This window comes from Alteromonas aquimaris, assembly GCF_026183695.1.
Lineage (GTDB): Bacteria > Pseudomonadota > Gammaproteobacteria > Enterobacterales > Alteromonadaceae > Alteromonas > Alteromonas aquimaris.
On record NZ_JAPFRD010000010.1, the window covers coordinates 48,072 to 105,742 of the forward strand.

Annotated in this window: 44 protein-coding genes (1 of these 44 only partly in view); 8 read left to right on the forward strand and 36 right to left on the reverse strand. The window is 44.2% G+C overall.

Annotation, left to right across the window (positions count from 1 at the left end; translation table 11 throughout):
• Positions 1 to 433 precede the first annotated feature (433 nt).
• Positions 434 to 1,039 carry a phosphatase PAP2 family protein gene (locus OPS25_RS07950; protein WP_265617145.1) on the forward strand — a complete coding sequence of 202 codons (606 nt, stop codon included), beginning with the start codon at positions 434 to 436 and terminating at the stop codon, positions 1,037 to 1,039.
• Between the two features lie 218 nt (positions 1,040 to 1,257).
• Here OPS25_RS07950 and OPS25_RS07955 read toward each other — a convergent pair whose 3' ends face one another.
• Entirely contained in the window at positions 1,258 to 2,205 is a 948-nt protein-coding gene (locus OPS25_RS07955; protein ID WP_265617146.1) for a transposase, read from the reverse strand.
• A gap of 616 nt (positions 2,206 to 2,821) precedes the next feature.
• On the opposite strand from OPS25_RS07955, the gene OPS25_RS07960 reads away from it, so the two are divergent.
• The 5 genes from OPS25_RS07960 to OPS25_RS15980 all read left to right on the forward strand — a co-directional run bounded on the left by OPS25_RS07960 (position 2,822) and on the right by OPS25_RS15980 (position 9,472).
• The gene (locus tag OPS25_RS07960) at positions 2,822 to 5,206 is read left to right on the forward strand and encodes a hybrid sensor histidine kinase/response regulator (RefSeq protein ID WP_265617147.1); all 2,385 of its coding nucleotides are present in this window, start codon (positions 2,822 to 2,824) and stop codon (positions 5,204 to 5,206) included.
• A 423-nt stretch (positions 5,207 to 5,629) separates the two neighbouring features.
• Positions 5,630 to 6,928, forward strand: a complete 1,299-nt coding sequence (locus OPS25_RS07965) for a DUF2254 domain-containing protein (RefSeq protein ID WP_265617148.1) — start codon at positions 5,630 to 5,632, stop codon at positions 6,926 to 6,928.
• Between the two features lie 663 nt (positions 6,929 to 7,591).
• A complete protein-coding gene (locus OPS25_RS07970) occupies positions 7,592 to 8,167 on the forward strand; it encodes a hypothetical protein (RefSeq protein WP_265617149.1) in 576 nt (191 codons plus the stop codon).
• A 20-nt stretch (positions 8,168 to 8,187) separates the two neighbouring features.
• Entirely contained in the window at positions 8,188 to 9,240 is a 1,053-nt protein-coding gene (locus OPS25_RS07975) for an amidohydrolase family protein (protein WP_265617150.1), read from the forward strand.
• Positions 9,188 to 9,472 (forward strand): amidohydrolase family protein, encoded by a 285-nt coding sequence (locus tag OPS25_RS15980; protein WP_407080222.1) that lies wholly within the window; start codon positions 9,188 to 9,190, stop codon positions 9,470 to 9,472. Before OPS25_RS07975 ends, OPS25_RS15980 begins: the two co-directional genes overlap by 53 nt.
• A 341-nt stretch (positions 9,473 to 9,813) precedes the next feature.
• Here OPS25_RS15980 and OPS25_RS07980 read toward each other — a convergent pair whose 3' ends face one another.
• The 7 genes from OPS25_RS07980 to OPS25_RS08010 form a co-directional block, all read right to left on the reverse strand.
• Entirely contained in the window at positions 9,814 to 10,572 is a 759-nt protein-coding gene (locus OPS25_RS07980) for a hypothetical protein (protein ID WP_265617151.1), read from the reverse strand.
• Between the two features lie 268 nt (positions 10,573 to 10,840).
• Positions 10,841 to 11,941 carry an acyltransferase family protein gene (locus tag OPS25_RS07985; RefSeq protein WP_265617152.1) on the reverse strand — a complete coding sequence of 367 codons (1,101 nt, stop codon included), beginning with the start codon at positions 11,939 to 11,941 and terminating at the stop codon, positions 10,841 to 10,843.
• 11 nt (positions 11,942 to 11,952) lie between these two features.
• Positions 11,953 to 13,080 (reverse strand): N-acetylglucosamine-6-phosphate deacetylase, encoded by a 1,128-nt coding sequence (gene nagA, locus OPS25_RS07990; protein WP_265617153.1) that lies wholly within the window; start codon positions 13,078 to 13,080, stop codon positions 11,953 to 11,955.
• Between the two features lie 61 nt (positions 13,081 to 13,141).
• On the reverse strand, positions 13,142 to 13,609 hold the full coding sequence (locus tag OPS25_RS07995) for a CreA family protein (RefSeq protein ID WP_265617572.1): 468 nt from the start codon (positions 13,607 to 13,609) through the stop codon (positions 13,142 to 13,144).
• Between the two features lie 282 nt (positions 13,610 to 13,891).
• Entirely contained in the window at positions 13,892 to 14,698 is an 807-nt protein-coding gene (locus tag OPS25_RS08000) for an EAL domain-containing protein (RefSeq protein WP_265617154.1), read from the reverse strand.
• A gap of 121 nt (positions 14,699 to 14,819) precedes the next feature.
• Positions 14,820 to 15,740, reverse strand: a complete 921-nt coding sequence (locus tag OPS25_RS08005) for an alpha-E domain-containing protein (protein ID WP_265617155.1) — start codon at positions 15,738 to 15,740, stop codon at positions 14,820 to 14,822.
• Between the two features lies 1 nt (position 15,741).
• On the reverse strand, positions 15,742 to 17,196 hold the full coding sequence (locus tag OPS25_RS08010) for a circularly permuted type 2 ATP-grasp protein (RefSeq protein ID WP_265617156.1): 1,455 nt from the start codon (positions 17,194 to 17,196) through the stop codon (positions 15,742 to 15,744).
• A 154-nt stretch (positions 17,197 to 17,350) separates the two neighbouring features.
• Here OPS25_RS08010 and OPS25_RS08015 point away from each other — a divergent pair, with 154 nt between their 5' ends.
• Entirely contained in the window at positions 17,351 to 18,094 is a 744-nt protein-coding gene (locus OPS25_RS08015) for a peptidase (protein WP_265617157.1), read from the forward strand.
• A 3-nt stretch (positions 18,095 to 18,097) separates the two neighbouring features.
• Here the strand turns inward: OPS25_RS08015 and OPS25_RS08020 are convergent, their stop codons facing one another.
• The 3 genes from OPS25_RS08020 to OPS25_RS08030 form a co-directional block, all read right to left on the reverse strand.
• Positions 18,098 to 19,162 carry a zinc-binding metallopeptidase family protein gene (locus tag OPS25_RS08020; RefSeq protein ID WP_265617158.1) on the reverse strand — a complete coding sequence of 355 codons (1,065 nt, stop codon included), beginning with the start codon at positions 19,160 to 19,162 and terminating at the stop codon, positions 18,098 to 18,100.
• Positions 19,163 to 19,629: 467 nt separating this feature from the next.
• A complete protein-coding gene (locus OPS25_RS08025; RefSeq protein ID WP_265617159.1) occupies positions 19,630 to 21,057 on the reverse strand; it encodes a cryptochrome/photolyase family protein in 1,428 nt (475 codons plus the stop codon).
• A 103-nt stretch (positions 21,058 to 21,160) separates the two neighbouring features.
• On the reverse strand, positions 21,161 to 21,421 hold the full coding sequence (locus tag OPS25_RS08030) for a hypothetical protein (RefSeq protein WP_265617160.1): 261 nt from the start codon (positions 21,419 to 21,421) through the stop codon (positions 21,161 to 21,163).
• 140 nt (positions 21,422 to 21,561) lie between these two features.
• On the opposite strand from OPS25_RS08030, the gene fabA reads away from it, so the two are divergent.
• Positions 21,562 to 22,080 carry a bifunctional 3-hydroxydecanoyl-ACP dehydratase/trans-2-decenoyl-ACP isomerase gene (gene fabA, locus OPS25_RS08035; protein WP_265617161.1) on the forward strand — a complete coding sequence of 173 codons (519 nt, stop codon included), beginning with the start codon at positions 21,562 to 21,564 and terminating at the stop codon, positions 22,078 to 22,080.
• A gap of 61 nt (positions 22,081 to 22,141) precedes the next feature.
• Here the strand turns inward: fabA and rmf are convergent, their stop codons facing one another.
• From rmf to OPS25_RS08160, 25 genes are all read right to left on the reverse strand, one after another.
• Complete coding sequence (gene rmf / locus OPS25_RS08040) at positions 22,142 to 22,318, reverse strand: ribosome modulation factor (protein ID WP_265617162.1); 177 nt, start codon at positions 22,316 to 22,318, stop codon at positions 22,142 to 22,144.
• 268 nt (positions 22,319 to 22,586) lie between these two features.
• Entirely contained in the window at positions 22,587 to 24,293 is a 1,707-nt protein-coding gene (locus OPS25_RS08045; protein ID WP_265617163.1) for a DUF3466 family protein, read from the reverse strand.
• A gap of 12 nt (positions 24,294 to 24,305) precedes the next feature.
• Complete coding sequence (uup, locus tag OPS25_RS08050; protein ID WP_265617164.1) at positions 24,306 to 26,246, reverse strand: ATP-binding cassette ATPase Uup; 1,941 nt, start codon at positions 26,244 to 26,246, stop codon at positions 24,306 to 24,308.
• The gene (locus tag OPS25_RS08055; protein ID WP_265617165.1) at positions 26,243 to 26,473 is read right to left on the reverse strand and encodes a glutaredoxin family protein; all 231 of its coding nucleotides are present in this window, start codon (positions 26,471 to 26,473) and stop codon (positions 26,243 to 26,245) included. Before OPS25_RS08055 ends, uup begins: the two co-directional genes overlap by 4 nt.
• Positions 26,467 to 28,563: a bifunctional 23S rRNA (guanine(2069)-N(7))-methyltransferase RlmK/23S rRNA (guanine(2445)-N(2))-methyltransferase RlmL gene (gene rlmKL / locus OPS25_RS08060; protein ID WP_265617166.1), complete on the reverse strand. Its 2,097-nt coding sequence runs from the start codon at positions 28,561 to 28,563 to the stop codon at positions 26,467 to 26,469. Before rlmKL ends, OPS25_RS08055 begins: the two co-directional genes overlap by 7 nt.
• An 11-nt stretch (positions 28,564 to 28,574) precedes the next feature.
• Positions 28,575 to 29,582: a quinone-dependent dihydroorotate dehydrogenase gene (gene pyrD, locus OPS25_RS08065; protein ID WP_265617167.1), complete on the reverse strand. Its 1,008-nt coding sequence runs from the start codon at positions 29,580 to 29,582 to the stop codon at positions 28,575 to 28,577.
• A gap of 63 nt (positions 29,583 to 29,645) precedes the next feature.
• Positions 29,646 to 34,484, reverse strand: coding sequence for an NAD-glutamate dehydrogenase (locus OPS25_RS08070; protein WP_265617168.1), 4,839 nt, complete (start codon positions 34,482 to 34,484; stop codon positions 29,646 to 29,648).
• Positions 34,485 to 34,662: 178 nt separating this feature from the next.
• Positions 34,663 to 36,984: an efflux RND transporter permease subunit gene (locus OPS25_RS08075; RefSeq protein ID WP_265617169.1), complete on the reverse strand. Its 2,322-nt coding sequence runs from the start codon at positions 36,982 to 36,984 to the stop codon at positions 34,663 to 34,665.
• 8 nt (positions 36,985 to 36,992) lie between these two features.
• Positions 36,993 to 38,027 (reverse strand): WD40/YVTN/BNR-like repeat-containing protein, encoded by a 1,035-nt coding sequence (locus OPS25_RS08080; protein ID WP_265617170.1) that lies wholly within the window; start codon positions 38,025 to 38,027, stop codon positions 36,993 to 36,995.
• Between the two features lie 75 nt (positions 38,028 to 38,102).
• Positions 38,103 to 39,467, reverse strand: coding sequence for a DUF1329 domain-containing protein (locus OPS25_RS08085; protein WP_265617171.1), 1,365 nt, complete (start codon positions 39,465 to 39,467; stop codon positions 38,103 to 38,105).
• A gap of 11 nt (positions 39,468 to 39,478) precedes the next feature.
• Positions 39,479 to 41,539, reverse strand: coding sequence for a DUF1302 domain-containing protein (locus tag OPS25_RS08090; RefSeq protein WP_265617172.1), 2,061 nt, complete (start codon positions 41,537 to 41,539; stop codon positions 39,479 to 39,481).
• A 184-nt stretch (positions 41,540 to 41,723) separates the two neighbouring features.
• Positions 41,724 to 41,966 carry a DUF2835 family protein gene (locus tag OPS25_RS08095; protein ID WP_265617173.1) on the reverse strand — a complete coding sequence of 81 codons (243 nt, stop codon included), beginning with the start codon at positions 41,964 to 41,966 and terminating at the stop codon, positions 41,724 to 41,726.
• On the reverse strand, positions 41,947 to 44,538 hold the full coding sequence (gene pepN / locus OPS25_RS08100; RefSeq protein WP_265617174.1) for an aminopeptidase N: 2,592 nt from the start codon (positions 44,536 to 44,538) through the stop codon (positions 41,947 to 41,949). The genes OPS25_RS08095 and pepN overlap by 20 nt, the downstream gene beginning before the upstream one ends.
• Positions 44,539 to 44,556: 18 nt before the next feature.
• Positions 44,557 to 46,029 carry a Na+/H+ antiporter NhaC gene (gene nhaC, locus OPS25_RS08105; RefSeq protein WP_265617175.1) on the reverse strand — a complete coding sequence of 491 codons (1,473 nt, stop codon included), beginning with the start codon at positions 46,027 to 46,029 and terminating at the stop codon, positions 44,557 to 44,559.
• A 16-nt stretch (positions 46,030 to 46,045) separates the two neighbouring features.
• Positions 46,046 to 47,380, reverse strand: a complete 1,335-nt coding sequence (locus OPS25_RS08110; RefSeq protein WP_265617176.1) for a sodium-dependent transporter — start codon at positions 47,378 to 47,380, stop codon at positions 46,046 to 46,048.
• 93 nt (positions 47,381 to 47,473) lie between these two features.
• Complete coding sequence (gene prc, locus OPS25_RS08115; RefSeq protein WP_265617177.1) at positions 47,474 to 49,513, reverse strand: carboxy terminal-processing peptidase; 2,040 nt, start codon at positions 49,511 to 49,513, stop codon at positions 47,474 to 47,476.
• A 1-nt stretch (position 49,514) separates the two neighbouring features.
• Complete coding sequence (gene proQ / locus OPS25_RS08120) at positions 49,515 to 50,186, reverse strand: RNA chaperone ProQ (protein WP_265617179.1); 672 nt, start codon at positions 50,184 to 50,186, stop codon at positions 49,515 to 49,517.
• A gap of 17 nt (positions 50,187 to 50,203) precedes the next feature.
• A complete protein-coding gene (locus OPS25_RS08125) occupies positions 50,204 to 50,494 on the reverse strand; it encodes a hypothetical protein (RefSeq protein ID WP_265617180.1) in 291 nt (96 codons plus the stop codon).
• Complete coding sequence (locus tag OPS25_RS08130; protein ID WP_265617181.1) at positions 50,491 to 50,946, reverse strand: GAF domain-containing protein; 456 nt, start codon at positions 50,944 to 50,946, stop codon at positions 50,491 to 50,493. Before OPS25_RS08130 ends, OPS25_RS08125 begins: the two co-directional genes overlap by 4 nt.
• Positions 50,947 to 50,960: 14 nt before the next feature.
• Positions 50,961 to 51,656 (reverse strand): SIMPL domain-containing protein, encoded by a 696-nt coding sequence (locus tag OPS25_RS08135; RefSeq protein WP_265617182.1) that lies wholly within the window; start codon positions 51,654 to 51,656, stop codon positions 50,961 to 50,963.
• Positions 51,657 to 51,745: 89 nt separating this feature from the next.
• The gene (locus OPS25_RS08140) at positions 51,746 to 52,975 is read right to left on the reverse strand and encodes a nucleoside recognition domain-containing protein (protein ID WP_265617183.1); all 1,230 of its coding nucleotides are present in this window, start codon (positions 52,973 to 52,975) and stop codon (positions 51,746 to 51,748) included.
• 84 nt (positions 52,976 to 53,059) lie between these two features.
• Positions 53,060 to 54,136: a pyridoxal-phosphate-dependent aminotransferase family protein gene (locus OPS25_RS08145; RefSeq protein WP_265617573.1), complete on the reverse strand. Its 1,077-nt coding sequence runs from the start codon at positions 54,134 to 54,136 to the stop codon at positions 53,060 to 53,062.
• Between the two features lie 484 nt (positions 54,137 to 54,620).
• The gene (locus OPS25_RS08150) at positions 54,621 to 55,160 is read right to left on the reverse strand and encodes a gamma carbonic anhydrase family protein (RefSeq protein ID WP_265617184.1); all 540 of its coding nucleotides are present in this window, start codon (positions 55,158 to 55,160) and stop codon (positions 54,621 to 54,623) included.
• A gap of 1 nt (position 55,161) precedes the next feature.
• Positions 55,162 to 56,022, reverse strand: a complete 861-nt coding sequence (locus tag OPS25_RS08155) for an acyl-CoA thioesterase (RefSeq protein WP_265617185.1) — start codon at positions 56,020 to 56,022, stop codon at positions 55,162 to 55,164.
• 57 nt (positions 56,023 to 56,079) lie between these two features.
• Positions 56,080 to 57,671, reverse strand: the 3' portion of a protein-coding gene (locus OPS25_RS08160; RefSeq protein WP_265617187.1) for a protein kinase domain-containing protein. Its footprint extends 238 nt past the window's final position; only the last 1,592 of its 1,830 coding nucleotides appear in the window; its start codon lies beyond the right edge, outside the window; it ends in the stop codon at positions 56,080 to 56,082.

Genomic DNA, 57,671 nt, shown 5'->3' on the forward strand with positions numbered 1-57,671 from the left:
CTCATGGACATCCACCTTTTGAAGTTTACCCTCTACATGAATGTTGAGAATCCTTTTGCTGGCACCAACACTCCGTTGTGCAAACTAAATGGGTGTCTTTGATTAAAATGAGCATTCTTTCTCATGGACATCCACCTTTTGAAGTTTACCCTCTACATGAATGTTGAGAATCCTTTTGCTGGCACCAACACTCCGTTATGCAAACTAAATGGGTGTCTTTGATTAAAATGAGTAGTCAGAGTGGACGACCTGTGGGCGTCTACGAATTATATAAATTAAGTAATGAGTAATCCGAGTGGATTACTTGAAGGTGTCTACAAATAAGTAATAAATATGTAAGGTTTCAAACTTAATTAATATTTAATCGAATAAAACGATCTGTATTGAAGTTGGGGAAATATAAACGTTTTAACTTCTTATTTAGGATCGAATTATGCTGGGTACCAACACGCTTAAAGGGATAACGGCCTATAAAGCTTTCCGCCATTTCGTAAAAAGTGATGAGAGCAAGAAGGCGAATTCTATGCTGGAATCAAGGTATTTAAGTGCCGCGACCAAACCCCTTTCTGTTTCAGCGATGACAACGACAGGTCTGGCGTTATCTAAACTAAGTGCGAATAAAAAAATAGAAAAATTTTTCTTCCGGGCGGCGCTAAGTTCAACTATCGCTGGAATGATGAATGCAGCATTAAAACGCATTATTGGCAGAAAACGCCCTCGTGCGGATAGCGGGCCTGCTTACAATGGTCCCACTATGCAAGATAAATATAATTCGATGCCCTCCGGTCATGCAGCTGCAATTGCAGCAGTTGCCGGCAGTATACCAAAAACTTCTGGGCCTCTACTGGCTGCATCGGCCGCGGGATGTTTGGCGACTGCCTTAATTGGAAAAACACGAACCATGCGGGATGCGCACAGGGTTTCAGATGTGTTGATAGGAAGTTGTATCGGATTTGCCGCGTCTTACCTTGTATCCAAAATTGACGGTCCGTCTTCGGATGAAAACAGTGTGATTGAGCATTATCAAAACAAGGCATAAAAAGCAGATTGTCGAGCATCAATCGCTCAAACCCATAGTTTACTAACGAGTACTAAGTTGGTTTTTTGATACCCTGCGGGTTCGCATATGTTAGTTTGTATGCTCATTATCCAAAAACAGTTTTAGGCGTTAAAAGCGACCTTTTACAATTGACCAATCTCTCTTTAGAGCCTTTTACATTGGAGAATAGTTTTTCGAGAATGAATTCAACTATGCGACTAACCAGTGTCCCGAAAATGTAGTAAGTCTAATTTTCGTTTTATCAAAGGTAATCCGATAGTGTTGGCAAATTGAGTCTCAATACGTTCAACCAGCCAATTCCAATCAACAGCATCTAAACCTGCGCGCGTTAAAATAGGCTGAGTGCTGATGATCCTTCCCCGCTTGCGGGGATTAGCGTGTTGGCCTGTGTCTTCCACTAGCTGAATGTATTCTTCCCAGCGAAAGGGTAACCCTGATGGCATGTTTTGCCGGCGATTTCCGACAAAGGGAAATAAGTTCTTAGGTTGATAGTTATGTTTTGCAGCATGGATACGCTTTTGAATACTTGTATGGTCTGATTGTTCTGGTGTGTCGGCCATGCTGGCTCGAATAGGGTTTAAATCAACATAAGCCATGCACGCGATCACCGCGGTTTCGTCCAATAATGCTTGGGATTTAAACCGCCCTTCCCAAAAGCGACCTGTACATTTGTCCTCTTTGTTGGCTTGTCTTGCTATATACTCATTCAAAGCGCGCATAAACCAGCTAATATCATAAAGCCGCTGCCGATAGACTTCTGCCACTTTCACCACCGCATCCCGTTCAACCCTGGACAGTTTTTCTCTGTGTGCTTCCACTAAAAATTGTCGAGTCAAAAAAGTACCCTGATGCAATCTATGCCAACGTGTTAATACTTCTTCAGTAGACCACGCAAGTGCCTGTGTTTTATTAACAAAAAGAACTACATGGGTATGGTTACTCATAACTGCAAACGCACACAAATCAATAGCGAACACGTCGGCAAGATGGAATAACCGATCTTCAACCCATTGACGACGGTGCTCGTAGCTTTGGCCGGTAAACTTGTCTTTTCCGCACAAAAACGCTCTGCGTACACAGCGAGAAATACAGTGATAATAGGGTGTCTCGGATAACGAGATTAACGATTTTCGTGATCGGGGCATTTGATATCAAATATTGCCAGTTAGGTCGTGTAACAGTGCCGAAAACACATCATGATTGATACTGTACTTATGGTTAGAAATTAGCTGGTTGGGGTGAAAGCCCCCCTATCGATTGCGATGTGGGTGTCTATATTCTTTCTATCGATTGCGATGTGGGTGTCTATATTCTTTGTTAATATTCTTTGTTAAGTGGGTGTCTATATTCTTTGGAGATACTTTCTATTATCTCCTTCTTTTTTTAAGTGGGTGTCTATATTCTAAATATTCTTATCATATTCTTCGATGAATATTCTTTGATCATAAAATAATATTTTATGATCTCCTGAACATTGAACTACGTTATGACCACACACCTAGCCTACACAGGTGATTTTATCGAGTTGTCGGAGGAGTGGACTGTTTTACTGAAAAGTGAACAAAGATATACTGAAAGCCCTGATGAATAAATTAATATCAAAGAGCAGCCCTTTCATGGTAATTTGAACGACGAGTAATTGTGTGTCAACGCAATTGGCTACCGTTAAAATATAATATCCAGTCGCCTGTTGCAGTGTAGTTTAGCCCTTCAAAGTTATGCACTTGTATCAGTTTTACTCATTCTTAATGGTAAAAATATATGCCCACCTCCCCTTTATTAGTTATCGATTCGTTTGGTGATAATGCTGTTGCCTCTTTAATACGTGCTCACGACTGGAGTACCTCCTCACTAGGCCATCCCGATACATGGCCCCAAGTGTTACGCACAGTAACCACACTGATATTAAATTCTAAGTTTCCGATGTTTTTAGCCTGGGGGCCGCAGTTGGCACTTTTGTATAACGACGCTTATGTGAATTTACTGGGCAATAAGCACCCAGCCTCATTAGGTCGTCCTTTTGAGGAGGTATGGTCGGAAATATGGGAGGATATTACGCCCATAGTAGAACAGGCAATGGCTGGGGAGTCGACGTATCATGAAAACTTGCCATTAACGTTAAAACGTAAGGGCTACGAAGAGTCAACCTGGTTTACATTTTCCTACTCATCGATATACGCTGAAGATGGCACTGTGGCGGGGATGTATTGTGCATGTACCGAAACCACACAACAAGTACTGGCCACGCGCGAACGCAAAAATGAAATTGAACATCTGCGCCAATTATTTCAGCAAGCGCCCGGTATCATTGCAGTATTGCGCGGAAAAGAATACGTGTTTGAGTTGGTAAACGATGCCTATCAACAATTGGTAGGCGATCGAGAACTCATCGGTAAGAAAGCTCGTGTTGCAATTCCAGAAGTGGAAGATCAAGGTTTTTTTGAATTACTTGATAGCGTTTACGAATCGGGGGAGCCCTATGTTGGACGTGGTATTCCGGTTAAATTAAGACGGCCCCCGAGCGACGAACTTGAACTTTATTATGTAGATTTTATTTACCAGCCAATACGCGACGCGAGTGGACAGATCACAGGCATTTTCATTGAGGGTAGCGATGTTTCTGAAGCCGTTAAAGCAACGCTGGCTTTACGCGAAAGCGAAAAGCACCTGAGGCAACTGGCCAATAACATTCCACATCTAGCCTGGCTGGCAGAGCCAGACGGTCAGATCATGTGGTTTAACGATCGCTGGTATGAATACACAGGTACTACGTCGGAACAGGTTACCGGTTGGAAGTGGACAGAGCTGCACGAACCTAAGTATTTGCCCATGGTTCTGTCAACCTATAAACGCTGCCTGCAATCCGGGGAACCGTTTGAGCTAAGTTTTCCACTGCGCTCAGCCTCCGGCGAGTTTCGCACCTTTTTTACCCGGGCCACCCCGCTGCGCGATGAAGCCGGGAATATTTTGCAATGGCTTGGCACCAATACTGACATTCATGATAGAGAAATTGTTCAGGAAGAACTTAAGACAGCGAATCGCCGCAAAGATGAGTTTCTGGCCATGCTTGCGCACGAATTACGCAACCCGCTCGCCCCTATTGGTACTGCTGCAGAGTTACTTAATCATTCCTATGCCGAACCTTCTCTGGTCAAAAAAGCCAGTAATATTATTTCGCGTCAGGTCGAGCACATGACAGGGTTGGTGGATGATCTTCTTGATGTCTCACGAGTTACCCGTGGCTTAATCTCAATGCAATTGGAACCGGTGGACATATCAACGGTTATTAATGACGCTGTTGAGCAGGTTAGCACCATGATTGAGCAGAAGCGACAACAGTTAGTTGTGAACACAAGCAGCACACAGGCTATTGTCGACGGTGACCGCACACGGTTAACTCAAGTGCTTGCTAATATTCTCAATAATGCGAGTCGATACACGCCTATGAATGGCCACATCCAATTACACCTCGGAGTTCATGCAAACGAGATCGAGATCGCCATACAGGATGATGGCATTGGCATCGAGGATACGCTATTACCTCACATTTTTGACCATTTTACGCAAGCAGAGCGCTCACCGGATCGTGCCCAAGGAGGATTGGGTTTAGGCCTGGCGTTAGTCAAAAGTTTGGTAGAACTACACAATGGTAGGGTGACGGCGAAAAGTGAAGGACTAAATAAAGGAAGTCGCTTCACCGTACTACTGCCTCGGGTGATGAATTTTCAAGAGTCAAGCGTTATGGGTAACGCGATCCCGATAACAGATAGTGAATTACTCGATATTTTAATCGTGGACGATAATGAGGATGCGGCCCATATGTTATCCATGTTATTGGATCTGCAGGGGCATCGTACGCGGGTTGAACATAGAGGCGCTACGGCACTACAGACTTTAGAAGAGGCAGTGCCGCGCGCTATGATTATAGATATCGGAATGCCGGAAATGGATGGGTATCAACTCGCGCAACGAATTCGCGCAATGCCCCAGACGGCGGGAACAGTCTTGATAGCGCTAACTGGCTACGGACAATATGAAGACCGCGAACAGTCGAAGCTCGCTGGTTTCGACCATCATCTCGTTAAACCTGTAAGGATTGCAGATCTCACGTCCATTTTGAGTGAAATCAAGAACAGTCGAAATTAAACACTTTCAATAAATAAAAAAAATCATAGACACCCACTTTACGAACTGGGATATGGGTGTCTAACACTTTCCTATTACCTTCCCTCTTTATCAACATCAGAAATCATCATCAGAAATCATAGAAATCATAGACACCCACTTTAAAAGTTTGGATATGGTGTTGATGACTTTGCCTCTATAAATTTCTAACACATCAAGGGGCGTTATCTTTAATTTACCTAGCTGTCCTAGAGAGGCAGAACACTACACTTGAATGCTAATGCCTAAATGGAGGTCAAATTAGGGGGATTTTATTGGCTATCGAGACTCCAATAATTATATGCTCGAAAAGCATGAATGGACGTACTACCTCTTGTACCCCGATCGAAACGCTGATTATTGAATACCCAAATTTCGGCGAGTTTTGGATAAAAGGAATACAATATGTCGTCGATTATAACATTAGATAAGCTTCGTTTTCTGATAAACAGGTTTCGTGAAAAGCTCTGGGTCAAACCGCTGCTGGTATGCGTTTTTTCAATCGCGATTGTTTTTGCCGCTCAACTTATTGACCATTTGAAAGTGAATGACTTTTTTCCCAAAGTGGAAATTGAGTCGGTGGAGACATTATTATCTTTGATGTCGGCAAGCATGTTGGTTATTGCAACTTTCTCTGTCGCATCCATGGTATCAGCATACGCGGCCGCGAGTAGTTCTGCTACTCCACGTTCCTTCACGTTGGTTGTTGCTGACGACGTATCTCAAAACGCCCTATCTACTTTCGTAGGCGCATTTATTTTCAGTGTGGTCGCCCTCATTGCGCTTAAAAATTCGTTTTATGGCGATGCCGGTATCTTTGTTCTTTTTTCAATTACTGTTTTAGCCTTTGCTTTGGTTATTCTCACTTTCGTCCGATGGGTAGATAAAATTGCTCGTTTAGGCAGAATTGGCTCAACTATCGACAAAGTAGAGTCAGCAGCTCAAAATGCATTAGAACGGAGAATGCAAAGCCCTACTCTCGGGGGAAAACCGATTTCCGGCTCTTGCACGGGGGGAATACCGCTGTATACAAAAGAAATAGGGTATTTACAACATATCGATATGGAAGCACTGCAACAATGGGCGAACGATCATGATGCGCAAGTAACACTTTGCGTAATACCTGGAAATTTTATCTCGCTTGATAAACCTTTGGCCTACATTTCGGAGAATATCAAAAGCTTACCCTCGGCTGATCCATCAAAACTTTCGGAGTCGTTTCGAATTGGAAAAGAGCGTACTTTTGAAGATGATCCTAGATTCGGACTGATAGCTCTTTCAGAAATTGCGGCTAGGGCTTTGTCGCCGGCCGTTAACGACCCCGGTACAGCAATCCAAGTGTTAGGATCGTTCGTTCGCCTATTTTCTTTATTTAATAAATTTTCCACTCTGAGAACTCAGGGCGAGATAGTCTTTGACCGGATTAGTGTGCCAGCATTACGTACTGAGGATATGTTTGACGATGCATTCACTGCTATTGGTAGAGATGGTGCTAGCACAATAGAGGTCGGAGTACGTTTAAAGAAAGCCTTAATAAGTTTGGAGTTGCTAGACAATTTAGAAATACAAAAAGCGGCACAGCATCATAAAAAGGTGAGTTTGGACCGCGCGCTTTCTGCGTTGACGTTGGAAGAAGATAAACGCCTCTTAAAGGAACTGGCGCACCACGTCACACGAAAGGATAAACTGAAATTTCACGAATAAAACATCTATTAGCTATGGCAAGGGTTATGGTGGGCTATCAACTGTAATTTCAATTTTCTAAACTCGGCTTTTCACACTCTGTATGTCTAATGTAATGAATTGACACATCTCTGGCTGCTGCTCATTTAAAGCTTTTGTTTCCGGAGTTTTCTAAAACATTAGCTAACGGTTAATTTTCCGCTATTGTACTTCATTATAATGGCAGGTTCTTTTGAACCCGCGTATGGTGTCTTCGGGCATATGTTTTTCTTAAATGTGATATTTTCTTACAAAAAAGCACAGTAGATACCCCCATATAACATTTCCCCAAAAGCTCCAAAAAGCATTGCCGATAAATTTTCTGCCTTCCTCTAGCCAAGTTGACTTACCTCTCGCCTTTTAATTAACCATATTGCTGCTTCCTTACTCACGATGATTTTTCCTAGCGTGACCTAAAGGTTTTTTTCTGCATCTCCATTTGGTCGCTGCAGTAATACAGCGCTGTCTGTTTGATAGAGATCTATAATTTTCATTTAGTTCTTCCTGGTTTATGGGTAAATGAAAATTTTTGAACTACTATCATTGTAGCCAGTTAGACTTATTAAGCGTGCAGTCGCTGGCAGTTAGGTTTCAAAGGACGTAGATATTGATGATTTTGCACAGTTCGGAAAAAGGAAAAAAATTATGCGATACCATTACAAACTTGTGACTCTAATTGCTTTCTTATTTGTTTCAACTATTACTGCACGAGCGGAATTGATTACCTTTAATACAACCGGAAACCCCTTAATATCAGGGTACTTCACCCTTGATGACGCATTACTCGATGGCTCAGCCGCACAAATAATCAATAACTCACATATTTCGGACATGGGGTTTGAGATTTTTCCCGGCTTACCTTCTGGTACTTGGACAATTTCTGATCTTATTACATTACCTAGTTCGGAAGAGCCTGGAGTAATACCCGCATTATTGATTGACTCATCTGGATTAACGCCTCGACTTATTAATGCTCGTGGGGGCATGGCAGATAATGGTATAAACATTATTTCGCTACTTGGTGACACATCACTCATCACAAGCCCTTCCGATCCCTTTACCATCGGTGACGTCTCTGTTTACGAAATTGAATGGACAGTTGAATCTGCGGGGACGGATATCCCTCTTTCTGAACCTGGTCTCTTGCTTATGCTATGCGTGGGTCTGATGCTGTGCTATTCCCGCAAATCAATAGTAAGCAACTCCGTCACAGCACACTGAAATTATAGCAGGTAGTTAAAATGACTGTCTGGTGCCGTCTCTTTTTTATCTTTTTGATAGCAATGCTGCACGGCAATTCGAAAGCAGAAAATAACAGTTACGTGTTGGAAAACGTAGCTGTTATTACCGGTCAGTTGCAGACGCCTATTTTAAAACAAAGTGTATTAATTAAAGGTAGTATTTTTAGTGAAATTTATCCCACGGGGAGTAAGCTTCCACCTTCTGATATCACAATAATTGATCTTGCCGGTCACACTCTGATGCCAGGGTTGATTAACGGCCACGTTCATCTAACACCTAACCCAAACCGCCAACAAGCATTAAGCGAAATGGTCAGAATGGGCATTACTACCGTACGCGATTTAGGTGGCAGCGCTCCCGTCTTAAAAGAACTGGCCCAAAACGATACTATTCGTCCCCGACTCATCTTTTCTGCCGTATTTTTTGGCCCTGGCTTTTTGAATGACCCACGGGTTTCTGCAGTAGCTGGGAACTATGCGCCGGGAGAAGCTCCGTGGATGCGTCTGGTTACAGAAACCAGTGATATTGACCAGGTCGTTGCCGATGCAAAAGAAATTGGCGCTGGGGGAATTAAAATTTACGCTTCGGTGAGCAAAGCGGTGATTAAGAAAATTGTTGCAGCCGCCGCTTCAATTGGGATGCCCGTTTGGTCCCATTCGGTAACATTCCCGGCAGATCCTCAAGAGATAGTCCTTGCTGGTGTGAACCAAATTATTCATTCAAAAGGACTGGTTGCACTTGGTAGAAATGATATCCCGCAAACCTTTCGAGAGGGAGTGCTAACCTGGACACCTAAACTAGCATTCGCTCAAATCAATCCAGACTCCAGCAAATTTTCACAATTGTTTGCATTGATGAACGAACACAACACTGTGTTAGAGCCGGCGTTAATTGCCGACCAAGGATTATTGGCAAAGGGAAAAAATCGGCCTCGGTGGATGGTAGCGCAGGAGAACTGGGCGTGTGAAGCTACCCGGTTTGTTTGCTCACCAGCAAGGGGTGAAGATATCTGCGGGTACAGATTATTTAGGTCAGCCAGGCCTTTTATTTAAGGAACTCAAATCGCTAATCCGGTGCGGGTTATCGCCGATAGAAGCGATTCGTGCAGCAACACTAACGAATGCTGAAGTATTGGGCCTTGAACAACAAATTGGTTCAATAGAAAAAGGGAAGCTGGCCGATTTTCTTGTGGTTAAAAGCAAACCATATCAAGATATTTCGGCGCTCCAAAATCTGGTTATAGTGGCACAGTCAGGCAAAATTCTAATTAATAATCGAAAGTAACGATTTATCTACCTTAGAGGGAAATTTCACGATGCGAAGCATCATGTAATGGAATTCTCAACTTTCATTGTTCAGTATCTTCTACAAAAAAGACGCCTCGCCGAAATAACACGCGGTTCACCGCCTATGAGCGAAAGATTCTTGTAAGAAGGAAACAATAGCTCCCCATCTCAGAACATGTTAATTAGAAATCGAGTGTGATAGTCCATCATTGTTACGATCGCGAATATAAACGGTGTCGACGGCACCAAACGAGACATCGTTTACTGCACGGAGGTTCATATTGCCTTTGGCGCTACACTGGTTGCCTAGCAAATGAAGGTTGGCGCCGGCATCCATATTCAAACTGTCGTTGACACAATTTGTGGGGCGTCGCCAATCTCGGTGTAGGTGGTGGTGTTGCCGTTTTCATCGGTTACGGTGTGATGGCTGAACTCGGAGCGGTTAATGATGTCGCCTTTGGCAGTCAGGTTAACTGCGCCGCCGCTGATCAGGCTTTGGTTTATAAGATCACCGCCAGCATTCAAACTTAAGGTGTCGCTGCCAGTAAAGCTACCCAGGTTGGTAATATCGCCTGTAATGTCTAACCATAGGTTTTTACTTTCCAGGGCCAGGGTGTTGGTGAAATCGCCGCCTAATTGCAGGCCAAGTAAATTGTCGCTGTCAAAAAAGCCCAGGTTAATCATATCCAGGCCGCGATCGCTGCGTAAAATTAGCCCTTCACCGCCGGCAACACCGCCGTCTACGGTAAAGCCTTTTGCCGCGGTGATATCAATGGTACCGCCCGCGCTTAGGGTGACGCCATCGGCCATTAAATCGTTGTGGTTGATGGCGGCATACAGGCTTTTTTGGCCTTCATTGATTGCATCAGCATCAAAGCCTAAATCTTCGGTAAGCACGCGCATTTGTGCAGCCGTTAGAAATGCACTCAGGCCAACCTGGTGGGTGTTTTTGGGCGGCGTAAGGCGTTGCCCTGGCTTGAGATCATGCTGTGCATCTGGCTTCGTTTGCTCTGCCAGCATGCCCTGCTGATGGTCGATTTGCTGTTTAATGATTAAGTCAGGGTTGTGCTGACTTATGGTGTCCGGTGAAAGAGCCACGGCATTCCCCTTGCCTGTATATTCGCTTGGGGTCGCTACTTGCTAAAGGGTCGCTTTAACTTTGATAGTCGAATTGTTGACTAGGGCGATGGTGGCCCCTTGGGTGATCGTATTAGTGTAATTTATCGATTACTCCTCAGCCGATGCGGCGGTAAACCCACACAAGACCAAATCGCTTGTCTCCACACCGCTCCTGAAGAAAAGGAAAAATAATTTTTTTCCGAACGATTATAACAGCAGATACAGTTAATTCGCGTAAGTCGGTCTGCTATACCCTAACTATAACATTCTTACGATAAAGCAGATAAGCGACAGCATAAAACAGCACAACCAGCGCTAAGCTATACAGAAATGAAGCTAGGTTCGCTGGCATGTGCTGTGATAACAGCTTAAATAGCTGTGTTTTGATTGAAAAGGTGCCGAGATCAGTGGTTAGCTTTATTTTCTCCATTGAGACGGTAAATAGCCACGCTAATACATAAATTAGAATAGGGTTGGTGCCGTATATGCGCAATGGCTGCAGTATGAAGCGCACCTGTTTTTGCTCCCACAACCAGACGAATAGCGACAGGCACATGCCTGCGGCTCCGGCACTGACCAAAACAAATGTGGGTGTCCACAGGTATTTGTTTATTGGCTGAAAATATGCAAATACAACACCACACAGCGCAAGACCCGCTCCAAGGTATAAGGTTGATTTTACTCTTTGGCCGGGTTGGGTGATACCTTGCAGCAGCAAAGCGAACAGGTATCCGCCTAATACGGTAACGGCGGCAGGGATGGTGCTTAGCAGCCCCTCTGGATCAAAGGGGGTCCCCTTCCCTTTCCACATATGCTCAGGCCCGATAAGCATAAGGTCGAGTTGGACCACGGCATTCTGCTCCAATGAATAGGGTGCTGGTGAAAACCCAATGAGTAGCATCGTGTAAAGTATTAATGCACCTATGCCGACGGCTATCAAGTGGCGTGGGGACACAAAAAGTACCAGTAGTCCCGTGAGGATAAAGCACAGGCCAATGCGTTGCAGCACTCCCATGTAACGCCAGTGTTCAGGGGGATGATCAAATGGGAATAAGTGGAGTAAAAAACCAATGCCTGCGATGAGCAGCCCGCGTTTCATTACCCGCAAAACGGGCTTTTCATCACGCTCAATGACAGATTTAAATGAGTACGCCATTGCGGCGCCCACCACAAATAGAAAGAAGGGAAAGACCAAATCCGTGGGCGTTATACCATGCCAACTGGCGTGGCGCAGCGGTGGGTAGATATGTGCCCAGGAACCGGGGTTATTAACCAGGATCATAAAGGCAAGAGAGAGCCCTCTTAAGATATCAATGGCTTCGATGCGTGTTGAACTTACCGCTGTCATGGTGTTTTGGGTTAACCTTGGACAGAACTCACTTTGCCGTTAATCCAGCACTGTTGCACAGAAAAGTGTGAATTTAATTGAATGAAATCAGCGCGACAACCGGATTTCAAAAAGCCTCTGTCTTTACTATTTAAAAACTGTGCCGGGGTTGAGGTCGCCATCTGTAGTGCGTCGGCTAATGGCAGGTGAACCTGATTTACCATGTTTTTCACCGCGCCCGCCATATCAAGACATGATCCGGCAAAAGTGCCATCTTCAGTTAACAGTTTATCGCCGTGGCGGGTGATTACGGTGTCTTCCCACGTCATTGACTGCATTGTGCTGCCTACGTGCGCCATGGCATCGGTGACTAACATCAGTCGTTGAGGCCCAACGCAGTTAACCGCCAAGCGACAATTTGCCGGATGTACGTGCTGCATATCGGTAATTATACCTACGTAAGCTTCGGTTTGTGTCAGCGCAGCCCCAATCATACCTGGCTCTCTGGCTTTCAGCCCCGACATAGCGTTGAATAAATGAGTGAAGCCACGCGCTCCCGCTGCAATCGCGGCCACCACGGTTTCAAAATCGGCATTGGAATGCCCTAGCGAAATGATCACCCCTTTTGCGGTTAGTTCTTTAATAACGTCGGGACTTAATGCTTCTGGCGCAATGGTCAGCATGACCTTTCCAAGGTCCTGACGCAGGTAGGTGTTCAGTGCTGCATCGTCAATATGACGAATGGATCCTGCCGCATGAATGCCACGTTTTGTCTTGCTTAAATGTGGGCCCTCAAAATGCACCCCGATGATGTTTTGATGGTTGTTTGCAATGGCCTCGGCAATAGCATCAGCCGCCTTAACCATTTTTGATTGTTTATCAGTAATTAAGGTAGGCAATAACGCAGTGGTACCAAACTGACGATGAGCCCGTGCAATGCGGTCAAGGGTATCCAATGACTGGTCGTGGTTAAACAACGCACCGCCGCCGCCATTAACCTGGGTATCAATAAAACCCGGACAGACTATGCCATCAAGTGCGTCACTACCCAACGCCTGGTCATGCAGTAATGATGTCACTGCCCCATTTTCAACGGTCAATATACAATCATGCAGCATGCGATTACCATCAAACAGCTGTTTGATTTGAAACTGGCTCATCTATTTCCCTTTTGTATTCACGTTACCTTGCTATCCTCTCAGGGTTAACTCGTGCCCTAGCTTAGTCGCTTTGCTGTGTGGTCTCGTTATAGGCGCTGGTGCCATACAGCGGCACCGTAGACAAACTATGCTTAAAACTACCTGAGGTTTCTTTAGTTGAGTAAGCCAGATACATCAGGGTCTGGTTTTTCTCATCAAGTATGCGACGAATTTTCATCGCTTTGAAAAAGATGCTTTTAGACTTGGTGAAAAGGATCTCGCCATTTTTGCTTTTATCTATTTCGTTGATCATGGCTAAGGTAATCGGCCCGGTTTGACGGCAGGCAATTGAACTATCAGACGGATCAGACAGATCCAGGTTGGCTTCAATACTGGAGACATGGCAGGTAACGCCGGTGACGACTGGGTCGGTAAAGGCATCAAGTTTGATATCTTTGGTGGTAAACATGCCCAGTGAGACATCTCCCACCTCATTTTGATCGCAACCCACCACTACCAGCATGGCTAATCCTAACAATAGTATGCGCATCAATTTCTCCCCTGTTAACTGAATAATGTTCATTTGAATATGATAATGCACGCCTTTGCGCCACTTCATCGTGGCAAACGATATCGACATCCTACTTTAGCTATCCACTTGAACAGCCTGCCGTTATCTGATTAGCATATCATTATCAACAACCTATGTGTTAGCGATGAGGGAAACTAGTAGAAACAGGTTGTTTACCTAATTCGCATATGAGCGCAGCCTCAGGTGAGTGTGATACCCCGTCGTGGTTTGCTACCGCTGACCAGCAAGCCGTGTGTAGGGTCAGCGATAGCATTCATCAGGCACGTTGATAAACTGTTCAAATTGGGGGCGGGCAAAATAAAACCCCTGTTGTTTAGTGATGCCGATTTCTGCCAATACATCGCGTTCCGCTTTGGTTTCCACCCCTTCTGCGACCGCTTCAATCCCGAGTGACGCCGTAAGGTTTTTTAGTTGCTTTACAATAAGCTTTCTTTTCGGTGATTGATCAATGTCTTTAACTAAAGAAATGTCGATTTTAATACTATTAGGGTTAAGATACGCTAGCCAGTCAAGGTTTGCATAGCCAGAGCCAAAATCGTCCAGCGCAATACTAAGCCCAATTTGTTGATAATAACGAGCAATATTCTCCAGTCTGGCAATATCGGTTACATGATCGGTTTCCACCATTTCGAAGTTGAGAAGTGAGATAGGAAATTTGTTTACCTCTGCCGCCACCAGGGTTTTCCTAATACAAATATCAGGCTTATTGATTGCTCCCGGAAGAAAATTAATGCTAAGTGTTTTATCCAGTCCAAATTCCGCGGCCAAACAAATTGCTTTTACCCGACAGGTTTGATCAAACTGGTAGATGTTTTCTGCTGTGACCTGATTTATCACAGTGTAGGCTGGTTCGCCATTCGGGCCTCTTACTAATGCTTCATATCCATAGGTTTCTCTGTTTGATAAATCCACCAGTGGCTGGAAAGCCATGGAAAAATCACTTTCGAATTCTTGTCCTGCTTTGCAGGAGTCACACGTAAATGACTGCGTATTGTGGTCAGTGAATTTTGTCTCAAGTTCTTCTTGATCAACGTTACCAAAGCGCACACTTACCTCTTTCCATCTTAAACAGATCTTACATTAAAACTCTACATGTACGATTGAGCTCAATCGTACGCTGCTTCCCTAATTGGTAATATAGCCTAATCAAAAATGATTACAGCCAACCTCAAAAATATGTTTCATTAATGACGTTGTGTATTTTAATCAACGCTGCCTGAATATCATCGATAACGGCATGCAATTTGTCTTGCTTTAAATCTTTGGTATCCAGATTAGCTAACGCTTTAGACACCTCCTTTACTTTTTCTTTCAGCACGTGTGATTTTGGTAGCTCACCCGCGCATTTGCCAAGCTGTTTAATGGAATGACAGATAGAGCGCGGGAAGATATCGCGCTTTAATAAGAACTCCAGTATGTCGGCGCGGCTGATCCGCAGACGCATTTCCTGTCGGTACATCTGATACGCTGTCAAAGATTTCAAGACGCTCATCCATTGAATGTTCTCAAAAGCACTGATATTGCCAGACACATCAGGTAATAATGAGGCAGAGCGTACATCGATAATACGTGTGGTCATATCAGCACGTTCCAGATGCCTGCCCAGACGCAAAAATGAATAGCCCACGTCTCTGTTCATGGTGCCGCCCATTAGGCCAGTGATGGTTTGGTTACCCGCAACAATTTTATCTAAACATTCAAAACGATGACGTCGAGTCAACACGCTCTGGGTGTCATCTTTGGCAGTTGCATACAAATTATTAATCAGTTCCCACGCCTCAGATGGAATTATTTCACGGATAATACGCGCATTCTCTTTGGCGTTGGCCAGGCAATTGATGATTGAACCAGGGTTAAGCTGATCGGTGACAACAAATTTAATCACGCTTTTTTCATCTGCGGTGTCGTAGTGCTCATAAAACGTTTCGCGAAACGAAAGCATGTCGACGATGGGCTCCCAGCCAAGGGTAACATCCCTAGGTAAGTCTAAAAGTAAATGCGTATTAACCTGGATCAGGCGCGCAGTGTTTTCGGCTCTTTCCAGGTAGCGAGCGAGCCAGTAGATATGGTTGGCAACACGTGACAACATGTTATTTGTCCTCCATATCGACGATCCAGGTGTCTTTACTGCCACCCCCTTGCGACGAATTAACCACCGTCGAGCCCTTGCGCATGGCCACGCGCGTTAGCCCACCCATGGTCACATTGGTTTGCTTGCCAGACAAAATAAATGGTCTTAAATCAAGATGCCGCGGCTCCACTTTGGTATCAATCAGAGTCGGTGCGGTGGAAAGCAAAAGCATAGGCTGCGCCACATAATTTCTGGGATCGCGTCTGATCAGACGTATAAATTTTTGACGTTCAGCCTTGGTCGAATGCGGCCCGATCAACATACCGTAACCGCCTGATTCGTTCGCCGGTTTCACCACCATTTTTTCAATGTTCTCAATGACGTAGTCACGTTCTTCTTTGTTAACGCATTTATAAGTGGGCACGTTCGGAATAAGCGGCTCTTCATCTAGGTAGTAGCGAATCAAGTCGGGCACAAATGCATATACCACTTTATCATCAGCCACACCGGCCCCGGGAGCATTTACCAGCGCTACATTACCCGCTTTCCATGCGCGCATTAAACCTGGCACCCCTAACATGGAATCTTCTTTGAAAGCTTCGGGATCTAAAAATGCATCATCAATACGCCGGTAAATGACATCTACTCGCGCTAATCCTTCTACCGTGCGCATATAGACAATGTCATCGTCATCTACTTCCAAATCGCTGCCAACAACCAGCTCTGCGCCCATTTGCTGGGCTAGATACGCATGTTCAAAATAAGCCGAATTATAAATTCCGGGAGTTAATACCACAATTTCAGGTTGATGAATGGTTCGCGGGGACATTTGCGAAAGCATGTCATACAGCTGGGACGGATAATCATCAACTGGCAAAATGTTATATTTGTCGAACATGTCAGGAAAAACCCGTTTCATAACATGACGATTCTCCAGCATATAGGAAACGCCAGAAGGAACGCGAAGGTTATCTTCTAACACATACACAGTGCCGTTTTCATCGCGCACTAAATCAGAGCCACAAATATGGGCCCATATGCCGTGCGGAGGCTTAATTCCCTGGCATTCGGGCAAATAATTTTTTGAGTGTTCGAGAATGCTTTCGGGAAGTACCTTATCTTTGAGCACGTTTTGCTCATTGTATAAGTCATTGATGAACATATTCAGGGCTTTTACCCGTTGTTTTAACCCTTGTTCAATCTGATCCCATTCATGTTTGGGAATAATTCGGGGAATAATATCAAACGGCCAAGCGCGATCGATGGAACCTTCTTCTTCAGAGTAGACGGTAAACGTGATACCCATCACTTGAATAGCTGTGGTAGACGCTGTTTTAAATTCGTTTATTTCACTATCGCTGAGGTGTTTAAGGTATTCACACAAATCCCTCGCGGCATCGCGTGGTTTATTGCGAACACGAATAAGTTCATCATAAAACGGTGTCGGAGAGTAATTCCCCCAGCGTATAGCCATAGATTGATCTCGGTAATTGCTTGTTTAATGTATATTCATCTAAGCTGTAAATGAACGAAAAATCAAAATTTCTTTTAATATCAATGCCAGACTTTGTGGCTAAGTGCAACGGTTTTGCTATGCTCCATAAAGGTATCCTGTCAGGAAAATTACATTGACTTATTGTCTCGCAATTAAAGTAAACAAAGGGTTAGTTTTTGCTTCAGATTCCCGCACCAATGCGGGCGTAGATTACATCGCCACTTACAGCAAGATGACACGATTTGTCTGGCCTGGTGAACGTGTGTGTGTACTACTTACCTCCGGCAGTCTGGCTACCTCGCAAGCGGTGGTGAATGCGATTTATCGCGATTTGGAAAATGCTGACGCCGAGATCAATTTGCTTAAGTCCAAACATTTGCACGAAGTTGCCTGCTACATCGGAAAACTGAGTCAAAAAGAACAGCTAATGCATGCCAAAGCCATGGAAAAAAGCGGTTCCAGCGCTGAATCCAGTTTCATTTTGGGCGGGCAGATAAAAGGACAGGAACCTGAAATTTTCATGATTTACCCACAAGGAAATTATATTTCGGCATCCCACGACACGCCTTATTTGCAAATTGGAGAGAATAAATACGGTAAACCTATTTTAGACCGCATTGTCCAGGGCAACACCACGTTAGAAGACGCGGCCAGATGTGCGTTGGTCTCACTCGACTCGACCATCCGCAGTAACATATCAGTCGGTCCTCCAGTGGAACTGGCGATCTATCAAAACAACCAAATTGATGAACCTTTCCATCAGACGTTAACCCTTAACAGCCCCATGTATAAGTCTTTACAAAAACAATGGACCCAGGGGCTGAAACGTGCATTTAATCGGCTTCCCCGTTTTGAATGGGAGAAGAAAGATCAGTAAGGGTTAATAAGGTTGTTGTCTTACCACATTATGCACAAACTGGAGCTTTTCCAGTGCTTTTGAGGAGATAACAAAAGGATAAGCATCGTCTAATCCCATGCTGCGATTTAATGCATTTAACACCGTCGTTAATCGGCACCAATCTTCATAAATTTCATCAAACGATGATAAGGAGGTCGAATTGTCGTGTAATGGATTGACCATTGGGTGGTTCAAGATAGCCACATTATATTCGGTCGCGGTTTCCAGCGTGTCTATAATATGCAGGTAATGCGCCCAGGTTTCCGCCCAATCTTCCCATGGATGCATACTTGCGTAAGCACTAATATATTGAGTTTGCCACGCGGTGGGAGGGCCCGAAGAATAGTAAGTATTGAGTGATTGCGTGTAATCGGCACGTTCATCGCCAAATAAACTGCGAAAAGATGAGAGAATATCTGAATTTTGGATCAACATATCCCAATAAAAATGACCGGATTCGTGTCTAAAATGCCCGATTAATGTCCGATAGCGTTCATTCATTTTTTCTCGCATCATTACCCGAGATGCGTCCTCTGCTTCCTGCAGATTAAGCGTAATGACGCCATTGTTGTGTCCGGTTATCACGGTGGATTTAACTGTAAGTTCCTGGCCATATTCATCCTCTTTCACGTCTTCTAAAAAGCGAAAACGTAAGTGAGGTTTGTCAGGAATATGTCGCCACACGGGTAACCCCAACTTTTTTAACGTGAACAACAGCCGCCGCTTGGCCAATTCCATGCGATACCACAATAGAATATTTTCTTTGCGTGAAAGATCGGGAATATGCGTAGTGAGTTCGCAACTTGCACAGTATTTACCTTCCTGCGTCACTGGAACTAGCCAGTTACAGATCTGGTAATCAGCATAATTACTGCAGGGTTTATAACGTTGATTATCTGCGTAAGCAAGCCAGATATTGTCCTCTATTACCTCGCAGGCTGATAAGGTAAGCTTGTCACTGATAAAGCCTACCACTCGTTCGCACGACAAACATTTGGAGTTGGCAAAATATAATGTATTACCACATTCGCAGGTAAAGTTTCTCACGCTTATTTGTACTCAATATCTAACCCTAAGTTCCCACAGTGTAACGTAAATAATCAATAATGCCGTGTGATAAATGAAATTATTCAGATTAAAAAACATTAAACTGCCGGCTCCTAAAAAATTCAAGAAAATCATGCCCATACAAGGTTATGCGTAACCTTCAGTCGGTTTAATAATTACGCATTGTGCTTTTTAAGTAGAAAAAAATAACAATTTACAGCCGATACTTACAGTTTGGTACGTTTATATTCTGAGAGGCGATATAGCACATTTATGACCCCATGAATGCGCAGATTGTGGAACAGGATGCTTGGATGTTTAGCCACAAATCGACAGTACGGTTATTGAACGGGCATGCTGTCATACCCTATTTAAAAGTCACTTTTAAGTAAAAATATTCACTAGGTTTTTTAATTCGTCAGGAAAGGGTGGCGAGGCGGAAACCAAGATTAAAGGTAACGCGATTATCAGGATTTTAGCTGAGCATAACGATCTAGTGCCCGCTGTCGGCTAGCCTTTAAATCGACGATGGGTTCGGGGTAATCTTCGCCAAGCGTAACACCTGCCTCTTTTAGCGTTTGTTCATTGGCTTGCCAAGGCTTGTGAATATATTTGTTCGGCAGCGCGGATAATTCCGGACAGTATTTGCGTACGTATTCACCTTCTTTATCGAACTTTTCGCCCTGCAAGACAGGGTTAAAAATTCTGAAATAAGGAGCAGCGTCAGCTCCACAGCCGGCTACCCACTGCCAGTTGGCATTGTTGTTGGCCAGATCGGCATCCAAAAGACAGTCCCAGAACCATTGCTCTCCTTTACGCCAGTCAATAAGCAGGTTTTTCACTAAAAAGGAGCCGACAATCATGCGTACTCGATTGTGCATAAATCCGGTCTGCCACATTTCTCGCATTCCCGCATCCACAATGGGAAAGCCCGTTTGTCCTTTTTGCCAGGCGTGTAACGCTGTTACGTCGGTTCGCCAGTTAAACTTATCGAATTTGTCGTTGAAGTTTGCGTGGCACATGGAAGGAAAATGATAAAGCAGATGATAATTGAATTCACGCCAGCCAATTTCACTTAGAAAGGTGTCAACGTGTACACTTTGTTTGCCTGCAAATTTGTCTTTGACAGCGTACCAGACCTGGTGGGGCGATAATTCACCAAAATGTAAATGAGGTGACAGAAAAGAGGTACCGCGGGCGGCGGGCTCATCTCGAGCCGCTTTATAACGCTCAATACCTTTACCGATAAAATCCTGTAAGCTGTCTGCAGCTCCCTCTTCGCCGGGCTGCCATAGCTTATCGATAGATGAATACCAGTCGTTAACAGGCATGAGCCCTAAATCGTCAAGCGACTTTCCCTTATTAGTGACATCCTGATAGGTAATTCTGCTCGGTGCCCCCTGCGGATAGCGCGGATTAGGACCCTGCTGTAAACAGCCTTTCTTATAAAACGGCGTAAACACTCTGTAGGGGGTGCCATCCTTTTTATTTATGTCGAAGGGTTCCCACAATAATGAGCCATTGAAAGAGCTCACATTAAACCCTGCCTCCGATAGTTTCGTTTTGAGTTTTTGGTCACGACTTATACGCCAGGGTTCGTAGCATCGGTTCCAAACTATAGACTCGCATTCAAACGTTTTGGCTAACTTGGGTATTAAGTCTAATGGATCCCCTGTAAAGAACTGTAAATGACCATTCAAGCGTTTTTGTAGCGAATATAAACTTTTGTGAAGCCACCAATTAGACGCCTCGCCGTTTTGGTATTTTTTAGGACATGCGGTGTCATCAATATAGACGGGCACGATTTTACCGTTCTCACATGCAGCAAACAACGCGGGATTATCCTTCACGCGTAGATCTTGCCTGAACCAGACTAAGGTGGTGGGTACAGTCACACATAACATCCTAAAAGGGATACTTGCTTGGTTCTTACGACGATGTGGATGAAAAAAGGTTAAAAATCAACGTAAAAATTTGTCACCGCCGCCCTGTGCACGTTTAGCGTTTATGATCCTTTAACCATTCGTTAAGTAATTTGATTTGACCACACTTATATGCTGCAAACAGCACTCTTAGCGCGTTGGATAAGGTTTCGCTGTCGCTCCAGCCTGTTTTTTGTCTAATCTCGTCGTAACAATCCTGTGCTTGCGGGGTCACATAACCGCGAATTAATTTTTTACCCGCATCTCGTTGGCGTTCTCTAAATCGGCGCTGTTTCTCGGCATTGGCTGACGAAGTAGTACCTTTTTCGTTTTTCATAAATGAGTCGTTTGTGAGGAGTGACATAGTGTGTAAAGTTTAACACGTTAAAATTGATGAAATAAATGACTGTTCGGAGTTGTTTAGCGTACAAGTGTTCGCTAAATTAGCCGTTCATTTTTAAGAAGCGATATTAAGTAATGACAGAAAGAAAAAATAGTTTTGACCGAGACGACTTGTTGGCATGTAGCCGAGGCGAGATGTTTGGTCCGGGTAACAGTCAATTGCCTGCCCCGAATATGTTGATGATGGACAGAATTGTTAGCATTACTGAAGACGGTGGCGAGCACGGTAAAGGACAAATCATTGCAGAGTTGGATATTGCAGAAGATCTGTGGTTTTTCGATTGTCACTTTCCCGGTGATCCAGTAATGCCAGGCTGTCTTGGGCTTGATGCTATGTGGCAGCTGGTAGGTTTTTTCCTTGGTTGGAGTGGAGGCCCGGGTAAAGGCCGTGCATTAGGTGTAGGTCAGGTTAAATTCACCGGTCAAATATTACCTACAGCGAAAAAAGTCACCTACCGTATCGACATGAAACGTGTGGTCAAACGTAAGTTATTTATGGGCATGGCCGACGGAATCGTAGAAGTTGATGGCCGCCAGATTTACTCTGCGAATGATTTAAAAGTGGGGCTATTCCAGGACACGTCTGCTTTTTAATTTTGGGCTGAAAAAGTAAAAGCCCCACAATGGGGCTTTATTACTACCTCAGAAAAGATTATTACCTAACTGACAAACCGATCTGTCGATCTGCAACAGCCTCACGCCATCCCCCTAACCAATGCGATCTCGCATCATTCGCTTGAAATGGACAGTTTTCCTTAGAACGACCGCTTATTCCTGCTTGATACCCTTTTGCATGGGCGCGTGTCAGTTTATCTCTTTTTTGTCTTTTCATTGATAAGCCTCTTGTTTGGTTAACGTGCAAAAAAACACCTACCGAGCGCTCTTACCAAATTCATTTTGTTAGTGCCGATAAAATGCTTTGCACTCTACTGAGATAGCGTATCTAACAAAATGGTTCAACAAAGATTTTTCAATTGACTAATTGACAAACAGTAAGCCATTAATTGTATTTAGCTTTTTCATTACAATTTTTTTGTCATAAATACTTCAAATACACGATATTTTGGAATATAAAAAAACCGCCAAATGGCGGTTTTAATTTATTTCGCAATACAACGGCGTCGTATAAAGAAAAATGCGGATAAACCCAGCAACGCAAACAGCGTGTTGCTGGCAGCTGCTCTTTCGTATTTAACCTCTTCTTTCTCGTCACACCCTTCAATCTGACCATTCGCTATAGGACTCAACTTAACCGCGATGATCTTATCTACTTTGATGTTATTGCCATTTTCGTCTGTGACCGGATTGCCAGTAGCATAGGTATCGTTTGCTCTAAACCTCGCATTGGCAATAATCTCATTATCATCATTGATATCGACTGCTTCGATAAGCGTATAAGGCGAATCACATGAGGTGAGAAGGTTCAGATTAATAAATTCATCTGCGTTAATGTTATACATAAAGGCATTGGTTTCACGATTAGCTTCATTACTGGACTCAATATCCGCACGCCCAACAACGATATTTCTATTGTTTATCGACCGCGGAATGACACCCGCGTTAATAAAAAACCCATCTGGGTAACGTGTTTCGTTAGTATCGACATTGTGTATAAAGAAGCGATCTCTTGCGACTTCATTGGGTGCCCTGGCCACTGTGCCGGTGATCCAGCCCTTATCGTTAACCGCTACTGCCTGACTGGCTAAATCTTTTTCGTCAGTCAGAAAGAATATGGTTTCGCCATTTTCAAAGTAAGCTGCCTGAGTTTCTACTTCTGTGTTCCTGAATTGCGCCCCAGGCTTCAAAAAATTTACTGTTTCGCCCGTATGTGACCAACCCACTGCGAGGCCGTTGTTATTAATATCCAGGATGCGGTTTTCCCACGCGAATTTCTCAGTCGTCGGTTCGAAAGGTAACGGAAAAATTTCAGAAGACAGTACTTCACCACTGGCATTAAGTTGCCAGATGGTCGCCCGTTTGGAGGAGTTTTGCTGGTAACTCCGACTATTTATAAGGCTGTATAAACAGAATTCTTTGGCGACATCGCCACGCTCGCCATCATCCGTGCAGGTTGCGGCACTTTCTCTTATTGCCGGAGAAAATCGGGTCGTCCCATAGCCTCCAACCTGAAAATTTCGGTTTACCGCAAACGCCTCAGAAATTCCATTAACTAATGTATCTTTAGGTAACAGCGCCACGGTCTGAGAACCTACCTGCACAAAGGCACGGCGATAAATATCATTAATTGTGTATCTGATTAATTGGTCATTATTGTTGGTGTATTCCACATCTTGATAGGGCGATTGAGAATAACCAACAATGAAATCTCCATTAAGACTATCCCGTGCGATTGTGGTGACTGACTGGCTAAAATCGTCAAATTTCTCGACGAAATTGTCAAAGCCCTGAACGAATCGGGTGTCGACTAAATCGGTGGAATAACTCTTAAATTGTGCAATTCTTTGCTTGCGTAACAAAAATGTGTTTTGGCTTGTGAGGTTATTAAGGTAACTCACGATAAGCGTGTAATCTATATCACTGAAGATGCCATTCTTAATATCATCTTCGTTTTCAATAGAGGCTTCATTAATAGCAAAAAAGTTGGTCTGCTTTAATCGCTCCACATCAATAGGAGGATTATACTCATTGCTCGTGGTGACTAATAATGTATCACTATTATCGATTGACTGAGCAAAGGTGTTTTTGGCCTTATTGGTAACGGGTAGCGGTGTTATCGAATAGGTTGCAGCAATGGAACTTAAGCTGGTTAAAGTTAACAGAGCGGCTGCAATTGGTTTAATTTTCATGGAGTATCCTATTTACTGCTGATCGCCCAGCATACTTTCTAATTCATCCCAGCGAGCATATTTCGCAGCTAATTTTTCTTCTATCTCGGTTAGCTGCGTGAGCGCATTTGAGGTTTCATCATTTGCTCGCTTAAAAAATTCGGGGTGGTTTACAACTTCTTGTAATTCTGCCAGCTTTTCCTCTAATGATTCAATCTCTTGAGGTAAGCTTTCTAGTTCTCTTTGCGCTTTATATGATAGTTTTTTAGGCTTTTTGCTTACTGGCGCGGGTTTTGGACTATTTTCCTTCGTATTAGTTTCACTTTTGTCTGATTTGAGCGACTTCCTTTCGAAAATATCAAACACTGAAATTCCTTTCGTCTTATACCACTGTTCAATATCGCTGAATCCACCGACAAACTCCTGAATTTCGCCGTTGCCTGCGAAAAAGAGTGAACTATCAGCCACGTTGTCGACAAACTCTCTATCGTGACTCACCAGTAACACGGTGCCAGCATAATTTAGAAGCAAACTTTCTAACATTTCTAATGTTTCCACATCCAGATCGTTAGTCGGTTCGTCGAGCACCAAAACATTACTGGGTTTGAGCATGAGCTTCGCCAGCATTAAACGATTCTTCTCACCACCCGACAACGACTTTACCGGGGCATTGACGCGCTCAGGAGGAAACAGATAGTCCTGCAGGTAGCTGATAACGTGGCGGGGTTGTCCATTTACAATCAAATCGCGTTTGCCGTCGCCCACCGCATCTATGACAGATTTGTCGAGATCCAGTCCCTGCCTGTGTTGGTCGAAATATGCCACTTCAAGATTAGCACCCTGTTTGCATGTGCCGCTATCAGACTGAAGTTGGCCAAGTAATAATTTGATGAGAGTGGTCTTGCCACATCCGTTGGGACCAATCAAGGCTATTTTGTCGCCCCGTAACAAGGTCAGGTTGAGATCACGTACAAGTGGTTTTCCTTCGATGGCATAACTTAAATGCTGTGCTTCAAAAACCGTCTTTCCAGAGCGCACCGAGGCAGATTGCGATACTACCGCGTTACCCTGTACTTCACGACGTTGTCGGCGCTGTTCTCTAAGCTTTTTTAGTGCCCTTACCCTGCCCTCATTACGGGTTCTGCGTGCCTTTATGCCTTGGCGTATCCACACTTCTTCCTGGGCAAGTTTTTTATCAAATTCTGCATTTTGATTTGCTTCAACCTCTAAATCCTGTTGTTTCTTTTCAAGGTAAGTTGCGTAGTTACCCGGATAACTGGTTAAGGTTCCTCTGTCCAAATCGATGATGCGCGTGGCCATACGTCTGATAAATGAACGGTCATGGCTGATGAAAATAATGGCGCCATGATACGTGGCGAGCGATGTTTCTAACCACTCAATCATGGCGATGTCTAAATGGTTGGTGGGCTCGTCAAGTAATAGAATATCTGGGGCGCGCACTAATGTACGGGCTAGTGCTGCTTTACGACGCCATCCGCCGGATAGTTCAGCAAGTTTGGTGTCGGGAGACAGTTGCAATTGGGACAGAGTTTGTTCAATTTTTTGTTCGAACTGCCACGCGTTCTGAGTTTCTAATTGTTCTTGTAAATTTTGTAAGCGAATCAGGTTGGCTTCTGTTGGATTTTCCGCCACGGTTTGGGTTTGGTGAAAATACGCCTTTATAGTTTCTCCTAATTCGGCTAATCCTTCCGCTACATAATCGAAAATACTTACATTAGTGGTTTGCGGAGGATCCTGCTCTAACCTGGCAATGATGGTTTCATTGTCAATTATTCTCTGCCCGTCATCAGCATTGATCTCGCCAGCGATGACTTTTAATAACGTGGATTTGCCGCTGCCATTTCTCCCTACCAGACACACCCGTTCTTTGGGTTGCACCACCAGGTCGATGCCATTCAATAGAGGTGGACTGCCGAACATCAACGAAATATTTTTTAATTGAAGTAAACTCATTTTAAAAACTGCTCAAGAGTTGCGTTATCGAATGGCCAACCAAGTTCCGCATGGGTGTCTTCACGTTTTATCACGGGGATACGGGCACCGTATAAATGATATAACTCGGCATCGTTCCGTATATTTACCTTTTTAACGTCTATAGGCTGGTTAATCTGCGCAAGGAGTGCCATCGCATCCTCACACAAGTGGCATCCGGGGCCGGTATATAAAACAACACTTAACATGATAAGACCCAACACTTATGGATATTGCTGTGGCGCTCGAAATCAGTTGGAATAGTTTGCTTGGTTATGTCGGTGATGCGTAACCCTAAGGCTTCAATTTCTGCCGTGGCTAACTTAAATCCGCGACGATTATTTGAAAAGATAATCTCTCCGTTTTCTTTTAGACATTTTCTGGCGTGTGTTATGAGGTCAACATGGTCGCGTTGTACGTCCCAGGTAGTATGCATTCGCTTGGAGTTTGAGAAAGAAGGTGGGTCGATAAAAATCAAGTCATACTTGGCTTGATGGTCGGCTAGCCAGCTTACACAATCAGCTTGAATAAAGGCATAAGGCCCGCTTAATTTATTCTGCTTGAAATTCTCTTTCGCCCATTCCAGATAGGTATTCGACATGTCCACCGTGGTGACCGAGCGCGCCCCACCCAATGCTGCAAAAACCGACACCGAACCCGTATAAGAAAACAGGTTCAGCACATCTTTCTGGGCTGATTTTGCCTTTACGATCTGACGCGTCTCACGATGATCCAAGAACAAGCCGGTATCTAAATAATCGGTAAGATTCACCAGAAATTGCGCGCCCTTCTCATGCACAATACGCGTTTCGCCTTTTTGAGAAAGCTTATTGTATTGCTGCGTGCCTTTTTGTTTTTCACGTACTTTTAAATAGACATCTTTCGCTCCGACACCACACACAGCGGGAGCATGCAACAACACCTCCTGCAAACGACGTTTCGCCTTTTCTTCTGAGACGGTTTTCGGTGGCGCGTATTCCTGGATCACAAGGGCGTCGCCGTATCGATCAATCGCCACGTTATAATCAGGCAGATCGGCATCGTAAATACGGTAACAATCAGTATGCTGGTACTTAATCCATTTATTGAGCTTTTTAAGATTTTTTTGCAACCGATTGGCAAACTCGTGATTACTACCACTGACATTGAATTGCTGACAATTCTGTTCATCTAACAGGTAGTTTACTAAACGACACTCAAGTTTACCGTTATTGATGGCATAGTCTTTCTGGGCTTTTAATTTAAGCAACTTCAATAGATCTCGATTACTGCTAAGCAGCGACACATGCCAACCCTGCCATGCAGTTTTGAGGTGTTGCCCCCAATCTGTGAACAAAGAAATAAGCTCGGTTAGTTGACCGAGTCGTTCGCCGTATGGTGGGTTGCTCACTAAAAATCCATCCGCCTTTACGGGCGGACAATACGTTGTCGCGTTGGAGTGCGCAAATTCAATATCAGCAAACACGCCCGCGTTATCTGCATTTTTACGTGCAATAGCAATCAGGTTTTTATCAATATCCGCGGCAAAAATATTCTTTAGTCCATCTTTTTGTGCGCCGACGGCAGCGTTAATCAATTGCTCCCAAACGGTTTCGTCATGTTGTTTCCAGCGCTTAAACCCCCAATATTCTCTTTTCATTGCAGGCGCTATATTGCGTTGTATATAGGCGGCCTCAATCGCCAGAGTGCCCGAACCACACATCGGGTCGACCAGTGGCTGCGAGGTATCTTTAGTCCAGCCAGAGCGCATCAGCACGGCGCAGGCAACATGTTCTTTTAGTGGAGCATCACCCGTTTGTTGTCGATAAGCACGTTGGTGTAAACTGCTACCGCTTAAGTCGATACCAATGGTGATGAATTCTCGTCTGCAACGCGCAAAGATTGGCAGGTCAGGCTTATATTTTTGCACCGAAGGCCTCTCGCCCACATGCTCCACAAATTGATCAACAATCGCATCTTTGATTTTGACCGCACCGAATTGGGTGTTTTTTATCACCCGGTTGGTACCATGAAACGCAATACTTAACGTTTGATTCGGTTCAAGGTGTGCAGACCAATCAACTTCTTTGGCGGCGTCATACAGCCCTTCGGCATCATTAAATTTATTTTCCGTCAGTACCCACACCACTCTGTTGGCTAGTCGGGACCATAAACAGAGGCGATAGGCCTGCTCTAATGTACCTGAAAATGTAAGTTGTCCTGGTGAGGCTTTGATTTGCGCATCAGGAACCAGGTTTTTTACTTCTTCAGCTAACAGTTCGTCTAACCCTTTGCTGGTGGTGAGTAGTATTGAGTTCATAGTTCTCTTAATTATAGGGATTTAGCAATACGCTTAATCAAATCTGGTCCTTGATAAATAAATGCGGAATAGATTTGGATTAACGATGCGCCTGCATCTAAACGCTGTTTTGCAGTGTGTTCAGAGTGAATGCCACCCACACTGATAATGGGTAATGCTCTATCTAAATCGGCGGCAAGTTGTTTAGTGATTTGGTAACTTTTATCGTTTAGCACCGCACCGCTTAATCCTCCCGTCTCACTGGCATTTTTCAGTCCTTCAACAGGCTCACGTGCCAATGTGGTATTGGTGGCGATGACACCATCCATTTTCGACTCGACCAGTGCGCGGGCAAAATCTGATACTTCAGTTGCTGACAGGTCTGGCGCGATTTTAACGAAAATTGGGACATACTTGCTGTGGGTCTGACATAACGTTTCCTGAGCCTGTTTTAAGCCATTAAGCAGCGTTAAGAGTGCTTCGCCATGCTGCAGCTTACGTAACCCAGGCGTGTTGGGAGAAGAAATATTAACCGTGATATAGCTAGCATATGGGTACACTTTATTTAGGCAAATTAAATAATCGTTGAGTGCTTGTTCTTCCGGCGTATCTTTATTTTTGCCGATGTTTATGCCGATTACCCCTTTGTATTGAGACCGCTTCACCTGTTCAACAAGGTAATCCACCCCCTTGTTGTTAAAGCCCATACGATTAATGATGGCTTGTTTCTCCGGAATACGGAATAACCTGGGTTTAGGGTTACCAGCTTGAGGGCGTGGGGTAACGGTGCCCACCTCGATGAAACCGAAACCCATAGCCGCAAATGCATCAATACATTCGCCGTTTTTATCCAGTCCCGCCGCTAAACCTACCGGATTAGCGAATTTGATCCCTGCCACCGTAGTGGGTTTAGTAACAACTTTTTGCGAATAGAGTTTCTTTAATGGCGTGTGCTGGGTGCGATGCAACCACTTGATCGCAAGATCATGGCTGGTTTCCGGTTCACACTTGAGTAGTAAATTTTGAATAAGTGAATGCATATCAATTATAAAAAAGCCCTGAATACCAGGGCTTTTTTCAGTCAGGTAACAATTGCCACCATTCTAATGGTTAGACTTGACGCTTAAAAGCATCAATTCACGCAATGCGACAGAAAACTTAGCAAATTCGTGTGTATTGCTAGTTTTAAACTCAGACATCATGTGATACCAGCGTTTTAACAACGTCTGATTTTGTTCCATCCAGCTGTCTAAGATTTCGTCAGCGTCTTTAGCATCAGGTCGTGACTGCAATAAATTAGCCGTGATTGAACGTTGCTGCCAATCTAGCTCTTCACGATAAGACGCTCGGGCTAGTGCCTGCCAATGGTTGCTCACCGATTGATTAGTAATTTGCTCCAGGAACCAGTGTAACTCAAGACGGGATCCTAGCTGGAAGTACAGTTTAGCTATTACCGAAGTGTCATGTGAATCTGCTTCATCAATTTGTGCCAGATCTAAACTGGAGAACATATTAGAGAAACTGGCCACTTGATAAGCGATATCCTGCGGAACACCTTCTTTAGAATAACGCTGTGTCATTTTCTCCAAATACGCATATTCCGCTTCAACTAGGTATTCCTGCAAATGCCGGGTTAAATTATCGAAGGTGGTTCGATAACGATCAATCGATTCCTGAATACCTAGCGATTTATTGCCGTGGCGTAAATACCAACGTGACGCACGTCGCATAATTCGGCGACACGCTTCAAGCATTTCCAATTGAAGATCAGCCGGAATTTTATTGTCTAAATCTTCAATTTGTTCCCAGATAGACTCTATATTGAAAATACCTTTAATAATGGCATAAGCATTAGCAATTTCATCTACCGTGGCACCGGTTTCTTCCTGCATTCTGAACACAAAGTTCAACCCCATATCGTTTACGATATTATTGGTTAACTTAGTGGCGATAATTTCGCTACGTAACGGGTGTTCTTGCATTTGTTGACTGAATTTGTCACGCAACACTGCAGGAAACGCGGTGATAAGTAATTTGCTATGGTAGGGGTTGGCCGTAATTTCCGGAATATTTAATGCGTCTTTCAGTACCATCTTTCCGTAGGCTGATAACACGCTTAATTCCGGACGGGTAAAGCCCCTGTCGGACGCCACGCGGTCAGAAATTTCATCATCCGTTGGAATAAATTCCAACTCACGATTTAATAGCCCTTCCCTTTCAAGTCCGTGGATAAAACGCAACTGCTCTTTCAGCAGGGTCACGCCCGAGCGCTCGGTGATGGAAATAGATTGTGTTTGACGATAACAATCTTGCAATACCAATTCTGCAACATCATCGGTCATATCATAAAGCAACGCATTGCGCTGTTTGAGTGTTAAATCACCATTGGCGACCAGACTGTTTAACAAGATCTTGATATTTACTTCGTTATCCGAACAGTCTACACCCCCGACATTATCTATAAAGTCAGTATTAACACGACCGCCGTGCGCTGCATATTCGACGCGGCCAAGCTGGGTTAGACCCAGATTTCCACCCTCACCTACGATCTTGGCTTGGACATCTTTGCCATTAACCCGTAAGTCATCGTTGGCCCTATCCCCTACATCAGAATGGCTTTCTTTTGTACTCTTAATATAGGTACCGATCCCACCATTCCACAGCAGGTCAACAGGCATCTTTAGGATATTGTGGATCAATTCATTAGGCGTCATTGTTTGCTGACGTGTCCCTAACCACTTTTTCATTTCAGCGGTTAATTTAATCGATTTCGCCGAACGATTGAACACACCCCCACCCGTGGAAATAAGCTTGCTATCATAGTCTTCCCATGACAACGAAGGGTTTTCGAATAGACGCTGGCGTTCTTTGTAGCTGGCTTTTGCATCCGGATTGGGATCAAAGAAAATATGCAAATGGTTAAATGCCGCAATCAAACGGGTATGTTCTGACAGCAACATACCATTACCAAATACGTCACCGGCCATATCACCTACACCAATGGCGGTAAACTCCGTGGTCTGACAGTTAATGCCCATTTCACGGAAGTGACGTTTCACAGACTCCCAGCCACCACGGGCGGTAATACCCATTTTCTTATGGTCGTAACCTACACTGCCGCCTGATGCAAACGCATCGCCCAACCAGAAATTAAATTCGGCGGCAATGCTATTAGCAATATCTGAAAACGTTGCGGTGCCTTTATCCGCCGCAACCACCAGATACGGGTCGTCTTCATCAAGACGTACCACATCTTTAGGTGGCACGATTTCACCGTTAACAATGTTGTCAGTAATATCCAGCAGACTTCGGATAAAGGTGCGGTAACAGTTCTGACCTTCTGCCTGGACTGCGGCCCGACCTTCACTAAATGGCAATTGTTTACAAATGAAACCGCCTTTTGCTCCAACCGGTACGATGACCGTGTTTTTGACTTGTTGCGCTTTCACCAGACCCAATATTTCAGTACGGAAGTCTTCCTGACGATCTGACCAACGCAATCCACCGCGCGCCACCTTGCCACCGCGCAAATGAACACCTTCAACCCGCGGGCTATAAACGAAGATTTCGAATTTAGGTAATGGCAGCGGCATATCTGGAATAAGCTCAGGCATCATCTTAAATGATACATACGGCTTCTCAAGGCCGGCATCGTCAAGTTGATAGAAGTTTGTGCGTAAAGTCGCCTTCATCAAATCCAGGTAGCGTCGAATAATACGGTCATCGTCCAGATTGCTCACGTTATCTAACTGTGACTTGATTTCGATTAGGAGGGCTTCCTGCTTCTTCTGGTTGCGCTTCTTTTTAGGATTAAAACGCTGTTCAAAGAAATCAATTAGCAACTTGGCAATGTCAGGGTAATTCGACAGGGTATTTGCGATATAGTCGCGGCTGAATGAACTGCCTGTCTGGCGCATGTACTTTGCGTAGGCGCGTAAAATGGTGACCCGTCGTCCGGTCATGCCACCACCTAATATCAGGCGGTTAAATGCATCATCTTCTAAGGTGTTATGCCAAACTTTCGCGAAAGCATCCTGAAACAGTTCCTGTGCTTTCTCCATATCCATGTGCTGACCGCTTTTGTGCAACATGGTGAAGTCCATGACCCAGTTGCGCTCATTTTCGGAGCAGGTGATTTTGTACGGACTTTCATCGACTACGCGAAGACCAAAATTCTCCAGCATCGGTAGGACGTCGGAAAGATGAATTGGTTCGGCTTTATGGAACAGCTTGAGCTTAACGATCTGACTGTCAGATTGCTCTTCTTGAGGACGATAGAAAAGCATATCCAAGGTATGATTTTCATCTAACAGCTCAAGTTTTTGAATATCAATCAATGCAGCGCTGGGTAAGTTTTGCTCCATATAGCTACGGGAAAAGGCATTAAGATATTTCTTTTCCAGTGCTTTTCCATTTGCTTCACCATATGCGGCGGTGATCGAGGAGGCTAGCTTGTCATTCCACGACTTGGTTAGTTCAATTATATTTTTCTCAATTTCCTTCACATCATATTCCGCATTGTTATCATCGACCCGTGCTATGTAGTGTGTTCTTGCATACACAGATTCAGAGAAATAAGTAGTAAATTCGACTTCTTCTTTAGCACCTAAAGAAGCTTTTAGCAGGGCTTGCGTGTCTTTACGAAGTTGGGTGTTGTAACGCTCTCTGGGCACAAACACCAAACATGAAAAGAAACGACCAAATATATCTTTTCTGATGAAGAGCTTCGAAATCCCCCGTTCTTGCATCTGAAATATTCCCTTAACTATCTGTGCAAGTTCAGCCGAAGGCGTTTGCAATAATTCGTCGCGAGGATAGGTTTCAATTATATTGACAAAGGCTTTATAAGCATGAGTCCCAGGCTCAAAACCTGAGTGATCGCAAACGCGTTTTATTTTTTCTCGCAGGATTGGCAAGTCGATTGCGCTGGAATTATAAAACGACGCTGAATAAAGGCCTAAGAAGCGGTGTTCACCAACTACGTGACCTTCTTTATCATACGCTTTGACGCCAATGTAATCCATGTACGCTGGTCTGTGTACGCGGGCGCGCGAGTTGGTCTTGGTCAGGATGAGTGGGTTACTGCTCAATGCTGCACTTCGTGCAGTGGCAGGTAAATTCGAAACCAGGCGCTCTCGATCACTGATTGAGTTTTTCATTAAACCCAGGCTGGTATCATTTTGCGGTACCCAACGATGATCCCCTTCGATGGCCTTCACATCATAATAGCGGTATCCCATGAGAGTGAAGTTATGATCAGCTAACCAGTTCAGAAAGGTTTTGGTCTGCTTTTTCTCGTCACCAGAAACTGGCCAGTTCAACTTATCTGCTTGCTCGATAACTTCGTCAAGCTTCTTGCCCATGGCTTGCCAGTCGTTTACCGCCAGCCACACTTCTTCAACCACTGAATGCAGCTCTTTGGTTAACGTATCAATATCTTTCTTCGCGGTTTGACGGTCAATCTCGATAAAAAGTACGGTTTCTTTAGTAATGCCGTTGCCTGCTTTACCCGGCTCTACAAACTCGGTTATTTTATTTTCATTGTTACGTTTTAAACCGATAGGACTATGCAGGAATAAATGGGAATTGATACCCATCCGGTTTAACGCCATACGCACGGAGTCCACCAGAAACGGCATATCCTTAACGATAATCTCAACAATTGTGTGACTTGAGTGCCACCCTTGCTTTGCAATTTCGGGATTAAACACCCGAATAAAGGGCTTTTTACTATCAAATGTTTCTAATGCGTTCCATAAACTCAATGTGGCGCCATAAAGGTCGCTGTCATTGCGATATTCCAGGTCATCATTGGAAATGTTTTTATATAACAGACGACCAAACTGCTGAACTAGTGCTTTTTGCCGTGCGTCCACTTTTTTGTCGATAAGTGAATAAACATTGTCTAGCAGTACTGAATGCCGCTGAGAGGTGACTGTCATGAATAAACCTTTTGTTGTCGTAAGTGCAGAGTATCACTCGCTATTTTCGCTAAATATTGGCGCTAATGAAAGCCTTATTTAACGTCAATTTAACAGCATAGATAAGTATGCAACTTTACATTATAAAAAAGGGCCTTAACGGCCCTTTTTTGCTTAGCTATGCAAAAAATTTTAACGATTATAGCTCATTTCGCTTGTACCAAAGAAGTCTGGCCAGTGCGGGTAATACGATTATTGCGCCTAACATGTTCACTAGGAACATAAATGTCAGCAAAATACCCATATCCATTTGGAATTTAAGGGTAGAGAAAACCCAGGTACTCACGCCTATCGCCAACGTAATGCCCGTAAATAATACGGCACTTCCCCGCTCTTTCAAGGCGGCAAGATACGCAGCTTGGACCGTATCGCCATGTTTTAACCGGTGACTCATCGTTGAGAGTATATAAATCCCATAATCCACACCGATACCTACCCCCAAAGCAATGACAGGCAGGGTGGAAACGGTAAGGCCAATTTCCAGGTAAGTCATTAGTGCCTGTGCAAGCACCGAAACAACGTACAGTGGGATCACGACCGATAGCGTTGCACGAAGCGAGCGGAAACTAAGCAAGCAAAGTAATATTACCGCACCGAACACATAGGCCATCATAGGCATTTGCGCACTCTTAACCGCTTCATTGGTAGCGGCCATTACACCGACCGGACCAGATGCTAGGCTAAACTTCATATCATCGGTCTCATAATCTTGACGATATTCTTTAACAGCATCCACTACTCGGGATATCGTTTCTGCCTTATGGTCTTCCATAAAGAGAATAACCGGCATGACTGAGCAATTACCATTGAGTAAGCCCGAAGAGGTTGGAATGCGCGCTATTGCCTGCACCAGTGTCTGCTGGTTTCTTGGTAATACCTGCCACTTTACATTACCTTCGTTGTAACCGGCGTTAACCACTTTAGCAACAGAAGCCAGCGATACGGTTGATTGAACGCCTTTAACGTTTTCCATTTTCCACTGAAAGTCATCTATAGCTTTCATTACGGTGTAAGAAGTACACGCTTCCGGTGAGGTTTCCACCAGTACTGAGATGTAATCGACTGTCACTTCGTATTTATCGGTAATCAGAAATGTATCTTGGTTATACCGAGAAGACTCATGCAAAGCAGGCGCGCCTGCATGTAAATCTCCTATTTTCATATTCTGTGATTGATAAAAACCAAACGCGAATAAAAGTGTAGTTATGACCAGAATAACTGGCGCAGCCTTTTTCTGAGAACAGCAGGCCACCATATTCCAAAACTTATTACTTCTCTCTTCTTTCCCTGCAAACTTATCAACATAATGGGAATCAAATTTTAAGAAACTCATTAACACGGGAAGTAAAATCAAGTTAGTTAGGATGATAACCGCTACACCCATGCTCGCGGTGATGGCAAGTTCACGAATGATACCGATATCTATAACCAGTAAGGTCATAAAGCCCACGGTGTCTGATAATAAAGCAATACCACCAGGAACTAATAATGTGCGAAATGCACTCATCGCCGCATGTTTGGCGCCAGAACCATTCACGGCTCTTTTCTCAACGGCATTGATCATTTGAACGCCGTGACTGACCCCTATCGCAAATACCAGGAAGGGAACAAGTATTGACATGGGATCCATGCCAAATCCCATAAATGAGAGCAAGCCAAGTTGCCAAACCACTGCAATGACTGAACACAATAACGGTAGGATGGTAAGCATGATATTGCGTGAAAAGAAATACACCATCACGGCAGTTATTGCTAATGCAATAGCAAAAAACAGCAGTACATCTTTGGCACCGTCAGCGACATCCCCTATCATTTTGGAGAAGCCGATGATATGGACCGATATACTATCGGAACTGAATTGGTTACGTATTTTTTCTTCTAGTTCATTGGCAAACTTTAATGTATCAAGCTGTTCACCTGTTTGCGGATCAAGTTCCAGTAACTGTGCCGTGACCATTGCACAGCTGTAATCACTTGATACCTGGCGACCAACTATATTTGCTTTTTCAACATTTGCTGCGACCAGCTGCAGCGCAGCTGGAGAAGAGGAGTTGAAATCCGCTGGGATTACCGGGCCCCCTGCAAATCCACCTTCCACAATTTCTGTAAAACGCGTGGATGGCGAAAACAAAGAGACCACTAGCGCACGATTAACCCCATTGATAAAAAAGAGTTGGTCATGCACGTTCTTAAGTGTGTCAAAAAAGTTTTGATTGTAGATATTCCCTTGCTTATCGCACACAGAAACCAACACACTATTAGCACCGCCAAAATCTTTGCGATACTTCATGTAAGTCTGCATATATTCGTGATTTAGCGGAATATTTTTTTCAAACCCCGCATCAAGGCGCATCTGTGATGACTGGTATCCCAAAAACAGTGTAGCCAGGACAAAAAGGAACACGACAATTTTGCGACTCCCAAAAACGATGCGTTCTGCTAAATGAGTAATACGTGACATGTCGCTCGTTAATCCAAATTAAGTTTTTTGATGCCGTTAGCGCTAACACCAATTATTTTATTGTTAAATTTTACAGCATTTAATACCGCCGCTTTATCATCCAGTTGTTGAACCGACACTTCTTTAGGTCTGTTGCATTGAGTGATAGGCGTATAAGGTGAATCTGTACTATCGGGTAACGGACGGCTAAGCGTCACTACGATCCCATTATTACCCAGGGCAGTAAGTCGTTCATCCGAAAGAGGTATGAGCGAATTTAACGTACTGGTTGAACAGGTGCTGACGTATCGCCATACTCCCTGCTCTTTCATTTTAAAAACATTGCCTCTTAATCCAACCGCCACGACTGTATCGCCAGATAAAGGACGAATATCGAAAAACGAGCCGGTGTAATCGACTTCATAGCGATTCCAACTTTTTCCGTGATCCGTGCTATAGGCCAGGAGGCCAGCTTCACCTGCCATATAAAGAATGTCATCGTCTAATGTCACCCTATTAATGTGCGGTAAAATTGAGTTTAATTCCTGTTGATAAAAATCTTCGTCTTCTTCTCTCACTTGTTCCAGGTATGCCTGGTCATCAGCGCTAAGTAGCGTCGGATGACGCTCTGCATTCCAGGCCTTACCCCCGTCGGTTGTGCGATAAAATAATCCGTACGCACCTACTGCAATACCATGTTGGTCATCAAAAAATAAAACGTCTAAAAATGGACGCTCTATATCTGGATTAAATAACTGCTGTTGCCAGCTCGTGCCTTTGTCCGAAGAATGCAAGATAATAGCGTCGTGCCCTACAGCCCATACATTATCACCCACTATGTCGACAGCGGTTAATGTAGAATGGGTGGGCACGCTCTGTTGCGTGAATGTCTCACCATCATCTGAAGTTAATATATGACCGCGTTCGCCAACAATTACCATGTATTCTGAAGCGGCAACATCAAGTAAAACCGATTGCTTTACCAGTGGTGCCATAAATGCTTGCTCTGCTGAAGCAGTTGAAACCATGCAAGCTGCGGCCATTGCCCAAAAGGCTTTTTTCATAAGTAACAAGTAACCTTTTCCTATTTCAGTAGCGTTAAACAAAAACGGTTGGCAAAGCCAACCGTTCAAATTCGATTAGCGCATCCCTTCTCGCCGTAATGCTTGAGGCGTAAATTCAACCTCACGAGGACGAATTGAGAAATCGTACATTTTCTCTTCGTTATCTAGACCAATAGCCAAATAGCGACGAGAGTTCAAATCGTGATACACGTCAAGCGTTGACCAATGGGTTGGTACTTCATAATAGTTGATCCCATACGCAAACGCGACTCGATAAAGCTCTCCACGGTTATCGTACATATCAGCTACCTGAATTTGCCAGCTGTCTTCATCAATAAAGAAAACGCGTTTTTGATAAACGTGGCGGAAGCCATCCTTCAATGTCGCTTCAACTACCCATACGCGATGCTTTTCCCAACGGGTCAAATCAGGATTGATATGGTTGGGTTTAAGAATATCTTCGTACGATACGTCTTTGCTATGTAGCTGGTAATTGTTATAAGCAACATACAACTCTTGTTTACCTTTCAATTCCCAGTTGTAGCGATTCGGTGAACCGTTAAACATATCAAAGTCATCGGTAGTACGCAGACCATCGGCCGCCGTTCCTGGTGTGTCATAAGCAATATTAGGTGCTAAACGAACACGTCGCTGACCTGTATTGTATGTCCACGCCTTACGCGGCTCTTTGACCTGGTCCACTGTTTCATGTACTAACAAAGCTGTCCCGGCAAGACGTGCAGGTTCCGTTACTTTTTGTTTGAACATAAACAGGATATTGTCTTCAAGGAGCTGCTCAGGTGTCGCATCTGGTTCGCTGTATTTTAACAATAGTTGTTCGTCGAAGCCGATTACGTTGTAACTACCAGAAGAAGTTACAGCGGCTTGTCCGCCCGCCCGTTCTACCGCTTCACCACGATAGCGCAGGATATGGTTCCAAATTACTTCCAAACCGTTTTGCGGAATGGGGAACGGAATTCCGATAGCAGCGCCCTTGATTCCATTACCGCCGTCCAGAAGCTCTGCTCTGGTGGCGTTAGCTAATGTTGCATCATAAACCGCTTGCGGATTAGATGCTGTACGACGGGTTTCATACACAGGCATTTTGAAGGTATCTGGATAGGTTTCGAACAATTTGATCTGACCTGCACTCAAATTCTCCGCATACTCTTTGTAGTTAGCCGCTGTAATTTCAAATTTCACTTTGTCATCAGCAAACGGATCAGGGTGGTGATCGCCAACACTATACCCAGCAGGTGCTTTAGTGATACCACCATTCCACGCAGGAATACTTCCATCCGCGTTAGCAGCCTTCTCAGCGCCAAGAGGGGTAAGCGTATCACCTAGTTTTTTGGCCTCACTATCAGACACTTTAGCTAGCGCGCTGCTACCTATAGCAAACGACAATGCCGCTGCAATTAAACCAACTTTTTTAATCATCTTAGATACCTCTAGATTGAATACTTGATGTTAAACGAGACAAAGTCTCTGTCTGACAACGCATTAGTAGTACCAATACCACCCCAGAATGAACTGTAGGAAGCGGTCGCTGACCATTTGCTTAAATAATCAAACGTTAATGCAACACTTGCAGATTTAACATCTTCAGTAAACAGGAATAACGGATCTGGTGTCGTACCATCCACATCATGAGAAAACGTAGCCCGCGCTCTTAAATTGACCCCGGAGAATACGTTGTTGTAGTCTGCTACTGCTAATAAACGATACCCCCACGCGTCATCTGTCGCGAACGGATTTTCTTCTGGTCCGTCAGACAGGCCCATATGCAAACCCGTGCGTGGATTGCCACTTGGGGTAGGCTCAAGTGATGGTGTACGCGCGGTGCCTGGCGCATTTAAACGAATAACATTCGGATCAGGGAAATCCATAACATTTACCCAACCCACTTCTCCTAACAGGATAAAGTTATCAGAGCCCAGCGTAGGACCGAAGACATGGGACAAGGTCATTTGTGCCTGAAGTGTGTCTGAGAACAAGAAACCTTCAGCTGTTTCACCAGGGCCAACATTACGATCAATGTTGTTAAGCTGTGATATACCTTCCAGGTCTGGACGTAATCCAGCATTGGCAAGCTGTTCAGGCATTCCGGTATAAAGTAGCTCAACGTCATCTATCTGAAGCGGCTCATCCTTGCGATATGCAATTTCACCGGCCAGGGCCGTGGTACCAACATTGGTGTTAAAACTGAAACCATACAGCTTAATATCTTCCGGATAGAAAAACTGTGCTTCAGTGAAGGCTTCAAGGTCGGTAACATTAAACTTATCTACGCCTTGCGCTAAGCGACCTAAATCGCGCTGTATTGCTTCAGGAGTAAAGTTTGAGGTTATTCCTGAAATTAGCGGTCGCTGACTATGATAGTTAATGTGATAGAAACTTAACTCTGATTCATTTAACGATTCTGCAAACCAGGTTAGACGTAAACCATACTGACCTTGGTCATCTGCATCATTATGTGCATCATCTGAATAAGCGCGTAAAGCCACTTTAGTGGGATAAGCCAGATACGCTTGTGAAATTTGCGTAGCGTCAGCACCAGCATTAAGGGCGGCACCTAACTGGTTCAGGGAGGTAAGTAAGTGATCTAAATCGATATCAGGATTACCGGTAAAACCTAGCTGTATGTTGTTTTCCTGACCCCCTTCACCGGCAAAGTCATTGGTAGCAAAGTAACTTCCTGCAACCGGCAACCAACTGCGCTCCCATTCGTACTGGTAGTAACCTGAAACACTTACCGTGTCACTCAAGCCAATTGAGGCGAAAACCATCCCTACCGGAATAAAGACTTCTTTTAGTTCGGCACCAGGTGCACGCGCACGCGTTACGTCAATCGGGTTGGTCGTGTTAATGCCGTGTTGGATAAAAGTACTCTCCCCCCAGCTGATAACCTGTTGACCTACACGAACAGTAAGCGGCTTATTACCAAGCCACCAGTCGCCGTAGAAAAATGCATCCAGCAAACGGGCATCCTGACAAAGCAGTTCTTCAGCATCAGGGTCCGCACACAAATCTACTTGCTGACCAGTGATGGGATTTGACCAAGGGCGGTCTCCGTCTTGTTGTTCAAAATCGTAGAACCAAAAGCCACTGGCGAAGAAGCCATAGTCGCCGAAGTTGATATCTAATTCGTGAAGACCGGAGATTTGAGTTGAATATGGGTCACCTGGATCATGCGCCAAATTACCTAAATCACCATTTGTCGAATAAGCGCCATTGGAGTTGGCCCATACATCGGCACTGGGATAAATAACATTGGTAGCAGCGTTATAGCCGGTCCAATCAAACTGTGGATGATTACTGTTTCCAATAAGACTATAGTCCCTGTCTTCGGTACGAATACTGGTTGCAAGAGTGAAACTAGAGTCGAGTGATACACTAACATCACCAAATTGCCAGCTTGCTGCCTGTGTTGACATCGAAGCTGCGCCTAAAAGGGCGATAACTCCTGCTGCAATAGGTGACTTTTTAAATGCGCTAGGCCTGTTTGTCATATTTTTTATTCTCCTAAATCTTCGCTGCAACGCGAAGACATAAAGACCAACCATATTGATTAACAAAATGATTACATCATTTCGTTTGAATCGCAAGAACTAATCGTACCAGTTCCACAATAGATAACATGAAAGGTATCAATCAGTTATTTTTTATCTTTATTTTGAACATCCATTGCAGACACTATCCTATCTTCTCAAATGAAACAATTTTGTTGTTATTATTAATAATCATCCTGAATCTTCCCTGAATCCCCTGCTTAGTAACAAAGGTGCGTAACCTTGAACTGGGGATCTGCACTCTGTGCCCTGTATCGGCGGTGACGATTACCGAGTTATTGCCAGGACGGTAAAACGCCTCACACCGTTTGTATGATAATGAAATTGAGAATAAATATACGCGTTCGCTACTTAGCTGTTGATTCATAGGCGAGACTTTTACTCACTTTTTCAAACACATCGCTACTTAAACCATCATGCTCAAGCAACCGCGCAAGCTGCCTTCTCATCTGTTCCTGATGGTGTTGATCGAATCGTTGCCATTGGGTTAGCGGGGTCACTAATCGCGCCGCAACCTGAGGATTACAGTCATCAAGTTTTAACAGGTAATCCGTCAGATACTGATAACCACTCCCATCCAGTGCATGAAATCCACTTGTGTTATAAAACGCAAAACTGCCAATCAGGGCTCTGACTCTATTGGGATTATCAATGCTAAATTGAGGATGCGATTGTAAGAGGGTCAAGTGAGAAAGTATGTCCGCCCTTTCGGTAGTCGCATGTAATGAGAACCATTTATCCAGCACGAGCGGATCATTTTTCCATTGTTCACCATACGTTTCCATTAAGGTTTTAAACAACTCTCTGTGACCATGTTGGGCGGCTTTCAATGCTCCAAGAGAATCTGTCATATTGTCAGACTGATTAAAATGCTCCTTAACTAAGTCTTCATGTTGGGTTAGTCTCGCCAAGTGGCCAAGCACAACATTTTTACAACGTCGAGCTATCACATCCTGCTGATTATATTGATAGCTATCCAACTGAATGGAGTGGTAAACATCCTTAAGTTCATTTTCAAGTTTAGTAATAAACTCTCGCGCGAATTGCTCTCTTGCAGCATGCAAAGTTTCGACATGGATATTGGTACGTGTCTGACATAGGGTTTCGAAGCTCGGTATCACCAGACATTCGCTGAGTAATTCGTAATTATTTTTTTCACTTTCCAGCGCGTCCCGCAATCCTTCCCATATCTTATCCTCCACCGATTGATTGATTTCATATTGCGTTATGCACCAGTCATATAACTGTTGCAAAGCATCCCAGCGGTTAAAATCATCCTGCGCATACAAAAATGTGGCCAGTAATGCTTCGCTACTTAACCCCTGCTTGATTCGAACAGGTGCAGAAAAGCCAGCGAGCATAACAGGAATAAGTTCTTGGCCGCCATTATCAAACGTTAGTGTAGTTTCAGGCTGGTCTAGAATTAAAACACCCTCCAACACTTTTTGTTCACAATCTTGGTAGTGCCGGCCATTTAAATCGATACAGGAAAAGCCTAATGGGATAAATAATTCGCTTTTGTCCTGTTGATCGGCTGTCGGTGGCGTGTATTGGGAAATAGTGACCCATGTTTTATCTGCCGACACTTTTTGACTAACGGTTATTTCGGGCGTGCCTGACTGGCTATACCAGCGAGAAAAATGCGCTAAATCCAAATCGGTTGCAGTTTGCATGGCACTGAGAAAATCGTCACAGGTTACCGCTTGACCGTCATAACGATTAAAGTATTCGTCCATGCCCGCACGAAACCTTTCTTTGCCAAGTAACGTGTGCAGCATACGAATGACCTCTGCGCCCTTGTCATAGACGGTGACCGTGTAGAAGTTATTCATTTCGATCACTTCATCAGGGCGAATAGGATGGCTCATTGCACTGGCATCCTCTGCAAACTGATGCTCTCTTATGACTCGTACATGCTTGATGCGATTACTTAGCGGGGAAGTCATATCAGCGCTGAATTGTTGATCCCGAAAAACGGTAAGCCCCTCTTTAAGACTCAATTGAAACCAGTCTCTACACGTTACCCGATTACCTGTCCAATTGTGAAAGTACTCATGGGCAATAACGGACTCAACGTTAAAAAAATCTTCATCTGTGGCGGTTTCCGGATTGGCTAACACGAATTTACTGTTGAAAATATTCAACCCTTTGTTTTCCATTGCCCCCATATTAAAAAAGTCTACGGCGACCACCATGTAAATATCCAGGTCATACTCAAGACCGTACTCCTGCTCATCCCACGCCATGGCCCTTTTAAGCGAATCCAAGGCGAATTGACCACGATCACGTTTGCCTTTATCAACATAAAGTTCTAATGCTACTCGCTTTCCGTTAAGCGTAATATACTCATCCTTTAATACATCAAACTCTCCTGCCACTATGGCAAACAGGTATGAAGGTTTAGGATGCGGGTCGACCCATTTAACCCAATGGGTACCATCAGCGTTAATGCCTTCATCAACCGGATTACCGTTAGAAAGCAAGGTGGGTAGAGTCTTACGTTCCCCATGTAAAGTAACCTGGTAAGTGGCTAAAACATCCGGGCGGTCAATAAAGTAGGTTATCCGCCGGAACCCTTCTGCTTCACATTGGGTGCAATAAACCCCATTTGAAAGGTATAAGCCTTCCAATGCTTTATTGTCGGCGGGAGAAATGGTGCATACAGTGGTAAGGGTAAATTCGTTGCTGACTGATGGGATCACAAGAGCGCTATCAGTGACCTCATAGTTAGTGATAGTTTGCCCATCAATTGACAGCTCCAGCAAATTGAGTTGTTCTCCATCCAGAACCAACTCTTGATCATGATTGCCATTGCGTTGTATCTTCAACACGCTATGCACCCGCGTACTTTGCGGATGCAGATGGATGGTTAATTCAACACTAGAAATTAAAAAGGCAGGCGGTTGATAATCCGCCCTACGTTTGACCTGCATACTCACGTAACCTCCTATAGATCGTTACGACTGTTGCTCCTTTGTACTGGCGTGGTAAGGAGGCGTTAATCTTAAAATTTTCACCCCAAGAAATGCATAGATGATTGCCAGAATTGGATTAATAACATTAAAGAAAGCGTAAAAGATGTATTCGAACGGATGAACAGCCAACACGCCATGCATATAAGCGCCACACGTGTTCCACGGAATGAGAGGTGACGTTAACGTACCACCATCTTCCAGGCTGCGAGACAAGTTTAATTGGTGAAGACCTCGTTTTTCAAACTCTTCTTTATACATTCTACCGGGCATAACAATCGCCATGTATTGATCGGCCGTGATCAGATTTGTTCCAATACACGTCAAGATAGTGCGGCTAATCATATCACCAGCCGAAGTGGCCCCGGCCAAAATAGCATTTACCGCGCGTTTTAATAATCCAGCTCTTTCCAATACTGCGCCAAAAGACAAAGCACAAATAATTAACCAGATAGTATTGAGCATAGAAGACATCCCCCCTCTGCTCAACAGGCTATTCAGATTTTCGTCCGGGGTAGAGAAACTTACGCCATCAAAAAAAGCAGCCCATACAATTTTGATAGTGCCTACAACATGACTATCGCCCTGCTGAATCATGCCTGCAATCACATCACTTTGAAATAAGATTGCCCAGATACCACCTAATATTGCCCCGATAGATACAGCAGGAAACGCAGGCATTTTTTTAATGGCTAAAGCCAATAATACAACCAGCGGAATTAATAAATACCATCCCAACGAAAAGGAATCATCGAGCAAAGTTTGCATATATTCTATTTTCTCTATTGAGGCCTTACCACTTTCAGAAAAGCCAAGTACTACAAATAGAATCAACGCCAAAATAAAACTGGGGATGGTTGTCCATAACATATAGCGGATATGTTCAAAAAGATCGGTACCTGCAACGGCCGGGGCTAAATTTGTGGTTTCTGAAAGGGGTGAGATTTTATCACCAAAATATGCCCCTGAAATAACCGCACCTGCTGTGATAGCAGCAGACATTTCCATCCCCGCCGCTACCCCCATCAATGCAACCCCCACTGTTGCAGCGGTGGTCCAGGAGCTACCAATACTCATTGCGACCACTGCACAGATCAAGCAGGAAGCGGCATAGAAAAAGGCTGGGTTGAGTAGCTCTAAACCATAGTAAATTAGTGTGGGTACCGTTCCCGCAAGCATCCAGGTACCGATTAGAGAACCTACTGCTAACAGAATTAAACAGGCGCCTAATGCCATGGAGATACCCTTGACAATGCCTTTTTCAATTTCCTTCCAGCTAAGCCCGTTTTTCATCCCGATAATCGCGGCAATTCCGGTGCCGAGTAATAGCGCAATCTGATTAGGCCCATATGAAGAGGCATCGCCAAACAAATAAACCGCAGCACCCATCATCAGGACAAGTAAAACTATTGGGAATAGCGCATCAAATAAAGTCGGCGTTTTTAGTTCTTTTTTCATTTTTAGTAATCTCTAACTACGCAATAGAGCGGAAAAACATAAAAGCGATGACGACTGGGCACACAAAGCGAACATACCAAGGCCAGATTTTCCAGAACATAGTATGTTCTGCTTGCGCATTACCTTCTTTTAACTCAGCTAGGATACTGTCTCTTCGCCATACCCAACCTGCGAAAATACACAGTACCAGGCCCAATAATGGTTGACTATATTGTGTCGTTAGCGCAATAACAAAACCGAACAATGCTTGGAAATTGAAGATGATAACCGCGCTGGCGAGAAAGATAATTAGCGTCATCAGCCAGACGGCTTTACTACGCTTCATCCCTTTGCTCTCCACTAAATACGCGACAGGAACTTCAAGCATAGAGATAGAGGACGTAACGGCGGCAATAACCATCAAGGCGAAAAATGCAAACCCCACAAATACGCCTACACCAGTAATTGAATCAAACAATGCCGGAAGGACGGTAAAAATAAGTTGATCACCTTCAATCAATAGTCCGTCAGCGGTGAATATCTCAACCCCGTTATGTAACGCAACATACATTGAGGGAATAATCAGCATCCCCGCTATGATAGCCACACCAATGTCCACTAGAGCTACCGAAGCGCCAATCGTGGGCAGGTTTTCCTGTTTAGCCAGATAGGAACCATACACCAGCATCGTACCCACCCCAAGTGACATTGAAAAGAACGCCTGTCCCATAGCACTTATAAGTAAATCGGGATCTAAAACGCGGCTGAAATCAGGGACCAAGTATGCGCTCCAGCCTTCTGCCGCGCCGGGCTGAAAGCTTACATAAACGATCAGCAATAAAATAATGACCACCAAGGTGGGCATCAGTCTAACCGACCACTTTTCAATGCCCGCTTTTACCCCGCCAAGTACAATCATAGCGGTTAGGCTTAAAAATAACGCACAGAAAATCAGGTTACGCGGAACGGAAAAAGACACCAGCCATTTTGATATAGACTCAGCCCCTACTATATTTGCGGCCGACTCCCCAAAGTAGGCAATCATCCATCCCCCGACGATGGCGTAAAAGGCGAGAATAAGCGAAACAGTAATGCCGCCCCAGATACCGACAGTACGTCCAATGGCATTCCCCGAAATTTTACCGAGAGCATCGACCATATTTGAACGATTAGCACGACCAATAATTAGCTCTGCCATTAAAACTGGGTAAGCCAGTACAAACGCGAGCAGTAAATACACCAGTACAAACGCTGCACCACCATTGCTTGCGACTTGTGTAGGGAAACCCCAAATATTACCAAGTCCAACGGCTGAACCGGCAGCAGCTAGGATAAAACCAATGCGTGAAGAGAATTCACCTCGAGATGCCATATGTGTAGTCCCTGAATTTTTATTTTTTATTATTTCTGGCAGACAAAAAAAAGAGGCTGGTATAAGCACCAGCCTCTTTTTAAAAAAACGCTCTTAATTTTGGGTAATCGCGTATTTGCCAGTGTTGAGCATATCATACGTGATATTTGCCGCTTCGGTAAGTAGTGGATCGATTTCATCCAACTCATCGGGCAAGTCATCTAACGATTTTACTGGTTCTTTTCCTAGACGGGCCAGTCGCTCGTTTGTACGTTTAAGTTGTTTTTCTTCCGCTTCAACTTTTTCAGCTATACGCTCGGATTTAACGAGCGAAATATAGTTACGATCCTTGTTTTTATTATATTCACTGATATCTTCCTGAATATAACTAAACTCCGGGTCCTGCATAATACGCGCGTTGTGTTTGGCAGTTAGCACATCAACAGCACTTTGACTATCGGAGAACGTCGTATAGTTTGCGCGGTTAATGCTGTCCCAAGGAAGCGCATTTTCTTCCTGACTTTCACCCCAGTCTGCCGGATTGATTGCAGAAGGGAACAAAATATCAGGCACCACACCTTTGTGTTGAGTGCTACCACCGTTAATGCGATAAAATTTGGCGATGGTAAATTGCACGCTTCCTAGCGGATTGTCGTACAGATCATAAATACGTCCTAACCCACGGTGCTGCTGAACTGTGCCTTTACCAAAGGTTTGTTCGCCAATCACGATCCCACGATTGTAATCTTGCATGGCCGCAGCAAAAATTTCCGATGCAGAAGCACTATAACGATCTACCAAAACTGTGAGTGGGCCGTCATATGCAACCACACCATCTGTATCACGATTAACTGAAACCTTACCTTCGCCATAGCGAATTTGCACCACTGGACCTTTTTCAATGAACAGTCCTGACAGCAAGGTTGCCTCAGTCAGTGAGCCACCACCGTTTCCGCGTAAATCAACTATTACACCTTTCACATCTTGAGCTTTTAGTGCGTCGATTTCCTTTTTCACGTCAGCATGAAGGTTGTTATAAAAACTAGGAATGGTAATAACACCTAATTTTTCACCTTGATGGGGACCTGAATCAGGAACAAATACTTTTGATTTTGCGGCGCGATCTTCCAGCTTAATTTTGTCTCGTGTCAAACTAACCACTGACATCGTTTTACTTTCAGTCGCTCCTTTTTGTACTTGCAAACGAACGGTACTGCCCTTAGGACCTTTAATCAGTTCGACGACTTCATCTAAACGCCAACCGATTACGTCCACAAATTCGTCGTCATTTTGTGCTACGCCAACAATTTTGTCTTCTGGTTTAAGCGATTTAGATTGATCAGCCGGGCCACCAGGCACAATGCTTTTAATTACGGTGTAATCTTCTTCACTTTGTAGAACTGCACCTATCCCTTCGAAGGACAAGTTCATGTCCATTTGAAAGCGTTCGGCATTTCGTGGAGAAAGATAACTTGTATGAGCTTCAATACTGCGAGCGAATGAGTTCATAACGGTTTGGAATACATCTTCACTCTTAGCCTGCTGTAAGCGCTTAATGGCACGAGTATAACGTTTGGTCAAAAGTTCTTTAGCTTCTTCCCATGTTTTTTCTGCCAATACCAGATTCAATGCATCATACTTTACCCGTTGACGCCATAACTCATCAATTTCAGCTTGCGTTTCTGCCCACTGGGCGTCCTCGCGGTCAAAATAAAACTTGTCACCATCAGCTTCAAAATCAAAAGGTTCATTAAGCAAACTTAAAGCATATTTGAACCGGTCAATACGCCGTTCAGCATTGATGTTGTACATGTCGTAGGCAATATCTAAATTACCTTTGCTTAGCGCATCATCAAATTCGGTACGGTATTTTTCAAATTTTTCAATGTCAGACTTTAAGAAAATCTGTTTGTTATGATCTAATGAACTTAGATAACGATCAAAGATTTTAGTCGACAGCGCATCATCCAACGCAATTTCCTTATAATGTGCGCGGGTGAAGAGTGCGCTAACACGCTTAGCGGCGACACTGTGCTGTGTTTCCTGCTTAAGTATTGGGAGCTCATCAACAGTGGGTGTACTGGTGGACGCACCTGCTCCGACACTCATTGATAAAAACGCGCTAGCGATAGAAATACGAAGGATATTTGTCATTTTACGACCTCTTGGAACTTGCCAAACGTAAAGCCTCAGAAGTGACTTTTACTACCATGCCAGAATCCAACTGAACGTGAATGCCATCTTTAGCTACTTCGGTAATTACGGCATGCATAGGTGCTTTACCTAATTTAACCGTTACCTTGGTACCCGCATGCAAATCATTTTCAGTTAATTTTGGCGGCGGTGTTTTAGTTGGTCTGCTGGATTTAACTTTTGTTCCCTTTTTTCCTTCAACATTGCGTCTGGCAGGTGACGATGTTGTTGAAGCCTTTTCATTCTGCCTGGAATTCTGCTTTTGAGAGGCTGCATTATTTTGCGCCTTTCTTTTTTGAGCAGCTTTTTCTTTACTTTCATCTAATTGCTGACGTGCATGCTCAGCATGCTCTTTTTCGATCTGCGCATCCTGATTACCATCCAAGTCGACTCGATATGCGCCTTCCTTGATGCTGTGTAAATAACGCCAGCTATTAGTGTAATGCCGCAAGGTCGACCGTAATAAAGTCTTACTTACGCGCTCATCATCTTCTAAACGAGTAGCCAATTCCTGAAAAATACCAATCTTCAGTGGCTTGGCATCCCCTTTTAAAGAAAAACAGTTAGGAAACTTATCTGCTAAAAAGGCAATAACTTCTTTACTGTTTGAAAATTTTTGCTGTGCTTCTTCCATCAATGGTTCTATATTAATCACAAATTATTTTGGTTATCTGCATCATCCCAAGTTGCCAACGTGTGGTCAACCCAATCCAACAATTCATCTTCATCAATGTCTGTTAAATCTGGGTAACGATGCCAGGTTTCCCAACAATATTGAAATAAACGTTCCATGCTCGATACACTAATATCTTCATCGGCACGGTCGTACAAAACATGAACAATAAAATTAAATTGTTCTGCTGCCTCACTGGCATCATCAAAAAAATCTTCCATGTCTGCAGGTGTCGCCAGTACAACCTGAACATCCACATTCTGCTTCACGCTAGCGTGGCCATCAAGCGGTTTGCTATTGCGGTCAGGCCTTCTTTATCTTCCTGAGTAAAACGTGCCACACGTGGGCTGTCTATATCAAGTACACCGATTAAAGTATCGCCTACAATCAACGGAATAACAATTTCTGAATTGGAGGCGGCGTCACATGCAATATGACCTTCAAACGCATGGACGTCTTCCACCAATTGGGTTTCACGTCGCTCTGCAGCAGTCCCACACACGCCTTTACCCATGGGAATTCTAATGCACGCAGGATTGCCCTGGAATGGACCTAATACCAGCTGCTCTTCTTTATACAAGTAGAAACCAGCCCAGTTCACTTCTTCGAGCTGGGTATAGAGTAAAGCACTGATATTAGCCATATTTGCTATTAAATCGTGTTCGCCTGACACCAGGCTTTCTGCTTGATTGACCAAGCGAAGATAAAAATCATTTAACAAAGGTATGTTCACTCTTACTTATGTATTAAAAAAGTTACGTTAATATTTGCCGAAACGGATTGTTGCCCAGGTAATGAGGGAGCGGCTTCAGCCTGCATCATCTTATAACTGGACCGCGAGACTGGCATGTAACTACCCGATTCTGATATTTGCGCAACACCACCTAACTTCACGCCCAACTCCTTGCTTAAAAGCATCGCTCTTTGTTTCGCATCGTGCACGGCAGCGGTAAGAGCTTGCTTATAATAGGCCGCCTGGTCTGTGATCACAAAGTCAAATTGTTGTATGCGGGTCACGCCACGCGATAAAATACCGTCGATCAAGTTATCGTAATCTTTTAGTTCGCTATGCGTAAGCGTCACTTCGCGGGATAATACAAATCCGTTCTCCCGATGTCCCTGAGGGGTAGATTCATAGCCGGGTGTTAAGCGTACCTGCATGGATTGGATCTGTCTGGCAGCAACACCTTCTTTCAATAAAAAATCCACAACTTGTGACAGGTCAGCTTCTACTTGCTTATTCAGTTTTGCAACAACCTGCCCTTTTGCTTCAATAATAAAGGTAATTGAAAATGCATCTGGTACAGCGTCGATAACGCCATGACCTTGCACTTGGATAGTTGAAGGGACGTTTTTATTGTCATGCGCGTGAAGGTGACCAGTAAAAAAGAACAAAAAAAATGCGCAGCTAAGCGATGACGCCTTAAACATGAATTGGCCCTTTTGAGTTAAGGTTGTCAGTTTCACATCGCCTAGGATAGTGATGCAGGATATGGGGCGTCAATATGAATTCGCTAAAGTTAACCAAAAAACCAATAACTGACCACAATGGCGGTTAGAATACCCGCTGCATCTGCAGCCAGGCAACAGCCCACCGCATAACGTGAATGTTTGATACCCACCGCGCCTAAATAGACTGCCAACACATAAAATGTTGTTTCCGTGGAACCTTGTAAAACCGCGGCTAAACGTCCAGCAAACGAATCCGCGCCATGATGTGACATGGTTTCAATCATCATTGCGCGCGCCCCACTGCCGCTCAACGGTTTCATCAATGCAGTGGGCAATGCGTCAACGAAGCGTGAATCGAAGCCTGTCAATTCAACCGCTGCGCCAATAGCGTTGGTGACCATACCAAGTAAGCCACTCGCCCTTAACATTCCAACGGCAAATAACATCGCAATAAGATACGGAATAAGTGTGACTGCGGTTTCAAACCCCTTTTTTGCCCCTTCGATAAAGAGGTCATAGGTGTCCAGCCCTTTTTTCCATCCGACTAACAGCACAATCACAATAAAACTTAATAATAAAAAGTTCGCCACTGTGGCCGATTGATTGGCTAAATCAGCTGCCGCCAAATGTGTGAAATATAAAATTACACTCGCCATTAAGCTGAAAAAAACACCTAAAAACAATAAAACGACGCGGTTAAGTAAATTGATACGTTGAAGCATACACGTCACCACCAAGCCGGCTAACGTCGATGCACTGGTGGCAATAAGAATGGGTATGAAAACGTCGGTGGGTTGCGCTGCGCCCTGCTCTGCCCGATATAAAAATACGGCAATGGGAAAAAGCGTGACGGAAGAGGTGTTGAGCACTAAAAATAGAATTTGCGCATTAGTCAGTCTATCGGGATTAGCAGAAAGACTTTGCATGTCCTGCATCGCCTTGATGCCAAAAGGCGTTGCAGCATTGTCGAGCCCCAACACATTAGCTGACATATTCATGGTAATACTGCCCAATGCTGGATGATGCCTGGGGATCTCAGGCATAATACGCCGTAAAAACGGTGAAAGCAGAGAGGCAAGTTTATCGATTAAACCGGAATGCTCCGCCACTTTAAAAATACCCAGCCAAAAAGCCAGTACACCAATCAACCCAATCGCTATTTCAACGCTCAGTTTGACCATTTCTGTCACCGCTTGCATGACATGTTGGAAGCTTTCCGGCCCTGTACCGGTAAAAAATTGGATAATGGCTGTTAAAAATGCACTGACAATAAAGCAAAGCCAAATTTTATGTAGCATGCCGCCTCTTATAATTGTTGTTGGCAAAATTACACGCTGCCGCTGTTGCAGCAGTTGTCAGTGCATTAGTTTACCGCATTCAGGTTACTTTAGGACAGTCTTTAGCGCAGCAAGGCAATAATCCACATTGCGGTCAGAGCAACCATGCCCCATTAACCCAATTCGCCACACTTTGCCTGCAAGGTCGCCGAGCCCCGCCCCTACTTCGAGGTTAAATTCATTTAACAGTGTGGTTCTTACTTTGGCTTCGTCTACCCCGTCAAGCACGCAAACAGTATTTAACTGCGGTAATCTGGCCTCCGCCTTTACCAGCATGGATAAACCTAATCCTTCCAGACCGCTTACCAACTTGTTATGCAGCCGTGTATGTCGGGTCCACGCATTTTCCAGCCCTTCTTCTGTAAGGATAAGCAGTGATTCGTGTAATGCGTAGATACTGTTCACCGGTGCTGTATGGTGATATGCACGTTTGCCCTCGCCCCAATATCCCATGATGAGATTCATATCCAAAAACCAGCTTTGAACGGGATATTTGCGTTTTCTAATTGCCGCAACCGCGTGTTCACTAAAAGAAACGGGAGAGATGCCGGGTATACAGCTTAGGCACTTCTGAGAGCCCGCATAAACGGCATCAATCTGCCATTCATCAACATACAACTCGATACCACCTAACGAGGTCACGGCGTCCACTATGGTCAGACAGTTATGCTGTTTTGCGATGTGACACAGTTTTTCGATATCATTACGCACGCCGGTAGAAGTTTCTGCGTGCACCATCGCCACCGCTTTGACTTCCGGATGTCCCTTTAATGTAGCTTCAAGTTCGTCAGCGTCAGTTTGCTCACCCCAACTGGATTCTATGATTATGGCTTCACCGCCACAACGGATAACGTTTTCATGCATACGTTTTCCGAACACACCATTGCTACAGATTATTACTTTATCGCCCGGTTCTACAAGATTAACGAAACATGCTTCCATCCCAGCAGAACCAGGCGCAGATACAGGCAGCGTCAACGAGTTTGCAGTTTGAAACGCATATTGTAGTAATGCTTTTGTTTCATCCATTAGGGAGACAAAAGCCGGGTCTAAGTGACCAATAGTCGAGCGCGCCATCGCATTTAGAACCCGAGGGCTGACATCCGAGGGCCCTGGCCCCATTAATGTGCGAGTTGGAGGTATAAATGTCTTTGAAGCTGCCACGCGACGTCCTTCTTAAAATTGAAAGCTTAATCTTGTCAATATATTCACCAAATAACAAGAACAGCATATTTATAATTCACAACATGAATAATAGGAGAATACATTTATACTAAAGTCGTAATTTGTGGATGTTATTATCCTGTTGGTAGTTTGTGCGCTTAATGTGGATAAAATGTTAACAATTTTTCTTGACTCACTTACACATGTTATCAAATTGAATTTTAAAGATATTTTTCATATCTGGCGACATTTTGATGAAATGTAATGTTTAAATCAGCAAAAAATTGTTTATATCTTACTCAATAATGTTCTATGATATCTTTCCGTTGTAAAAAATTTTGCATGAATCTCTCCCTTGCAAAAGTTAGCGCACGGCTCAGCAATGAGCCATTCCCCTAGGCCCGGAACTCTGTTCTGGGCATTTTTTATGGGCGGAATAAAATTAAACGAAAGTGGTTGGATCTGATATGCTGGTGAGCTGCTCTCGATATCGTTGCGCATTTTGAGCGTAGTGCGTAGCGGATTCTTTTAACCGAGATTCTACTGCAGGATCCAAAGTGCGAATTATCTTCCCAGGTGAACCGACCACTAACGAGTAATCGGGAATGGTAGTATTTTCAGTAATCAGTGTATTTGCACCAATAATGCAATATTTACCAATCGTTACTTTGTTCAAAATAACGGCGTTTATCCCAATTAAGCTATAGTCCCCAATGTTGCACCCGTGCAGCATTGCTTTGTGCCCTACCGTAACACCTTTGCCCAACGCAAGCGGGATACCTTCATCAGTATGTAACACGCTTCCATCTTGTACATTCGATTTTTCACCTATAGTAATAGTGTCACAGTCTCCCCTTACGACCGCGTTAAACCAAACGCTTGCTTGAGCTTGAATCTCAACGTCGCCTATGATGTGTGCACCGGGCGCAATGTAAATTCCATTGGCCAGCTTAGGTACTTTATTTACTAACTGGTAAATCATGCTATTCGCCCACCATTCGCATCAGTCCCTCTTGCATGGTCGAAGCAATTAATTCACCCTGTTGATTGAAAATCTGGCCTTTTACGATCCCGCGAGCACTTCCTGAAAACGGACTCTCCATTGCATACAGTAACCATTCGTTAAAGTTGACTTCACGGTGAAACCACATGGCATGATCGATTGTGGCAATACGTAAATTTTTATCCAGCAGAGAAATACCGTGAGGCTGCAGTGAAGTACTTAAAAAGTGATAATCTGACGCGTACGAAAGCGCAGATTGATGTAACGAAATGGCGTTACCCAGTGGCTCCCTTGCACGCATCCATATATAACGAGTGGGTTCACGTCGGGTAGATTTATAAGCGTTCGCAGCATCGATTGTACGTATATCCACGGGGCGGTGATAACTGAGTGCTTCCTGTAGTGGTCGTGCAATTTTATCGAAATTGGCTTCGTAAAACTCGATATCAGACTGCAGTGTGCTGACATCAGGCGTCTGGGGCATCACCGCACTTTGATGGCTCGCTCCTTCCTCTGGGATTTGGAACGAGGCCGTCATGTAAAAGATATTCCTACCGTCCTGGATCGCTTTGACCCGCCGGGTAGAAAAGCTGCGTCCATCCCTCACGATTTCCACATCATAGACCACAGGCTTCTTTGCGTCTCCCGGCAACAAGAAGTAGGTATGAAAGGAATGTGCAAACCGACCCGCTTCTACGGTCTGGTATGCAGAAGCTAACGCCTGGCCGAGTACCTGGCCACCAAATAGTGCTCTAAAACCTAAATCCCAGCTTTGACCACGGTAAAGCCCTTTCTCGATTTTCTCTAATGCAAATAATGAAGCAAGCTTCACGTCGCTCATGAATTTACTCTCTTGTTATTAATTAATGGAATATAAACGCAGTGGTAGGAAAACAGATTAACATGCTCTGGGATTACGCGGATAATACTTTTCTGGTAGCTGTGCCGTATGGTCGAAATAGCGAGTATCTTTATACGGAAGTTTCATAAAACCAGAGATGCCTACCCCCTGGATTAATGGAACAGCCTCGACGATTTGTTCGAGTAAGCGTGCAAACTGTTGCTCGTTTGCATGATCCAAAAGCATAAAATAACTATGTATTTTGAGGTGAGTAGGTAAGGCCTCAAAAATAATACACCCGGTGTGGTGAATTTGGTTAAGCTCTTCTAATAATGACATCATGACCGCAGGAAGACTAAGTAATTCATCGGGATCCTGACCGTCTTCAAAATAGGAATGTGTGCGGCTCTGGTCATGGGTTACCGAAAGTCCCGAAAGTTCGAAGGGTATTTGACAGCTGGGATGGGGAACGAACGCTTCATGTTGGTGTTGGCGTTCAATGTGCAGAGTGTCTTTAGCGTTAAACATACAGCATTTAAATACACCCTGGCGGTGGATCGCGCGAGCTAAATGAATGACGTTATTCACGGCGTGTTCAAATGCGCTTTTCATCGTTTCATTGTACAGATTCAAACTGGAGTCAACGTAAATACCATCCGCTTCCCACCGGATCACTATCCCGCCCACAACGGGGTATCTGCCCAGCCTGCTGATAGCAGCTAGAAAGGCCTTTTCTGTGGCCCCCATGCCCTGCATATAATTTTTATAATAGCGCTCAAATTGTGCATCATTGAGGTAATTAAGTTCCTCTTCTTGTTCTTCGTTCTGTAAACGCAGAAAAGATTTGCGGGAACTGTAGACGACCGTTTCAATATTTTTTTCCGTGCGCCCCAGCCACGTGGGGATAAGGGAGCTAATGTTCGGGTTATTATCTGCGGTGAAAACGAGCTGTTTCAATACATGCAGGTTATTAAAAAAGTAGTCCCCGCCTGCTCTTTGTTTACGTACGTTGTCACTTAACATATTTGCTAAAATATTTGCGAAAAGTTTAGGCAAACCCAGTGACATAGGCGTAATCACGTTTTTACCAAAGCGACAAGACTGACCTGACGCAAGCGCATACACTGTGCTGGCTAAACCCTGTTCGTCAAACCGCGGTGAAGATAAAGCCCCCATTAACTGTTCATCACCAATAAAATAAATGTCGCCTAAACGCGCGTTGGTTTGGTGCATATCGCCAGACATCAAGTCCATGACATTACTGCCAATAAACTGACCTGATTCATCCAGTTGTGCAAAAACAGATGAGCCCCAATCAATTAGCTCTACTTTTTCCAGACGCTCGTTCCAGACCAGATTGGAGGGTTTTATATCGCCGTGTACTAACGGCTTAAGTTCGCCTTTTTCTTTATGTGTTTTAAGCGCTAATAAAATTTCGCCTAATTGTACGGCTATTTTAACTACGATACGTGGTGGAAGCGGTCCCATTTCCAGACTGACTTGCTCAAGATCCTTCCCAAGCGCCCGTTGCATGACCAATATGGATTGTTTACCGACGTGTTGGAACTCTACTAATCCTGGCACCTGAGGATGGTTAACGTGGGACAGCATAAATGCTTCTTCTTCAAGCCTATCCTGCACATGCTGAG

Excerpts from the sequence above, each read along its gene's own strand:
- OPS25_RS08080 (WP_265617170.1), bottom strand. The coding sequence starts at position 38,027 with ATGAAAAAAGCCTTTTGGGCAATGGCCGCAGCTTGCATGGTTTCAACT.
- OPS25_RS08075 (WP_265617169.1), bottom strand. The coding sequence starts at position 36,984 with ATGTCACGTATTACTCATTTAGCAGAACGCATCGTTTTTGGGAGTCGC.
- OPS25_RS07970 (WP_265617149.1), top strand. The coding sequence starts at position 7,592 with ATGCGATACCATTACAAACTTGTGACTCTAATTGCTTTCTTATTTGTT.
- OPS25_RS08155 (WP_265617185.1), bottom strand. The coding sequence starts at position 56,022 with ATGAGCGACGTGAAGCTTGCTTCATTATTTGCATTAGAGAAAATCGAG.
- OPS25_RS08085 (WP_265617171.1), bottom strand. The coding sequence starts at position 39,467 with ATGATTAAAAAAGTTGGTTTAATTGCAGCGGCATTGTCGTTTGCTATA.
- proQ (WP_265617179.1), bottom strand. The coding sequence starts at position 50,186 with ATGGAAGAAGCACAGCAAAAATTTTCAAACAGTAAAGAAGTTATTGCC.
- OPS25_RS07985 (WP_265617152.1), bottom strand. The coding sequence starts at position 11,941 with ATGACAGCGGTAAGTTCAACACGCATCGAAGCCATTGATATCTTAAGA.
- OPS25_RS08095 (WP_265617173.1), bottom strand. The coding sequence starts at position 41,966 with ATGAATCAACAGCTAAGTAGCGAACGCGTATATTTATTCTCAATTTCA.
- nagA (WP_265617153.1), bottom strand. The coding sequence starts at position 13,080 with ATGAGCCAGTTTCAAATCAAACAGCTGTTTGATGGTAATCGCATGCTG.
- OPS25_RS07950 (WP_265617145.1), top strand. The coding sequence starts at position 434 with ATGCTGGGTACCAACACGCTTAAAGGGATAACGGCCTATAAAGCTTTC.
- rlmKL (WP_265617166.1), bottom strand. The coding sequence starts at position 28,563 with ATGAACTCAATACTACTCACCACCAGCAAAGGGTTAGACGAACTGTTA.
- OPS25_RS08135 (WP_265617182.1), bottom strand. The coding sequence starts at position 51,656 with ATGTTTAAGGCGTCATCGCTTAGCTGCGCATTTTTTTTGTTCTTTTTT.
- OPS25_RS07995 (WP_265617572.1), bottom strand. The coding sequence starts at position 13,609 with ATGCGCATACTATTGTTAGGATTAGCCATGCTGGTAGTGGTGGGTTGC.
- rmf (WP_265617162.1), bottom strand. The coding sequence starts at position 22,318 with ATGAAAAGACAAAAAAGAGATAAACTGACACGCGCCCATGCAAAAGGG.
- uup (WP_265617164.1), bottom strand. The coding sequence starts at position 26,246 with ATGAGTTTACTTCAATTAAAAAATATTTCGTTGATGTTCGGCAGTCCA.
- OPS25_RS08150 (WP_265617184.1), bottom strand. The coding sequence starts at position 55,160 with ATGATTTACCAGTTAGTAAATAAAGTACCTAAGCTGGCCAATGGAATT.
- OPS25_RS08140 (WP_265617183.1), bottom strand. The coding sequence starts at position 52,975 with ATGCTACATAAAATTTGGCTTTGCTTTATTGTCAGTGCATTTTTAACA.
- OPS25_RS08030 (WP_265617160.1), bottom strand. The coding sequence starts at position 21,421 with ATGAAAAACGAAAAAGGTACTACTTCGTCAGCCAATGCCGAGAAACAG.
- OPS25_RS08110 (WP_265617176.1), bottom strand. The coding sequence starts at position 47,380 with ATGGCATCTCGAGGTGAATTCTCTTCACGCATTGGTTTTATCCTAGCT.
- pyrD (WP_265617167.1), bottom strand. The coding sequence starts at position 29,582 with ATGCATTCACTTATTCAAAATTTACTACTCAAGTGTGAACCGGAAACC.
- OPS25_RS08070 (WP_265617168.1), bottom strand. The coding sequence starts at position 34,484 with ATGACAGTCACCTCTCAGCGGCATTCAGTACTGCTAGACAATGTTTAT.
- OPS25_RS08090 (WP_265617172.1), bottom strand. The coding sequence starts at position 41,539 with ATGACAAACAGGCCTAGCGCATTTAAAAAGTCACCTATTGCAGCAGGA.
- OPS25_RS08010 (WP_265617156.1), bottom strand. The coding sequence starts at position 17,196 with ATGGCTATACGCTGGGGGAATTACTCTCCGACACCGTTTTATGATGAA.
- OPS25_RS08145 (WP_265617573.1), bottom strand. The coding sequence starts at position 54,136 with ATGGGGCCAGGGCCCTCGGATGTCAGCCCTCGGGTTCTAAATGCGATG.
- nhaC (WP_265617175.1), bottom strand. The coding sequence starts at position 46,029 with ATGAAAAAAGAACTAAAAACGCCGACTTTATTTGATGCGCTATTCCCA.
- OPS25_RS07965 (WP_265617148.1), top strand. The coding sequence starts at position 5,630 with ATGTCGTCGATTATAACATTAGATAAGCTTCGTTTTCTGATAAACAGG.
- prc (WP_265617177.1), bottom strand. The coding sequence starts at position 49,513 with ATGACAAATATCCTTCGTATTTCTATCGCTAGCGCGTTTTTATCAATG.
- fabA (WP_265617161.1), top strand. The coding sequence starts at position 21,562 with ATGACAGAAAGAAAAAATAGTTTTGACCGAGACGACTTGTTGGCATGT.
- OPS25_RS08045 (WP_265617163.1), bottom strand. The coding sequence starts at position 24,293 with ATGAAAATTAAACCAATTGCAGCCGCTCTGTTAACTTTAACCAGCTTA.
- OPS25_RS07975 (WP_265617150.1), top strand. The coding sequence starts at position 8,188 with ATGACTGTCTGGTGCCGTCTCTTTTTTATCTTTTTGATAGCAATGCTG.
- OPS25_RS08055 (WP_265617165.1), bottom strand. The coding sequence starts at position 26,473 with ATGTTAAGTGTTGTTTTATATACCGGCCCCGGATGCCACTTGTGTGAG.
- OPS25_RS07955 (WP_265617146.1), bottom strand. The coding sequence starts at position 2,205 with ATGCCCCGATCACGAAAATCGTTAATCTCGTTATCCGAGACACCCTAT.
- OPS25_RS07960 (WP_265617147.1), top strand. The coding sequence starts at position 2,822 with ATGCCCACCTCCCCTTTATTAGTTATCGATTCGTTTGGTGATAATGCT.
- OPS25_RS08005 (WP_265617155.1), bottom strand. The coding sequence starts at position 15,740 with ATGTTGTCACGTGTTGCCAACCATATCTACTGGCTCGCTCGCTACCTG.